The 42,566-nt window shown below is 46.6% G+C and carries 41 protein-coding genes and 3 tRNA genes; 33 read left to right on the top strand and 11 right to left on the bottom strand.

Annotation, left to right across the window (positions count from 1 at the left end; translation table 11 throughout):
- The 3 genes from RXX31_RS23115 (at position 1) to RXX31_RS23105 (ending at position 338) form a co-directional block, all read left to right on the top strand.
- A tRNA-Gly gene (locus RXX31_RS23115) sits at positions 1–76 on the top strand.
- A gap of 37 nt (positions 77–113) precedes the next feature.
- Positions 114–204 (top strand) — tRNA-Gly (locus tag RXX31_RS23110).
- Positions 205–261: 57 nt separating this feature from the next.
- Positions 262–338 (top strand) — tRNA-Met (locus tag RXX31_RS23105).
- A gap of 618 nt (positions 339–956) precedes the next feature.
- On the opposite strand, the gene queG is transcribed toward RXX31_RS23105, so the two are convergent.
- The gene (queG, locus tag RXX31_RS23100; RefSeq protein WP_317591992.1) at positions 957–2,084 is read right to left on the bottom strand and encodes a tRNA epoxyqueuosine(34) reductase QueG; all 1,128 of its coding nucleotides are present in this window, start codon (positions 2,082–2,084) and stop codon (positions 957–959) included.
- A 314-nt stretch (positions 2,085–2,398) separates the two neighbouring features.
- Here queG and tsaE point away from each other — a divergent pair, with 314 nt between their 5' ends.
- From tsaE to hflC, 8 genes are all read left to right on the top strand, one after another.
- Positions 2,399–2,863, top strand: a complete 465-nt coding sequence (gene tsaE, locus RXX31_RS23095; protein WP_317591991.1) for a tRNA (adenosine(37)-N6)-threonylcarbamoyltransferase complex ATPase subunit type 1 TsaE — start codon at positions 2,399–2,401, stop codon at positions 2,861–2,863.
- Positions 2,857–4,572 carry a LysM peptidoglycan-binding domain-containing protein gene (locus tag RXX31_RS23090; RefSeq protein WP_317591990.1) on the top strand — a complete coding sequence of 572 codons (1,716 nt, stop codon included), beginning with the start codon at positions 2,857–2,859 and terminating at the stop codon, positions 4,570–4,572. The genes tsaE and RXX31_RS23090 overlap by 7 nt, the downstream gene beginning before the upstream one ends.
- A gap of 17 nt (positions 4,573–4,589) precedes the next feature.
- Positions 4,590–6,605 carry a DNA mismatch repair endonuclease MutL gene (gene mutL / locus RXX31_RS23085; protein WP_317591989.1) on the top strand — a complete coding sequence of 672 codons (2,016 nt, stop codon included), beginning with the start codon at positions 4,590–4,592 and terminating at the stop codon, positions 6,603–6,605.
- Entirely contained in the window at positions 6,602–7,534 is a 933-nt protein-coding gene (miaA, locus tag RXX31_RS23080; protein ID WP_317591988.1) for a tRNA (adenosine(37)-N6)-dimethylallyltransferase MiaA, read from the top strand. Before mutL ends, miaA begins: the two co-directional genes overlap by 4 nt.
- 193 nt (positions 7,535–7,727) lie before the next feature.
- Complete coding sequence (hfq, locus tag RXX31_RS23075) at positions 7,728–7,991, top strand: RNA chaperone Hfq (RefSeq protein WP_182011619.1); 264 nt, start codon at positions 7,728–7,730, stop codon at positions 7,989–7,991.
- 38 nt (positions 7,992–8,029) lie between these two features.
- The gene (gene hflX, locus RXX31_RS23070) at positions 8,030–9,319 is read left to right on the top strand and encodes a ribosome rescue GTPase HflX (protein WP_317591987.1); all 1,290 of its coding nucleotides are present in this window, start codon (positions 8,030–8,032) and stop codon (positions 9,317–9,319) included.
- A gap of 45 nt (positions 9,320–9,364) precedes the next feature.
- The gene (gene hflK / locus RXX31_RS23065; protein ID WP_317591986.1) at positions 9,365–10,567 is read left to right on the top strand and encodes an FtsH protease activity modulator HflK; all 1,203 of its coding nucleotides are present in this window, start codon (positions 9,365–9,367) and stop codon (positions 10,565–10,567) included.
- 2 nt (positions 10,568–10,569) lie between these two features.
- A complete protein-coding gene (gene hflC, locus RXX31_RS23060; RefSeq protein ID WP_317591985.1) occupies positions 10,570–11,550 on the top strand; it encodes a protease modulator HflC in 981 nt (326 codons plus the stop codon).
- 89 nt (positions 11,551–11,639) lie between these two features.
- On the opposite strand, the gene RXX31_RS23055 is transcribed toward hflC, so the two are convergent.
- Positions 11,640–11,825: a DUF2065 domain-containing protein gene (locus RXX31_RS23055; protein ID WP_317591984.1), complete on the bottom strand. Its 186-nt coding sequence runs from the start codon at positions 11,823–11,825 to the stop codon at positions 11,640–11,642.
- Between the two features lie 162 nt (positions 11,826–11,987).
- Here RXX31_RS23055 and RXX31_RS23050 point away from each other — a divergent pair, with 162 nt between their 5' ends.
- Together RXX31_RS23050 and motX are read left to right on the top strand one after the other, a co-directional pair.
- The gene (locus RXX31_RS23050; protein WP_317591983.1) at positions 11,988–13,304 is read left to right on the top strand and encodes an adenylosuccinate synthase; all 1,317 of its coding nucleotides are present in this window, start codon (positions 11,988–11,990) and stop codon (positions 13,302–13,304) included.
- Between the two features lie 243 nt (positions 13,305–13,547).
- Positions 13,548–14,189, top strand: coding sequence for a flagellar protein MotX (motX, locus tag RXX31_RS23045; RefSeq protein WP_317591982.1), 642 nt, complete (start codon positions 13,548–13,550; stop codon positions 14,187–14,189).
- Positions 14,190–14,268: 79 nt separating this feature from the next.
- Here motX and hmpA read toward each other — a convergent pair whose 3' ends face one another.
- Positions 14,269–15,453: an NO-inducible flavohemoprotein gene (hmpA, locus tag RXX31_RS23040; RefSeq protein WP_317591981.1), complete on the bottom strand. Its 1,185-nt coding sequence runs from the start codon at positions 15,451–15,453 to the stop codon at positions 14,269–14,271.
- 111 nt (positions 15,454–15,564) lie between these two features.
- Between hmpA and nsrR the strand changes: the two genes are divergently transcribed.
- The 10 genes from nsrR to RXX31_RS22990 all read left to right on the top strand — a co-directional run bounded on the left by nsrR (position 15,565) and on the right by RXX31_RS22990 (position 27,578).
- Positions 15,565–15,990, top strand: a complete 426-nt coding sequence (nsrR, locus tag RXX31_RS23035) for a nitric oxide-sensing transcriptional repressor NsrR (protein ID WP_317591980.1) — start codon at positions 15,565–15,567, stop codon at positions 15,988–15,990.
- Between the two features lie 116 nt (positions 15,991–16,106).
- Positions 16,107–18,626 carry a ribonuclease R gene (gene rnr, locus RXX31_RS23030; protein WP_317591979.1) on the top strand — a complete coding sequence of 840 codons (2,520 nt, stop codon included), beginning with the start codon at positions 16,107–16,109 and terminating at the stop codon, positions 18,624–18,626.
- A gap of 93 nt (positions 18,627–18,719) precedes the next feature.
- A complete protein-coding gene (rlmB, locus tag RXX31_RS23025; protein ID WP_317591978.1) occupies positions 18,720–19,463 on the top strand; it encodes a 23S rRNA (guanosine(2251)-2'-O)-methyltransferase RlmB in 744 nt (247 codons plus the stop codon).
- Positions 19,464–19,546: 83 nt separating this feature from the next.
- Positions 19,547–20,233 (top strand): phosphoglycolate phosphatase, encoded by a 687-nt coding sequence (locus RXX31_RS23020; RefSeq protein WP_317591977.1) that lies wholly within the window; start codon positions 19,547–19,549, stop codon positions 20,231–20,233.
- 114 nt (positions 20,234–20,347) lie between these two features.
- The gene (trpS, locus tag RXX31_RS23015) at positions 20,348–21,364 is read left to right on the top strand and encodes a tryptophan--tRNA ligase (RefSeq protein ID WP_317591976.1); all 1,017 of its coding nucleotides are present in this window, start codon (positions 20,348–20,350) and stop codon (positions 21,362–21,364) included.
- A gap of 217 nt (positions 21,365–21,581) precedes the next feature.
- Positions 21,582–22,169, top strand: a complete 588-nt coding sequence (locus RXX31_RS23010) for an aminodeoxychorismate/anthranilate synthase component II (RefSeq protein ID WP_317591975.1) — start codon at positions 21,582–21,584, stop codon at positions 22,167–22,169.
- Between the two features lie 361 nt (positions 22,170–22,530).
- The gene (locus RXX31_RS23005) at positions 22,531–23,742 is read left to right on the top strand and encodes an aspartate aminotransferase family protein (RefSeq protein WP_317591974.1); all 1,212 of its coding nucleotides are present in this window, start codon (positions 22,531–22,533) and stop codon (positions 23,740–23,742) included.
- Between the two features lie 308 nt (positions 23,743–24,050).
- Positions 24,051–25,070 carry an arginine N-succinyltransferase gene (gene astA / locus RXX31_RS23000; RefSeq protein ID WP_317591973.1) on the top strand — a complete coding sequence of 340 codons (1,020 nt, stop codon included), beginning with the start codon at positions 24,051–24,053 and terminating at the stop codon, positions 25,068–25,070.
- A 28-nt stretch (positions 25,071–25,098) separates the two neighbouring features.
- The gene (astD, locus tag RXX31_RS22995; protein ID WP_317591972.1) at positions 25,099–26,556 is read left to right on the top strand and encodes a succinylglutamate-semialdehyde dehydrogenase; all 1,458 of its coding nucleotides are present in this window, start codon (positions 25,099–25,101) and stop codon (positions 26,554–26,556) included.
- A gap of 230 nt (positions 26,557–26,786) precedes the next feature.
- Positions 26,787–27,578 carry a DUF1338 domain-containing protein gene (locus tag RXX31_RS22990; protein ID WP_317591971.1) on the top strand — a complete coding sequence of 264 codons (792 nt, stop codon included), beginning with the start codon at positions 26,787–26,789 and terminating at the stop codon, positions 27,576–27,578.
- 305 nt (positions 27,579–27,883) lie between these two features.
- Here the strand turns inward: RXX31_RS22990 and crp are convergent, their stop codons facing one another.
- The 6 genes from crp to RXX31_RS22960 form a co-directional block, all read right to left on the bottom strand.
- On the bottom strand, positions 27,884–28,516 hold the full coding sequence (gene crp / locus RXX31_RS22985) for a cAMP-activated global transcriptional regulator CRP (RefSeq protein WP_004410522.1): 633 nt from the start codon (positions 28,514–28,516) through the stop codon (positions 27,884–27,886).
- 240 nt (positions 28,517–28,756) lie between these two features.
- Complete coding sequence (locus RXX31_RS22980) at positions 28,757–29,626, bottom strand: phosphoribulokinase (RefSeq protein ID WP_014233188.1); 870 nt, start codon at positions 29,624–29,626, stop codon at positions 28,757–28,759.
- 138 nt (positions 29,627–29,764) lie between these two features.
- Positions 29,765–29,977, bottom strand: a complete 213-nt coding sequence (locus RXX31_RS22975; protein ID WP_317591970.1) for a YheU family protein — start codon at positions 29,975–29,977, stop codon at positions 29,765–29,767.
- 84 nt (positions 29,978–30,061) lie between these two features.
- Entirely contained in the window at positions 30,062–31,069 is a 1,008-nt protein-coding gene (locus RXX31_RS22970) for a hydrolase (protein ID WP_317591969.1), read from the bottom strand.
- A 168-nt stretch (positions 31,070–31,237) separates the two neighbouring features.
- On the bottom strand, positions 31,238–31,726 hold the full coding sequence (locus tag RXX31_RS22965; protein ID WP_317591968.1) for a TIGR02444 family protein: 489 nt from the start codon (positions 31,724–31,726) through the stop codon (positions 31,238–31,240).
- Complete coding sequence (locus RXX31_RS22960) at positions 31,723–33,642, bottom strand: ABC transporter ATP-binding protein (protein ID WP_317591967.1); 1,920 nt, start codon at positions 33,640–33,642, stop codon at positions 31,723–31,725. The genes RXX31_RS22965 and RXX31_RS22960 overlap by 4 nt, the downstream gene beginning before the upstream one ends.
- A 175-nt stretch (positions 33,643–33,817) precedes the next feature.
- Here RXX31_RS22960 and kefG point away from each other — a divergent pair, with 175 nt between their 5' ends.
- The 5 genes from kefG to RXX31_RS22935 all read left to right on the top strand — a co-directional run bounded on the left by kefG (position 33,818) and on the right by RXX31_RS22935 (position 38,127).
- Complete coding sequence (gene kefG, locus RXX31_RS22955; RefSeq protein ID WP_317591966.1) at positions 33,818–34,414, top strand: glutathione-regulated potassium-efflux system ancillary protein KefG; 597 nt, start codon at positions 33,818–33,820, stop codon at positions 34,412–34,414.
- On the top strand, positions 34,398–36,194 hold the full coding sequence (gene kefB, locus RXX31_RS22950) for a glutathione-regulated potassium-efflux system protein KefB (protein ID WP_317591965.1): 1,797 nt from the start codon (positions 34,398–34,400) through the stop codon (positions 36,192–36,194). Before kefG ends, kefB begins: the two co-directional genes overlap by 17 nt.
- A 33-nt stretch (positions 36,195–36,227) precedes the next feature.
- Complete coding sequence (locus RXX31_RS22945) at positions 36,228–36,428, top strand: YheV family putative zinc ribbon protein (RefSeq protein WP_317591964.1); 201 nt, start codon at positions 36,228–36,230, stop codon at positions 36,426–36,428.
- A gap of 92 nt (positions 36,429–36,520) precedes the next feature.
- Entirely contained in the window at positions 36,521–37,063 is a 543-nt protein-coding gene (gene slyD / locus RXX31_RS22940; protein ID WP_317591963.1) for a peptidylprolyl isomerase, read from the top strand.
- Between the two features lie 122 nt (positions 37,064–37,185).
- A complete protein-coding gene (locus RXX31_RS22935) occupies positions 37,186–38,127 on the top strand; it encodes an isoaspartyl peptidase/L-asparaginase (RefSeq protein WP_317591962.1) in 942 nt (313 codons plus the stop codon).
- Positions 38,128–38,386: 259 nt separating this feature from the next.
- Here RXX31_RS22935 and RXX31_RS22930 read toward each other — a convergent pair whose 3' ends face one another.
- On the bottom strand, positions 38,387–38,614 hold the full coding sequence (locus RXX31_RS22930) for a SlyX family protein (protein ID WP_264904092.1): 228 nt from the start codon (positions 38,612–38,614) through the stop codon (positions 38,387–38,389).
- On the bottom strand, positions 38,611–39,597 hold the full coding sequence (locus RXX31_RS22925; protein ID WP_317591993.1) for a hypothetical protein: 987 nt from the start codon (positions 39,595–39,597) through the stop codon (positions 38,611–38,613). The genes RXX31_RS22930 and RXX31_RS22925 overlap by 4 nt, the downstream gene beginning before the upstream one ends.
- A 128-nt stretch (positions 39,598–39,725) precedes the next feature.
- Between RXX31_RS22925 and fkpA the strand changes: the two genes are divergently transcribed.
- From fkpA to tusB, 5 genes are all read left to right on the top strand, one after another.
- Positions 39,726–40,508, top strand: coding sequence for an FKBP-type peptidyl-prolyl cis-trans isomerase (fkpA, locus tag RXX31_RS22920; protein ID WP_317591961.1), 783 nt, complete (start codon positions 39,726–39,728; stop codon positions 40,506–40,508).
- 146 nt (positions 40,509–40,654) lie between these two features.
- Complete coding sequence (locus tag RXX31_RS22915; RefSeq protein WP_014233175.1) at positions 40,655–41,377, top strand: transcriptional regulator; 723 nt, start codon at positions 40,655–40,657, stop codon at positions 41,375–41,377.
- On the top strand, positions 41,374–41,769 hold the full coding sequence (gene tusD / locus RXX31_RS22910) for a sulfurtransferase complex subunit TusD (protein WP_317591960.1): 396 nt from the start codon (positions 41,374–41,376) through the stop codon (positions 41,767–41,769). The genes RXX31_RS22915 and tusD overlap by 4 nt, the downstream gene beginning before the upstream one ends.
- Positions 41,766–42,122 (top strand): sulfurtransferase complex subunit TusC, encoded by a 357-nt coding sequence (tusC, locus tag RXX31_RS22905; protein ID WP_317591959.1) that lies wholly within the window; start codon positions 41,766–41,768, stop codon positions 42,120–42,122. Before tusD ends, tusC begins: the two co-directional genes overlap by 4 nt.
- A gap of 7 nt (positions 42,123–42,129) precedes the next feature.
- A complete protein-coding gene (gene tusB / locus RXX31_RS22900) occupies positions 42,130–42,405 on the top strand; it encodes a sulfurtransferase complex subunit TusB (RefSeq protein ID WP_317591958.1) in 276 nt (91 codons plus the stop codon).
- Positions 42,406–42,566: the final 161 nt, after the last annotated feature.

Genomic DNA, 42,566 nt, shown 5'->3' with positions numbered 1-42,566 from the left:
GCGACACTAGCTCAGTTGGTAGAGCGCAACCTTGCCAAGGTTGAGGTCACGAGTTCGAACCTCGTGTGTCGCTCCAATTTGATAGCCTTCATCGTGCTTAACGGTGACGAAATGCGACACTAGCTCAGTTTATAGAGCACTACCTTACCAAGGTTGAGGTCACGCCTTTTTGTTTATGAATAGGGAACCTCGTGTGTCGCTCCACTTTCTTTCTGAGTGGACAGTATAAGCGCTCATCATGCTTTGAATGATGATTACGGACGCGGGGTGGAGCAGCTTGGTAGCTCGTCGGGCTCATAACCCGAAGGTCGTCGGTTCAAATCCGGCCCCCGCAACCAATTTTAAGACAGTCTGGTTATGGTTTTATCGCGTAACTCTCAGGCCGTCGACGGATGCGCCGCTCGGTTCAAATCCCAGGCTTCCGCAACCAATCCACATCGCTCTTTTCATCATGCTGTGAAGCATAACTCCCCTAAAATAAATTTTAATCCGCATTATATGATGTCGGACGTTTTCGTTTGTGTTGAAAACATAATATGAATCTGCAGACACAAGAGTACTCTGGTGTGCAGAGGGTTGTGCTACCTTTCATTAACAGACTTATCCACATACAGCGTTCTGTGGATAACTTGGTTGATAAAGTGTTTTTAGCTTGAAATTATTTGTTAGTAAACGAAGATCTTTTCTTTTTCAATTGTTTGAATCGTGGCTTGTTTTTAATTTAACTTGCTGTTAAGTAAAGAAAAAGTGGGTAATTGCATAGATCTTGGTTGTTAAAATACGATCATTACATTGTGTTTTTTTGATCCTAGTCATTTACTGGGATTGTGTTTAACTTTTTTTTTCAACCTCTTTTTTATCGAATCTCAAATTTTTTTCCACATTACAAAATTGAGAACGAGGTCATGGATTGTTTATATAAAAAGTATTTCAATCTTTTGCATATAGGCTACGCCTTACGCATCTCTCGGTAGGCCTTTCTCTACAACCCTGATTAAACGCTTCCTCTTCGTTTCAATTGACTCAGCGCCACTGACCGGAGTTTGGTTTAGATGCTGCTCCAATGCCCAGTTGATATGTTCATCGAGTAAGTCACTCTCTCCCTGACGTGAGGTAAGCGCATCTATGACGCGTTTACTGTAGTCTGCATTGCCCAGTGCGACAGCAATATTACGCAACCATTGTAGGTGACCAATTCGGCGAATCGCGGAGCCTTCCATATTCTTTAAGAAAGTGGCTTCATCCCAGTTAAACATATCGACTAAATCTGGGGATTGAAAACTATCACGGCGGTGAAAATCTTCTTGTTCGGTTATATCGGCATATCGATTCCATGGACACACCAGCTGGCAATCATCACAGCCGTAAATTCGGTTCCCCATTGGTTTTCGAAATTCTTCTGGAATGATGCCATCGAATTCGATGGTCAGGTAGGAGATACAACGTCGTGCATCCACCACTTTGTCGTCTACAATCGCTTGCGTCGGACATGAGGTAATACACGCTTTGCATTTTCCACACTGATCGACACTTGGCTGATCAGTCGGCAGCGGTAAATCAACCAACAGTTCACCAAGAAAGAACCAAGACCCACAGTCTTTATCTAAAATCAGTGAGTGTTTCCCTGTCCAGCCTAACCCGGCTTTCTGTGCGAGTGGGCGTTCTAATATAGGGGCAGAATCAACAAAAGGGCGGTAACCAAACTTCCCGACTTCTTCTTCGATTAATTTTCCAAGCTTATTGAGCTGCTTTCTTACTAGTTTGTGATAATCACGTCCCAGGGCATAGCGACTGATATAGGCGTGGTTTTTATTGGCTAGGCTCGAAGCAAATTGTGCTTCTGGTGGTAGGTAATCCATACGTGCACTGATAACACGTACAGTGCCTGGGAGTAATTCTTGTGGTCTCGCCCGCATCATTCCGTGGCGAGCCATCCAGTCCATAGAACCGTGATACCCGGCATCAAGCCATTGTTGCAGTGCTGCTTCATGTTCACTTAGGTCAACGTCGCAGATCCCCACTTTCTGAAAGCCGAGTTCTTTTCCCCAAATTTTGATTTGCTGTGCGAGTTGTTCGTAGTTCATGATTACCACCGAGATAAATGGGGGGCGGATCTTAACGGATCTATCGTATTGGTTCTAGCGTAAAGTCAAACTTATAAAAGTATGGTAAATAGTGGTATTTATAATGGAACCTTTTGCAATCTGCTGCTTTCTTATATTGGAGAGCGAAACGCTTATTGCTTGAAGTTGAACGCTGACAAACTAAGATACCGTTTTGTGGCTACTTTTTTCGCACATATGACATTTGAAAGCTTGTCTCTCAAAACCAACACAGTTTACTATTCCTGTTCTTTTGATTTTTATATAGTCAACGATCATTAGTAAGAGAAGCATTAATGAGCACGAAACAATTTAATTTAAAAGATGAGCACGAAACGGTCGCACTGGGCACCGCTCTGGCTCAGCTTTGTTCTCAACAAACGACAATTTATCTGCATGGTGATTTGGGCGCAGGTAAAACAACCTTTAGTCGTGGTTTTGTCCGTGCTCTTGGGCATCAAGGAAATGTAAAAAGCCCAACGTATACTTTGGTTGAGCCTTATCAGCTGGATAAGTGGCAGGTTTACCATTTCGATCTTTATCGTCTTGCGGATCCTGAAGAGTTAGAGTTCATGGGAATTCGTGACTATTTCACTGATGATGCGATCTGTTTGGTGGAATGGCCGGAAAAAGGGCAAGGCTTACTGCCTGAGCCAGACCTTGATGTGAATATTCGCTACCAAGGCGAAGCGCGTATCGCCGATCTAACCGCGAATAATGATTATGGTGTGCAGTTACTCAGTCGATTGGAGCTATGTTGAGTTTTTCAAATTTTAGAGTAGTGGCGACGTTTGTCGCCACTTTTCTCCTTATCATCCCCAGTTTAGCGTTTGCTAACGTCGTTAAAAGCTTTCGAGTTTGGCCTTCACCAGATGAGACTCGTGTTGTCATCGATTTAGGCTCGGAAGCGGATTACTCCTATTTCTCACTGTCCGAACCGGATCGACTGGTTGTGGATTTGAAAGACGCCACCATGCAAGCAAAATTGCCAGTGACGGTATCTGATAGTCCTGTATTGAAGCGGGTAAGAAAAAGCTCACCTCCGGAAACGGGCACTTATCGCCTGGTCTTTGAGCTGAAAAAAAGCGTTCCAGCTGAGCTATTTAAATTGAGTCCAACTCCAGGCGGACAATATGGTCATCGTTTGGTTATCGATCTTCCCCATGGTAATAAAACGGCGACAGCCGCACCTAAGTCAGAACAGGAAACCACAACCAGTAAAGACATGAGCTCAGTACAGCGTGCTCAAGAGGTGTTGATTGTTATCGATCCTGGTCATGGTGGTGAGGATCCTGGTTCTATTGGCCCGTCTCGTCGTAAATATGAAAAAGACGCGGTATTAAGTATTTCACGTAAAATTGCGGCCCAGCTAAATGCCACTCCGGGTATCAAGACTCGATTGACGCGTACCGGGGACTACTTTGTAAACTTAAACCGACGTGTTGCGATAGCCCGAGAGAATGACGCTCACTTGCTGATTTCAATTCACGCCGATGCGTTTACGTCTCCAAAACCACGTGGTGGTTCGGTATTCGTACTCAATACACGTCGTGCCAATACAGAAATTGCCCGTTGGGTAGAGAACCACGAAAGGCAGTCTGAGCTTTTAGGTGGCTCTGGCAACGCGTTTGTCAGCAACACCAAAGATCGTAACGTCAACCAAACGTTGTTGGATCTGCAGTTTAGTCACTCTCAGAAGGAAGGTTACAGGCTGGCGACAGAGATCCTTGGTGAAATGGGGCGTGTGGCTCACTTACACAACAAGAAGCCTATTAATACCAGTTTGGCCGTGTTGCGCTCGCCGCAAATTCCATCGGTATTAGTCGAAACGGGTTTTATCTCAAACCCAACCGAAGAGAGACTGTTGTTCCAGCGTGCACATCAAGACAAGTTAGCACAGTCGATATCTAAGGCGGTGGTCAAATATCTGAAGGATAACCCGCCAGAAGGTACCGTATTCTCACCTTCATCGAAGCCGATGGTACATACTGTTAAGCGCGGTGAATCTTTATCGGTGATTGCGAATAAGTACGGGACAAGTTCGAAAGCGTTGATGTCTGCAAATAACTTGAAATCGACTGGCATAGCGATAGGTCAGAAACTGCGAATTCCGTCTGCAGGTAGCATTCAAGTACCAAGCAAGCCGATCACGGTTGAGACAGAAACAATCACTCACACCGTTAAATCAGGTGAATTCTTAGGTAAGATTGCCAATCATTACAAAGTGAAAGTTTCTGATATCCGCCGCGAAAATAATCTCAAATCGGATACGTTGTGGGTCGGTCAGAAGCTGAAGGTGACGGTTGCGGTAAAAGATAAGCCAATCCGTAAACATAAAGTCTCACGTGGTGAGTACCTTGGTAAGATCGCATCGAAGTACGACGTGAGCGTGCAAAGTATTCGTGAAGCGAATAACTTACGTTCAGATGAACTTGCCGTAGGACAAGTGTTGATAATTCCAAATAAGTAAGTGAGCTTTAACGCATTATGACGATTAAAATTCTGCCAGCCAGACTCGCTAACCAAATAGCGGCAGGGGAGGTGGTTGAAAGACCTGCCTCTGTCATCAAAGAGTTGGTGGAGAACAGTCTCGACTCTGGCGCCACCCGTATTGATATCGATATTGAGAAAGGTGGTGCTAAGCTCATCCGTGTTCGTGATAACGGTAAAGGGATCGCGAAAGATGAGCTAGGCTTGGCTTTAAGTCGTCATGCAACGTCCAAGATTCATAGTTTGGATGATTTAGAAGCCATCATGAGCCTGGGATTCCGTGGTGAGGCTTTAGCGAGTATTAGCTCGGTCTCACGTCTGACTTTAACGTCTCGTCCTGCGGCACAAGAAGAGGCGTGGAGTGCGTATTCCGAAGGCCGTGAGATGCAGGTCAAACTGCAACCTGCCGCACACCCTATTGGCACCACAGTAGAAGTGCTGGATCTTTTCTTCAATACCCCTGCACGTCGTAAGTTTCTCCGTACCGAGAAAACGGAATTCTCCCACATTGATGAGCTATTAAAGCGTATCGCACTGAGCCGTTTTGATGTGTCTATTAACGTTCGTCATAATGGGAAAATTATTCGCCAATATCGAGCGGCAAAAAACCAACTGCAAACTGAAAAACGTATTGCTGCGGTATGTGGCAATACTTTTGTCCGCAATATGCTGCGTATCGAGTTGGAGCATCAAGGTTTAAAACTGCATGGCTGGATAACGACACCTGATGGTGCAAGGCAGCAAAGTGACTTGCAATATTGCTATGTGAATGGGCGCATGATGCGTGACAAGCTGATAAATCATGCGATTCGTCAGAGTTACGAAATGAGCTTGAAGCCCGATCAATTTGCGGCATACGTGTTGTTTATTGAACTCGATCCTCATCAGGTCGATGTGAATGTTCATCCCGCTAAACATGAAGTACGTTTCCATCAGTCACGATTGGTGCATGACTTTATCTATCAGGCATTAGCGGATGCACTGGTACAAAGTGCAGTGATCGAAAAGCCACACGTTAATGAATCTGCTTTTCATCACGCAGAGCCCTCTCAACCTAGTCAGGAATACGACGCTGCCCCAGAGTCTTCAATAGAAGAAGACAAGGTGTCGTCCCCGGTCCCTGAGCAAGTCTATCAAGCGATCGAAAAAACACCGGCTTATCCTGGCCGAAGTGACTACGAGGCGAAATCACGTGAGCGGTCCTCTTCAGAGTCTTCTGTGCGAGAAGCCCGACAACCCGATTCTTACCATCGCTCAGACTGGGTTGAATCTAAGCCGACGCCGAAACCGACGCCGAACAAAGAGCGTCATGCCGAGCCGGCTCCGACGAAACAAGAAGTTCGTGCTTATCATGAACTATTGAAAACGCCAGACTTTGAGCCTCAAACGACAGCGAGCGCAGCTACCACTGTATCGGCCGAGCCGGCAAATTTTCCTCAAGTGACGGCATTGGGGAAAGCCCTGGCAGTGGTGGATGAGCAGTTTGCTTTAATGAACAGTGACAGTGGTGCAGCATTAGTTTCATTGCCTCGAGCGGAATTCTACCGAGTCAAAGGGCAGTTAACGCCAAGTGAAGGCGCATTAAAAGCACAGCCTTTACTTGTACCTCTGTCAATAAAGTTAGACGTAGAGCTGGTCAAGCTGGCGATGGATTATCAACAAGATGTTGCTCAACTTGGTATCCAATTGAAAGCCAGAAATGACAAGACATTAATGGTCATGGGCGTACCAGCACCATTACGCCAACAAAACTTACAAAATTTGCTACCAGATCTGTTATCGTACGCGCAAACGTGGGTTAGGGGGGAGAAGGCTACTACGCAAATGCTTCCTGCGCTGATCGATTGGCTTGCTTTGCAGGTAACGACAGTAAAAAGCCATTATACTCTCTCCGAAGCCATTCAAATTATTGCGGAACTTGAACAGCTAAGACACGGCCAATTGCCACTAGACGATACCCAGTTTGTATCTGCTGTTGATTTCTCTGCCACGATAGCCAAATTAACACCATGACAGAAAAACTACCCTTGGCTCTATTTTTAATGGGGCCAACTGCATCAGGTAAAACAGAACTCGCGATTAGACTTCGCCAGAAGTTTCCGGTTGAGATCATCAGCGTCGATTCCGCTTTAATATACAAAGGAATGGATGTCGGGACTGCCAAGCCTGATGAGCGTGAGTTGGCCTTAGCGCCTCACCGACTAATTGATATTTTGGATCCGAGCGAGTCATACTCCGCAGCGGACTTCCGTCGTGACGCGTTACAGGCAATGGATGACATTGTTGCAGAAGGAAAAATTCCGTTACTTGTTGGCGGTACAATGCTCTATTACAAGGCATTACTTGAAGGCTTATCACCTCTTCCTGCTGCAAATCCTGAAATTCGTCAGCAAATTGAACAAGAAGCATTGACTAAAGGTTGGTCGGTGTTGCACGATGAACTCAAAGTCGTTGATCCTGTCTCTGCCGAAAGAATTCACCCTAATGATCCTCAGCGTTTATCTAGGGCATTGGAAGTTTTTCGAATTTCAGGTAAAACTTTAACTGAGTTGACTCAAACCAAAGGTGACAGCCTGCCGTACCGAGTCAAGCAGTTTGCAATAGCTCCCAAGGATAGGGCAGAACTTCACCGTCGCATTGAACTGCGCTTCGAAAAAATGATGGAAGCGGGCTTTGAAGATGAAATGAAAGCGCTATATTCGCGCAAAGATCTTCACCCAGATCTTCCCTCTATACGTTGCGTTGGTTACAGACAGATGTGGGAGTATTTAGACGGGCACTGTACGCGCGAAGACGCCGTTTTTCGTGGTGTATGTGCGACTCGTCAATTGGCCAAGCGTCAAATCACCTGGTTACGCAGCTGGGATGACTTAACTTGGTTGGATAGTGAGAACATTGAACAGGCTCTCGAAACCATTTCGGAAGCAATAGCATCTGATTGAGATAGCTGTGTATAATGTGATCGTTTTTGCGTGAAAGCGCTCTCGAAGGAACGGTAGTTGGCGGTTTTTAGACTATGCTGCTAATTACTTAGAGTGCATTTTTACTCGTTTAGCTCAGATGCAAAAGCAGTACTTTTTGCATTGCACCACTAGCTAAATAATTACAACTACAAATTAAATAAGGAAAATAAAAATGGCTAAGGGGCAATCTCTACAAGACCCATTTCTAAACGCGTTACGCCGCGAGCGTATCCCAGTATCTATCTACCTTGTAAACGGTATTAAACTACAAGGTCAGATCGAGTCATTCGATCAGTTCGTGATCCTTTTGAAAAATACGGTTAACCAAATGGTTTACAAGCACGCGATCTCAACAGTTGTGCCGGCTCGTCCAGTGAGCCACCACAGCGGTGAACGTAGCCAAGGTGATCGTCCACAAGAGAAATCTGAAGATTAATTCTTCATCAAATAGTTATAAAGTAAGGAGTTGATTGCTTGTTTGACCGTTATGAATCCGGTGAGCGAGCCGTACTTGTTCATATCAACTTCACGCAAGAAGGTGAATGGGAAGATCTGGCTGAGTTCGAAATGCTGGTTTCTTCTGCTGGGGTAGAGACGCTACAAGTGGTAACTGGTAGTCGTCAATCCCCACACCCGAAGTATTATGTCGGAGAGGGCAAGGCCCAGGAAATTGCTGCTGCGGTACAATTAACTGGTGCTGAAATTGTGATTTTTAATCACTCCCTCTCTCCTGCCCAAGAACGTAACCTCGAAACACTGTGCAAATGTCGAGTTCTCGACCGCACTGGTCTCATCCTCGATATTTTTGCTCAACGAGCACGAACACATGAAGGTAAGCTACAGGTAGAGCTGGCTCAACTTCGTCATATCTCTACTCGTTTGATTCGTGGTTGGACGCACCTTGAAAGGCAGAAAGGGGGTATCGGTTTACGTGGTCCTGGTGAAACCCAGCTGGAAACCGACCGTCGATTATTGCGTGATAGAATTAAAGCCATCTTGCGCCGCTTAGAAAAAGTGGCCAAGCAACGTGAACAAGGGCGTCGCGCCCGAAGTCGAGCTGAAATACCAACTATTTCACTCGTGGGCTACACCAACGCGGGAAAGTCGACACTGTTTAACCGCATTACCGAAGCCGGCGTGTATGCCGCAGACCAGTTATTTGCTACTTTGGATCCTACATTACGTAAGATTGAGTTAGCGGATGTTGGGTCGGCCATACTTGCTGACACGGTTGGTTTTATTCGACATTTGCCTCACGATTTAGTTGCAGCCTTCAAAGCTACCTTGCAAGAAACGCAAGAAGCTGACATTTTGTTACATGTTGTTGATGCCAGTGATGAGCGTTTTCGTGAGAATATTCAAGCTGTTCATGAAGTACTAGAAGAGATCGACGCGCACGAGGTGCCAAGTCTCGTCGTCATGAACAAAATCGACAATCTAGAATCGCAGAAACCACGTATAGAGCGTGATGAGGAAGGCGTACCTCGTTCGGTCTGGGTATCTGCAATGGAAGGAGTGGGCATCGAGCTCCTGTTTGAAGCGCTGACGGAACGTCTGGCGTCACAAATGGTTGAGCATCAGTTGTGTATTCCTCCACAGTATCAAGGACGGTTCCGTAGTACATTCTTCCAAATGAATTGTATTCAGCGTGAAGAATACGACCAGGATGGTAACTTGTTGATCGATATTCGAATGCAGCAAGTAGATTGGTCTAGACTTGAAAAAAGAGAAGGGGCAGTTTTGACTGGCTTTATAGTCACTTAAAGGACTGCTACAGTATAACGTCATATCAAATGATGGAGCTTTCTAATGGCGTGGAATGAGCCTGGAAATAACAACGGCAATGATGGCCGCGATAAAGACCCTTGGGGTAATAATAATCGTGGTGACCAGCGTCCTGGTGGCCGAGATCAAGGTCCGCCAGATTTAGATGAAGTGTTCAATAAACTGAGTCAGAAGCTGGGCGGAAAGTTTGGTAAAAAAGGCGGCGGTGGTTCTCCACTCGGCGGTGGTGGTAGTGCAATTGGTTTTGGTGTGATTGCGCTTATTGCTGTTGCGGTTTGGTTCTTCGCTGGTTTTTACACTATCGGTGAAGCAGAGCGTGGTGTTGTGCTGCGTTTAGGTAAATACGATCGTATCGTAGAGCCTGGCCTTAACTGGCGCCCTCGCTTTATTGATGAGTATGAAGCGGTTAACGTACAGGCGATTCGTTCACTTCGTGCATCTGGTCTTATGCTGACTAAAGATGAAAACGTAGTAACGGTAGCGATGGACGTTCAGTACCGTGTTACTGACCCGTACAAATACTTGTACCGCGTAACCAATGCAGACGATAGCTTACGTCAAGCAACGGATTCTGCACTACGTGCAGTCATTGGTGACTCATTGATGGATAGTATTCTAACCAGTGGTCGTCAGCAAATTCGTCAAACTACGCAAGAAACACTGAACCAAATCATTGATAGCTATGATATGGGCCTAGTGCTTGTCGACGTGAACTTCCAGTCTGCACGTCCACCAGAGCAAGTCAAAGATGCGTTTGATGATGCTATAGCAGCACGAGAGGATGAAGAGCGTTTCATTCGTGAAGCTGAAGCATACAAGAACGAAATCTTACCGAAAGCAACCGGTCGTGCAGAGCGTTTGAAGAAAGAAGCGCAAGGTTACAACGAACGTGTAACCAACGAAGCGCTTGGTCAGGTAGCACAGTTTGAAAAACTACTACCAGAATACCAAGCTGCACCAGGTGTAACCCGTGACCGTCTGTACATTGACGCAATGGAAGAGGTTTATACCAGCACTTCTAAAGTGTTGATTGACTCTGAATCAAGCGGCAACCTACTTTACCTACCAATTGATAAGTTGGCAGGCCAAGAAGGTCAAACAGACACTAAACGTAAATCGAAGTCATCTTCAACCTACGATCAAATTCAACTAGAGTCTGAGCGTACACAAGAAGATACATCGAGCTCGCAGTCTCGTTCAACAGGTTCACGTCAAGGGAGATACTAAGAATGCGTAAGTTAATGATCCCTGTATTGGTAATCGCACTGGCATTGATGCTGATGTCTCTGTTTGTGATTCCTGAAGGTGAGCGCGGTATCGTAGTTCGATTTGGTCGTGTTCTGAAAGACAACAACGACATCACTCGAATTTACGAGCCTGGTTTGCATTTCAAAATGCCTTTGTTTGACCGTGTGAAACAACTTGATGCACGTATTCAGACAATGGATGGTCGTGCGGACCGTTTCGTAACGTCTGAGAAAAAAGACGTTATCATTGATACCTACGTGAAGTGGCGTATCGAAGATTTCGGTCGCTACTATCTTGCAACGGGTGGTGGTAACGCTCTGACAGCAGAGGCACTACTTGAGCGTAAAGTCACTGACGTTCTTCGTTCTGAAATCGGTGCGCGCGAAATCAAACAGATCGTTTCTGGTCCACGTAATAACGATGTGCTACCAGAAGACGCAAGCGCTGATGTTGTCGCTACTGAAGCAGCACGTAAAGCACTTGAAATTGATGGTGAACGTGACCTCATTATGTCTAACGTACTGAGAGACACGCGTGACAGTGCGATGAACGACTTGGGTGTTCGCGTGGTTGATTTCCGTATGAAGAAAATCAACCTTCCTGATGAGATCAGTGAGTCTATCTACCGTCGTATGCGCGCTGAGCGTGAGTCGGTAGCGCGTAAGCACCGCTCTCAAGGTCGTGAGAAAGCCGAAGTTATTCGTGCACAAGCTGAACTTGAAGTTGCAACGATTCTGGCTGAAGCAGACAAAACAGCTCGTGTAACACGAGGTGAAGCGGATGCAGAAGCGGCGAATATTTATGCGCAAGCTTACAATAAGGATCCTGAATTCTTCAGCTTCCTACGTTCTCTAAGAGCGTACGAGAAGTCGTTTAGCTCTAAGAACGATATTCTTGTTCTGGATCCGAAGAGCGACTTCTTCCAGTACATGAATAACGCGAAAGGTGTAAAAGCTGAGTAAGGTTATACGCTAGTATTAAAAAGGCTCCGTTGGGAGCCTTTTTTGTACCTATCACTTTTTGGTCTTATCAAAAGCGAATCCGCCAGCGATTAACTCATCATGATAGCGATGACTGCTCCGGCAACGACCAGACAGCCACCAATCCGGCGCAGCTGATTATTGGGCTGTTCACTCAGTTGGGCAACCATGTTTCGCCAGCCATTAGGTGCCACCAGCGGGCCAATCCCTTCAACAATCAATACTAGCCCTATAGCCAGCCATATCGACTCAGACATAAAGCTTCCTAATCCAATTTATAAAGCTAAATATTATCAGCGATGTATTGCTTCTGAAATGCTTGATTGCGCTGGGCCTCGCAACCTGTGAGCAAAAAATGACTGCAAGAAGTCCGATTCGGTGCTAGAATCCATTTTTAACTAGCAATCAGACTTGGAAAGATGGGAAATAACGTAGTCGTTCTAGGCACCCAATGGGGTGACGAAGGTAAAGGTAAAATCGTAGACCTTTTAACTGAAGATGCAAAGTACGTGGTACGCTACCAAGGCGGTCACAATGCAGGCCACACTCTCGTAATTGACGGTGAAAAAACCGTTCTTCACTTAATTCCATCAGGTATCCTTCGCGATAACGTAAAATGTGTTATCGGTAACGGTGTAGTACTGTCACCTGAAGCTCTACTTAAAGAAATGAAACCTCTTGAAGAGCGTGGTATTCCAGTACGCGAGCGTCTTTTCATTTCTGAAGCATGTCCTCTAATTCTTCCATACCACATTGCAATGGACCAAGCTCGCGAAGTCGCACGCGGTAAAAAAGCTATCGGTACAACAGGCCGTGGTATCGGTCCAGCATACGAAGATAAAGTGGCTCGTCGCGGTCTGCGCGTTGGCGATCTATTCGATATGGAAGCATTTGCAGAGAAGCTAAAAGAAGTCATGGAATTCCATAACTTCCAGCTAGTGAACTTCTACAAAGCGGAACCAGTAAGCTACGAAGCCGTACTGGAAGAAGCAAAAGGCTACGCTGAGCTGCTAACTTCAATGGTGATCGACGTGACTGATGAGCTAGATTCTGCTCGTAAGCGTGGCGACAAGATCATGTTTGAAGGGGCACAAGGTACGCTACTTGATATCGACCATGGTACTTACCCATACGTAACTTCTTCTAACACGACTGCTGGTGGTGTTGCTGCAGGTTCTGGTTTTGGCCCACGTCATATCGGTTACATCCTAGGTATCGCGAAAGCTTACTGTACTCGTGTTGGTTCTGGTCCATTCCCAACAGAACTTTACGATGGTCTAGGCAAGCAAGATCCAATTGGTAAGCACCTGGGCACAGTTGGTCATGAGTTTGGTGCAACGACTGGTCGTTTGCGTCGTACTGGCTGGTTTGATGCTGTTGCAATGCGTCGAGCTATCCAAATCAACTCTATCTCTGGCTTCTGTCTGACTAAACTAGACGTACTAGATGGTCTGGAAGAGCTAAAAATCTGTACTGGTTACAAGATGGAAGATGGCTCTGTACTAGAAGTTTCTCCAATGGCGGCTGAAGCATTTGAACAAGCAACGCCAATCTACGAAACAATGCCAGGTTGGTCTGAAAACACATTTGGTGCTAAAGCACTAGAAGACCTGCCAAAAGCCGCTCTAGACTACATCAAGCGTATTGAAGAACTAACGGGCGTACCTGTAGACATCATCTCTACTGGTCCAGACCGTAACGAAACTATCATTAAGGTTCATCCATTCGAATCTTAATCTGTACTCGTTAGAGATTATGAAAGCCGACCTTTTAGGTCGGTTTTTTTGTGTCTGATACTTTGGTGAATTGGAATGCTGCGGTTGTGGAATTAACGTCTCAATGTGGCAATTTGTTGCCGTTACTCTGCCGTAAGAGGCAAAAATTGTCTAAAGCTCAGGGCTGGTTTGCCGATAATCTTATCAAGCAGAGCAGATCCTTCGGCGATCTTTTGTTTCTCAGACACCTTGAAGAGTACGTTTATGAAGTTACGAACAGTGGCTGCTTCACTGTTACTGATGCTGGCGACGGCTGCATCACGGGCAAGTGCCTCTGATGTCGGAGTCGGAGCGCCTGTTCCTATTTATAGCGAAGCAGAACTGATAAATCTTATTGAGCAGAATAAGCACTTACAGCGTGTACGCGCTGACAACTGCCAGTTGGTAGAAGACATCGTTGCTCGTGCGACTCGAATCAGCCTGCCTTCGTATGAGTTTCTGTATGGCGACATGTTGGCTTGGGGGGTCTGTGTGGAGCAAGATGTGGAACTCGGGCTCTACTATATGGAGAACGCGGCTCATCAGGGATTGCCAGCTGCGCTAGAGCAAATTGGGCGCTATTACTCTCTGGGCACTTTGGTCCAGCAAGATAAAGAGCGCGCAATACCCTACCTGCGCGAAGCCGCATCCATGGGGAACCTTAATGCGCGCATTCAACTGGCTGAGTTACTCTTGCGTGATTACGGCAGTCCACTGGACTACGAAGATGCTTATCGCTGGCTATATAACTCAGTCACGGCTGATAAAAGGCAGCATAAACGCATCGCTATTTTGAGAGATGGTCTGGAACAGCGTATGCCGCAGAATATTATCGCCCGAGCTAAGCGTAGAGACACCTTTTGGTAAAACCACTTAACAAATGATTTCATACAACAAAGCCCACCGATGTGGGCTTTGTTGTTTTTATATGGTTTGGCTTTTGGTCTTAAATGACTTTGTGTGGACCGAAGCACTCGTAATGGAACTGTTCTTGCGGAACGCCAAGGTCGATCAGCTGCTTGGCGACATATTGCATAAACCCAACAGGACCACAGAAGTAAACCTGAACATTGGTTTGCTTCAGTGCCATTTCAATTTCTTTCAGATTAACGAAGCCGGTGAAATGGTAGTCTTCACCAAGCTTATCTTTGGCTGTTGGTTGGTTATACCAGACGAGCGCATTCATGTTGTCTTTGGAACTAACAAGCTGGCTCACATGCTGCTTGAAGGCGTGTTGCTGACCATTTTCCGTCGCGTGTACCCAAGTTACTGGCGCCTGGTGCGCAGACAAGCTCTCCAGCATAGAAAGTGTCGGCGTTAAGCCTACGCCAGCTGAGAGCAGTACGACAGGAGTGTCCGATTCTACGTCCATAAAAAAGTCACCCGCCGGAGCGACCAGTTTTACTTTATCGCCAACGTTAAACTCATCGTGCAGATAGTTGGATACCTTACCGTCTTGTTCACGTTTAACCGAGATGCGGTACGTGTTCTCTTGTGCCGCAGAAGAGAGGCTGTATTGGCGGATCTCTTGGTTATCAAACTTATCGCTGTTGATGTAGATACCTACATATTGCCCTGGCTTATAGCCCGCGACATTGTGACCATCTGTTGGTTTAAACACAAAACTGCAGATGTGCTCACTCTCCGGTTGTTTCTCAACGAGTTCGAATTCACGTAAGCCGCGCCATCCGCCTTCCCGGGCTTCATTAGCCTGATAAATCTGCTCTTCTCGTTGAATAAATACGTTGGCCAGGACGCCATAAGCTTCTGCCCAGGCATCCAACACTTCCTGACCCGGGTTGAACAATTCGTCAATGGTTGCCAACAGATGCTGGCCAACGATTTGATATTGGTCTGCAGTGATCAAAAAGCTGGTGTGCTTGTGTGCGATCTTCTCTACTGCACCAAGCAGCGCCGGTAAGTTCTCAATATTCGCAGCATAGGCGCAGATAGCGTTAAATAGCGCTTCACGCTGGTCACCGTTGCGCTGATTGCTCATATTGAAAATGTCTTTCAATTCTGGGTTATGGGTAAACATGCGGTCATAAAAGTGCGCAGTCAGTTTTGGTCCTGTTTCGGCGATAAGCGGTGCGGTTGCTTTTACGATTTCAATGGTTTGATTGCTGAGCATGGGGTCTTCCTAAATTAAGTTGTATTTATAATGCATGTTTAAAGTTGTATCTCAAATGTATCTTTCAATCAAGAAAAGATTTACACTTTTGCTATTAAAGAGGATAGCAATATGCAGTTAACCAGCTTCACCGATTACGCGTTGAGAACCCTTATCTACCTGGCTTCATTGCCAAAAGATGAGTTAACAAACATTACCGAAGTGACTGATTTATTTGGTGTATCACGTAACCATATGGTGAAGGTGATTAACCGACTTGGGCAGTTAGGTTATGTGCAGACCGTGCGTGGTAAAAACGGTGGTATTCGTTTAATGAAGCCTGCTGCTGAGATCACGGTTGGTGGTGTTGTCCGCGATCTGGAACCGTTAGATTTGGTCAACTGCAGCGCAGACTTTTGCCATATCACACCAGCTTGCCGGCTAAAAGATAAGTTGGCGAAAGCCAAAAGCGCCTTCTTGGCGGAGTTGGATTACTGCACAATTGAAGAGTTACTCACAGATAATTCTGAACTTTTGATCTTATTAGAGCGTCCATAAACTATCTTGTCTGCTTAGTGCCGATCTCGATCATTCTTTTTTCAAAGCATTTCTGTAGCTTATCAAGAGACTCGGATATACTAGCTCTATACCTTCCTTGCTAGATAGGCGTGCCTATGTCAGACAATATTCCAAACGATCCATTCGCAGATCGTGAATCTCAGAACTACGAAAATCCAATTCCAAGCCGAGAGTTCATCACCGAGTTCCTAAAGCAAGCGGGCGTTCCGATGAATCGCAATGACTTGTTTGAAGCGCTAAAGCTAGAGGGCGAAGAGCAATACGAAGGGTTGCGTCGTCGTTTACGTGCGATGGAGCGAGATGGTCAATTAGTGTTTACCCGCCGTCAGTGCTACGCATTGCCAGAAAAGCTGGAAATGATTAAAGGTTACGTGATTGGCCACAAAGATGGTCACGGTTGGGTGCGTCCAGAAGGCAGCGTCGGCAAGGATAATGATATTGTACTTCCGCACCATCAGATGAAGAACATTATTCATGGCGACTATGTCCTGGTTCAGCCGACTGACAACAGTAAACGTGGTCGCCGTGAAGGCCGTTTAGTGCGTGTGCTTGAAGAGCGCAATGACCAAATCGTTGGACGCTTTTTCCTTGAATACGGTTACTCCTATGTTGTGCCTGATGATTCACGCATCAGCCAGGATATTCTGATTCCGAATGAACATAAAGCGGGCGCCCGTATGGGTAATGTCGTGGTGATTGAAATCACCGACCGTGGTTCTCGTTCGCGCGGCATGATGGGTAAAGTCGTTGAAGTACTTGGCGAAAACATGGCGCCGGGCATGGAAACCCAAATTGCGATTCGTACTCACCAAATTCCGCATGAATGGCCGGAAGGTGTTGATCAGCAAGTCGCTAACCTGACGGAAGAAGTTCCGGAAGAAGCCAAAGAGGGTCGTGTCGATCTGCGTGAATTACCATTGGTTACGATTGATGGTGAAGACGCACGCGACTTTGATGATGCGGTTTTCTGTGAGAAGAAGAAAAGCGGAGGCTGGCGCCTTTGGGTTGCGATTGCTGACGTCAGTTACTACGTGCGTCCGGATTCAGCGCTCGACAAAGAAGCGATCAACCGTGGTAACTCAGTGTACTTCCCATCTCAGGTGGTTCCGATGTTGCCGGAAGTGCTTTCTAATGGTCTCTGTTCGCTGAACCCACAAGTAGACCGTCTGTGTATGGTGTGTGAAATGACCATCTCAGAAACGGGTAAGCTGTCGGGTTACAAGCACTATGAAGCCGTGATGAACTCACATGCCCGTCTGACTTACACCAAAGTGCATCATATTCTGGAAGGGGACGAAGAGCTGCGTGAGCGCTACAAAGCGCTGGTTCCTCATCTGGAAGAACTGCACAGCATGTATAAAGTACTAAAAAGTGCGCGAGAGCAGCGTGGTGCGATTGAATTCGAAACCGTTGAAACCAAATTCATCTTCAATGCAGAGCGCAAGATCGAGAGCATTGAACCGGTGGAACGTAACGATGCCCACAAACTGATCGAAGAGTGTATGATCATGGCGAACATTGCGTCGGCATCGCTGGTGGAAAAAGCCAAAGAGCCTGCGTTATACCGTATCCATGAAACACCAGGTGAAGAGCGTCTGATGGGGTTCCGTGACTTCCTTGCAGAGCTGGGTCTGGAATTAGGCGGTGGTCTTGAACCGTCACCAACCGATTACGCACACCTGATGAGTCAGGTCGGCGATCGTCCGGATCAGGAACTGATTCAAACTATGTTGCTGCGTTCGATGAAACAAGCGGTTTACAACGCCGACAATGCTGGCCACTTTGGTTTGGCTTTGCAGCGATACGCTCACTTCACCTCGCCAATTCGTCGTTACCCGGATTTGTTGCTGCACCGAGCTATCAAGTATCTGATTGCTAAACATGAAGGCCGAAATCAAGATCGCTGGACACCAACCGGTGGTTATCATTACTCGTTTGATGACATGGATTTCTATGGCGAACAATGTTCCATGACTGAACGTCGGGCGGATGATGCAACTCGAGACGTCGCCGACTGGCTGAAATGTGAGTACATGCAAGACCATGTTGGGGATGAGTTAGACGGTGTGATCGCTAACGTGACCAGTTTTGGTTTCTTTGTTCGTTTAACCGATCTGCATATTGATGGTTTAGTGCATATTTCGACTTTGGCAAATGACTACTACCAGTTTGATCCGATTGGTCAAAGACTTATCGGTGAAAGCTTCGGTAATATCTATCGCTTAGGTGACGCGGTAAAAGTCAAAGTGTTAGCCGTAAACTTAAATGACAAACAAATTGACTTTGAATTGGTCGAAACAAGTCGTAAGCTACGCGGCGAAGGTAAGACCGCTAAGAAGCGTGCGGCAGAAGCAAAACGTAAAGCCAAAGAGAAAAAACGCGTGGCGACACGTTCTTCATCGAAAGAAGGTGGAGCAGCGCGCGCCGTTCCTGCTATTGAACCGACCAAGCGTCCGGAAGAAACGGCAGCAGGAGGTCAACGTAATGGCCCTAAGCGCGGTGCCAGGAATGGTGATGCTGAAGGCAAGAAGAAGCCTAAAGTAACCAAAGCCAGCAAGAAAAAGCCACACAGTAAGCCAAAGAAAACTAAGCGACCTAAAAGAGACGCTCAGTAGGCTGAATAGCCAGTCTGTAGTGGGCTGGCTGAGGCACAGATACCAACGGATGAGATGACTCCAATAGGTATCACCAGAATAACAGGTTAAAAAATGAGTAACGAATTTATTTACGGTATTCATGCCGTGAAAGCGGTATTGGAACGTGAACCAGAGCGATTTATTGAAGCGTACGTGCTAAAAGGACGCCAGGATGATCGTTTGATGCCAATCCTGAACGATTTACAGGTGTGTGGCGTATCTATTCAGCAAATGACACGCAAAACCCTCGATGATAAAGCGCAAGGCGCGAACCATCAGGGCATTATTGCCCGCGTGAAAGCGGCGAAGCAGTTGAATGAAAACGATATTGACGCGATTCTGGCGCAACATGAATCACCGCTTTTATTAGTGTTGGACGGTGTGACTGATCCGCACAACCTCGGCGCGTGTCTGCGTAATGCAGATGCGGCTGGCGCGGCGGCGATCATTGTACCAAAAGATCGCTCTGCACCAATGAACGCCACCGTTAGTAAGGTCGCATGTGGGGCTGCTGAAGTTGTGCCATTGATCCGAGTGACCAACCTGGCGCGTACGATGCGTACACTGCAAGAGCAAGGTATCTGGTTTGTTGGTACCGCTGGTGAAGCAACACACGATATTTACCAAGCGAAACTGACCGGACCACTGGCCATTGTTATGGGGGCAGAAGGGGATGGAATGCGCCGCTTGACGCGAGAGACCTGTGATGATTTGATTAAAATCCCAATGGCAGGTAGTGTATCAAGCCTGAATGTATCGGTAGCGTCAGGTATCTGTTTGTTTGAAGCGGTTCGTCAACGATTAGCGGCAAAATAAACGTAGAACAATAACAATGACCAATACAATACTCAGGATGGGCAACCATCCTTTGTTATTTTTAGCGCATGCGTAGGGAAGTTATGACTCAACAATCTATAAAATTCATTGCCTTTGATCTGGATGGCACTTTGCTTGATAGCGTACCAGACTTGGCCATTGCGGCTGACCAAGCCGTGCAGGCACTTGGTTATCCGCCAGTATCATTTGAACAAGTTCGTGACTACGTGGGAAATGGCGCCGATGTGCTGATTGGTCGCTCACTGAGTCAAAGCCTGACCATCAACCCTGAACTGAGTGACGAGCTACGTGCAGAAGCGCGAGAACTGTTTGATGAGTTTTACGAGCAGAGCGGTCACAAACTGAGTCACCTTTACCCGACAGTAAAAGAGACTCTGGAAGAGTTACACCAAGCGGGTTTTACTCTTGCTGTGGTAACGAATAAACCTTCTAAGTTTGTACCGCATATCCTGGAACAACACGGTATTGCCCACTACTTTGTCGATGTGTTAGGCGGTGATGCTTTTCCTGAGAAAAAACCAAACCCAGTGGCACTAAACTGGCTAATGGAAAAACATCAGGTTCAACCAGGTGAAATGCTGATGGTCGGGGACTCGAAAAACGACATCCTGGCCGCGAAAAACGCAGGCTGTACCTCATTTGGTTTAACTTACGGTTATAACCATGGTGAGCCAATTTCGGCATCAAATCCGGACTTTGTCGCCGACAAAATGTCGGAATTATTGGAAGTTGTCGCCGTTTCTGCATAAGCGTGACAAAAAATCTTCCAAAATACTTGTTAATGAGTACACTGAGCTAACCGTGCATCAAAAAGTGCGCGGTTTTTCATTTAATTAGATTAAGAAGTCAAAGGAATCATTCTAATGAGCAAACCCATTGTATTGAGTGGTGTTCAACCTTCAGGTGAACTAAGTATCGGTAACTACTTGGGTGCTCTACGTCAATGGCACCAGATGCAAGACGATTATGATTGCCAATATTGTGTGGTAGACCTTCATGCGATTACGGTTCGTCAAGACCCGCAAGAACTGCATGAAGCAACTCTGGACGCATTGGCGATCTGTCTGGCAGTGGGTGTTGACCCTAAGAAGAGCACGCTATTCGTTCAGTCACACGTACCAGAGCACGCTCAACTTGGTTGGCTTCTTAACTGTTACACTCAGATGGGTGAGCTGAGCCGTATGACTCAGTTTAAAGACAAATCGGCTCGTTATGCGAATGACGTTAACGTTGGCCTGTTTGATTACCCAGTTCTGATGGCAGCAGACATCCTGCTTTACGGGGCGCATCAGGTGCCTGTAGGTAGCGATCAGAAGCAACACCTGGAACTTGCACGTGATATTGCAACGCGTTTCAACAACATTTACTCGCCAGAGAGCCCGATCTTCACCGTTCCTGAGCCGTACATTCCAACCGTTAATGCGCGTGTAATGAGTCTGCAGGATGCAACGAAGAAGATGTCCAAGTCAGATGATAACCGTAAGAACGTTATCACGCTGCTTGAAGAGCCTAAGTCGATTCTTAAGAAGATAAACAAAGCGCAAACAGACACTGAAACGCCACCGAGCATCCGCCATGACCTTGAGAATAAAGCCGGTATCGCGAACCTAATGGGGCTGTACTCAGCGGCGACGGGCATGAGCTTTGAAGAAATCGAAGCGAAGTACAAAGGCGTAGAAATGTACGGCCCATTCAAGAAAGACGTCGGTGAAGCGGTTGTTGCTATGCTTGAGCCAATTCAGGCTGAATACCACCGTATTCGTGCTGATCGCGCTTATATGGATGAAGTGATGAAGCAAGGTGCAGAAAAAGCATCGGCTCGCGCGGCAGAAACGCTGAAAAAAGCTTACGCAGCGGTAGGTTTTGTGACTCGCCCATAGTCATAGAGATAAGCCCCCCAGTTGTTCAAAAGCTCCGTAATGCGGAGCTTTTTTCTATCTGCTAGCCATGATTAGTCTTCGAGTGCCGTATTACAGAGGCTTTTTATTCAGTAAAAACTTGCCTTTCTGGTTTGGTGTTGCAAAATACCGCCCTCAATTATCACAAATATGTGGTTGAGACAGTATCACCAAACGGACTGGGAGCAAGCGACACCTTATGTTGTTGATCATTGATAACTACGACTCTTTTACCTACAACCTTTATCAGTATTTTTGCGAACTTGGCGCAGAGGTAAAGGTGGTGCGCAATGATGAAATCGACCTTAAGGGAATCGAAGCTCTGAATCCGACTCACTTGGTGATCTCTCCAGGCCCTTGTACGCCAAACGAAGCGGGCATTTCGTTGCAGGCGATTACACACTTTGCGGGTAAGCTACCTATTCTGGGTGTGTGTCTAGGACACCAAGCCATTGCTCAGGCATTTGGTGGTCGTGTAGTACGCGCACGACAAGTCATGCATGGTAAAACCTCGCCAATTCGCCACAATGGGCGCAGTGTATTTAAAAATCTCAATAATCCTCTTACCGTGACACGCTACCACTCTCTCGTGGTGGAAAATGGCACACTACCAGATGTGTTTGAACTCACTGCTTGGACCGAATTGGCGGATGGCAGTATGGATGAAATCATGGGTTACCAACACAAGACATTGCCGATTGATGCGGTGCAGTTTCACCCGGAATCTATCAAAACAGAACAGGGTCATGAGCTGTTAGCTAACTTTCTGGCGCGTGAAATGATCTGATCTTGATCACTTTTCTTAACAAATAATTCATTTTTCAGGCGCTGTGAGAGTATTGCAAAACTATGCGTTTCGCTATTCTCTCCCAATCTATTCATTTCTTTTTTTATCTTCTAGCGCTTGTATTACCTACCTTTAATAAAAAAAATCTTCGCTATTTTTGTTTCTTCATGCATAAATAATCATGAGTAGTGATTATTGGAAGTTTTGTGTCAGCATAAAAAGCATAAATCACTATTGAAATGGTTAATTGAATGTAAATACAATGCCGCAATAGCTTAAATGCAAAACATTATTTGCTGGTAAAGGGAACCGATTAAGTTCGCTTATCTGCTAAGCATGCGGTATTAAGAAGGAATGTGCGATGACAACGGAAATTAAAGTAGAGCGCGGTTTATTCGATGAGGTGATGGTACCTTGTTATAACCCAATGGAAATGATCCCAGTGAAAGGTAAAGGTTCACGTATCTGGGACCAGGAAGGTAATGAATACATCGACTTTGCTGGTGGTATTGCGGTGAGCTGTCTGGGTCATTGTCACCCTGCGATGGTGGAAGCGTTGACTGAACAAGGCAACAAGCTTTGGCACCTAAGTAACGTGATGACTAACGAGCCTGCTCTTCGTCTGGCGAAGACGCTGACAGAATTGAGCTTTGCTGAGCGCGTTTTCTTTGCTAACTCTGGTGCAGAAGCGAACGAAGCGGCACTAAAGCTAGCTCGTCGTTATGCTGCCGATGTACATGGTCCAGAAAAATCAGAAATCATCGCATTTAAACAAGGCTTCCACGGCCGTACGTTCTTTACGGTAACTGTGGGTGGTCAAGAAGCGTACTCTGATGGTTTTGGTCCTAAGCCTGGTGACGTAACACACCTACCATATAACGACATTGAAGCGCTGCAAGCACACATTTCAGACCGTACTTGTGCTGTGATGATGGAGCCACTGCAAGGTGAAGGCGGTATCGTGCCACCAACGCCTGAGTTTGCTCAAGCTGTACGTGAGCTGTGTGACAAACACAACGCACTGCTTATCTTCGATGAAGTTCAAACGGGTAACGGCCGTACTGGTCACTTCTATGCATACCAAGGTCTTGGTATTACTCCTGATATCCTAAGTACAGCGAAATCGCTGGGTGGTGGCTTCCCTATCGGTGCGATGTTAACGACAGCGAAACTGGCTGAACATCTAAAAGTGGGTACTCATGGTTCGACATACGGCGGTAACCCGCTGGCATGTGCGGTAGCTGAAGCAGTTGTTAACGAAGTCACTAAGCCAGAAACGTTAGCTGGCGTTCTTGAGCGTGAAGCAATGTTCCGTAAAGGCTTGGAAGCGATCAACGCAAAATACAACATCTTCTCAGAAGTGCGTGGTAAGGGTCTATTACTCGGTGCGGCACTGAATGATGAGTGGAAAGGTCGTGCACGTGATGTATTGGTTGCAGCGGGTAAAGAAGGCCTGATGGTACTGATTGCAGGTGCAAACGTAGTTCGTTTCACACCATCACTGGTTATCACACCAGAAGAAATTGAAGAAGGTCTGGCGAAGCTGGATAAAGCGATCGCTACGTTAGTGTAAGCGATACAACAGAATAATCTTCAACATATTTACCCCCGTTAAGGATCTCTGACGGGGGAATCTTTCCTAAAATATACATAACCTCAACTCGGGATATTTTAAGCCAGTCAGCTAAACGCTTTTAGCGCCTAACAGCGTTAAAATCACCACAATAGACTCGCATCGACTGGTGATTTTGCCTTGTTGTGCATTTAATTTACAGCACTGACTCATAGGTTGGAGTAACGACAAGAAAGTTGCAGTGTTTTCGACTTTCTCATCCCTGGTTAAGGCTAGTTAGGATTTTCTTGCATCTGGAGGGAGTATTGATGCTAGTAGTTCGCCCTATCGCGATGTCGGATTATGATTCGCTACACACTTGTGCAGTTGAATCTGGTCACGGATTTACATCTCTACCGGTTAATGAAGAACTGTTAACCAATCGAATTAAACATTCAGAGTACAGCTTTGGCAAACCGGACGTTAATGAACCGGGTGATGAAGGCTACCTCATGGTCGGCTTTGACTCTGAAACGGGTGAAGTTGCAGGTACGACGGGAATCGAAGCATCTATTGGCTGGGATGTACCTTTCTACTCTTACCACATCAGTAAAGTGGTTCACTCCTCGCCTAAGTTAGGCGTGAACAATGTAGTGAAGTTATTGACGTTTGGTAATAACTACACGGGTAACAGCGAAATCTGTACTCTTTTCTTGCGTGAGAAATTCCGCCAGGGACTGAATGGCCGTCTGATGTCAAAATGTCGTTTCTTGATGATGGCGGAGCATCCAGAGCGTTTCTCTGAAACCGTTTTTGCTGAGATGCGTGGTGTCTCTGATGCAAATGGCAATTCTCCATTCTGGCAATGGTTGCAAGAGCACTTCTTCTCGATTGACTTCACTCTTGCAGATTACCTGACTGGTATTGGTAAGAAAGGATTTATCGCAGACTTAATGCCGAAGCTACCTATCTATATCAACCTACTTAGCCCAGAAGCTCAAGCGGTGATTGGTAAGGTGCACGACAATACCCGTCCGGCACTCAAACTTCTGGAGCGTGAAGGTTTTACCAACCGTGGCTACGTCGATATTTTCGATGCAGGCCCAACGGTAGAGTGTGATTTACGTAATGTTGAATCAGTGCGTCACTCGTTCCGTGCGCGTGTAAAAGTTGCAACACATAACAGCACGCGGAGCTTCCTGATGTGTAACGCATCGTTCGAGAACTTCCGGGCTGCAGCAGCGAAAGCCGCTTATGACGCTGAAACGCAAAGCGTTGTGCTAGCACCAGAACTTGCCGATGCACTTTTAGTCGAGGAAGGGGACTTCGTTCGCCTTCTACCGCAGTAACAGACGACAGAATTTAAGGATAGTAACAATGACACATTGGATTGCAGGTGAATGGGTACAGGGTCAGGGTGAAGAGTTTACATCACTGTCTCCGTACAACCAGGAAGTGATTTGGCATGGCAAAGGTGCGACGGCTGAGCAAGTAAATCAAGCCGTAGCGGCGGCTCGTGCTGCTTTTGTTGACTGGAAAAATCGTCCATTTGCAGAACGTGAAGCTATCGTGCTGGCGTTTGCAGAAAAAGTAAAACAAAACAGCGAAAAGATCGCTGAAGTGATCGCAAAAGAAACGGGCAAACCAATTTGGGAAACCCGAACAGAAGCGGCTGCCATGGCAGGTAAAATCGCCATTTCAATCCGCGCTTACCATGAGCGTACTGGTGAAGCTACGCGTGAAGCGGCGGGTAACCAAATCGTTCTGCGTCACCGTCCTTTGGGCGTGATGGCGGTATTTGGCCCTTACAACTTCCCAGGTCACCTGCCAAATGGCCACATTGTTCCTGCTCTTTTAGCGGGTAATACTGTGGTATTTAAACCATCAGAGCAAACACCTTGGACTGGCGAGCTAGCGATGAAACTGTGGGAAGAAGCAGGTCTGCCAAAAGGTGTGATTAACCTGGTTCAGGGCGCGAAAGAGACCGGTATTGCTCTTGCGGATGCGAAAGGTATAGACGGTGTCCTATTTACCGGTAGTGCAAACACTGGCCACATTCTGCACCGCCAATTTGCAGGTCAACCTGGAAAAATGCTGGCGCTCGAAATGGGTGGCAACAACCCAATGGTTATCTCTGAAAACTACGGTGAGCTAGACGCTACGGTGTACACCATTATTCAGTCTGCTTTCATCAGTGCTGGCCAACGTTGTACCTGTGCACGTCGCCTATACGTACCGTTTGGTGAAAAAGGTGATGCATTGATTACTAAATTGGTTGAAGCGACGAATAAGATTCGCGTAGACCAACCATTTGCAGAACCAGCACCGTTTATGGGACCACAAATTTCTGTTGCGGCGGCGAAGTTCATTCTTGATGCGCAAGCTAACCTACAGTCACTCGGTGGAGAGAGCTTAATCGAAGCGAAAGCGGGTGAAGCGGCGTTTGTTTCTCCGGGCATCATTGATGTGACAAATATCGCTGAGTTGCCGGATGAAGAATACTTCGGCCCATTGCTGCAAGTTGTACGTTACCAAGGCTTGGAAAAAGCAGTGGAACTGGCGAATGATACTCGCTTTGGTCTGTCTGCGGGCTTAGTTTCTACTGATGACCAAGAGTGGGAATACTTCGTTGACCATATCCGCGCAGGTATCGTAAACCGCAACCGTCAATTGACTGGTGCAAGTGGTGACGCGCCGTTTGGTGGTCCAGGTGCTTCTGGTAACCTTCGTCCAAGCGCGTACTACGCGGCTGACTACTGTGCTTACCCAATGGCATCAATGGAAGGTGGCGAAACACTACTGCCTGCGACATTGAGCCCAGGTGTAGAACTTTAAGTTTCAACAACAAACAACAGAGCCACGACGGTACTTCGTGGCTCGGATTGCCGATGCATCATTAAAGTATGGAGTCTTAATGAGATCGGCATGAAAATAATTAAAAATGAGTGTGCGACTGACTGACATTCCGCCACAGGTTAGGCTGCTCGTTCATTATTCTGGACAGTGTTATAGCTGTGAACGAGCCGCCAACATTCTTAGCCTACATCTCGTAACAAGGAGCCGTTATGACCCCTGATGTGTTATTTGAATCGTTATGGCAAGACTATATCCAGCGTCTTTGCCCCTCTGCTGCAAAAGTTCATCAACTTCTTCAGGAAGATGAGCCTCTGATTAATGACCATATTGCACTGCGCACATTCAATGTTGAGCCGCTTGGTATTGAGACGCTGGCTAAGCCGTTCTTAGCCATTGGCTATAAGGCATGCGGTGATTATGTGTTTGAGAGTAAAAAACTCGTTGCGAAGCACTACGAGCATCCTGATCCTAAACAACCAAAAGTGTTCATCAGTGAGCTTAAAGTTGAAGAGTGTTCACCTGAGCTACAAGCGGTTGTGGCGAAGCTGGTCGCGCAAGTGGATGCAGAAAAACTGTCTGATAGCGCATTTTTACATGGCGGCCGCTTATGGGATCTCAGTTTTTCGGATTACCAGACTCTGGCTAAAGAAAGTGAATACGCATCCTGGCTGGCGGCACATGGGTATGGCGCTAACCATTTCACAGTCAGTGTGAATCAACTCAATCAATACGATGAAGTGAAGCAAGTGAACGATTACTTACGTCAGTCTGGATTTGTGATTAACGAGTCAGGCGGTGAAGTTAAAGGTTCTCCAGAAGTGTTGCTTGAGCAGTCTTCAACCATGGCGGATAAAGTAGCAGTAAGCTTTACTGGCGGCTCTGAGATCATTCCGGGTGGATTCTACGAATTCGCCAAACGCTACCCAATGGAAAACGGGGAACTTTACCCGGGTTTTGTAGCCGCATCCGCTGATAAAATCTTTGAGAGCACGAATGGCTAGTCGCTGTAGTTAATACCAATCCAAGTAAGAAAGTGGTTATAGAGAACCAGAAAACAGGCATCGAAAACAAACACGCACCGTATGTTTATAAGAACGCATCTATGGGGCTTCGATTTGCCATCCATGGCAAATAGAGTTTGTTTATCGAACCCTGTTCCCTGACCAGTTAATTTTCCGGATTGGTATAACTCGGTTCCTGATAGCATAGCGCTCACTAGGGAATTGAAAGCTTACCTGAATAGAAAAAGCCACCAATGTTGCCATTGGTGGCTTTATTATTTTATTTACACTACTCGAATCTTAGATTAACGAGTACCGTAAACGACGATAGTTTTACCGTGCGCAGAGATCAGGTTCTGCTCTTCTAGCATCTTCAAGATACGACCAACTGTCTCACGAGAACAGCCAACGATTTGACCGATTTCTTGGCGAGTGATCTTGATTTGCATGCCGTCTGGGTGAGTCATCGCGTCTGGTTGTTTTGCAAGGTTCAGAAGCGTCTGAGCGATACGACCAGTTACGTCTAGGAACGCTAGGTCACCCACTTTTTGGCTGGTTACCTGAAGGCGACTTGCCATCTGCGCAGAAAGACGCATTAGGATGTCTGGGTTTACTTGGATAAGCTGACGGAATTTCTTGAAAGAAATCTCAGCAACTTCACAAGGAGATTTAGCTCGAACCCAAGCTGTACGCTCTTGGTCTTCCTCGAATAGACCAAGTTCACCAATAAAGTCTCCTTGGTTTAGGTAAGAAAGGATCATTTCCTTACCTTCTTCGTCTTTGATAAGAACCGCAACAGAACCTTTAACGATGTAGTACAAGGTTTCAGCTTTTTCACCAGCGTGAATCAGCGTGCTCTTTGAAGGGTACTTATGAATGTGACAGTGTGAAAGAAACCACTCTAATGTCGGGTCGGTTTGAGGTTTACCTAGAACCATAATATCTCACTTCCTCTGCAGGGTACGCTTGCGCTATCCATATTTTAGCTAAGCCTGAATCAGACTTACTAGAATAAGAGCACTTTTTATATGCTGCAAGCTATCTTGTGTTTCGGTAAGAAATAGTATCCTTTTTCTAGGATGATTTCTTGATTTTAATCGTGCCATGGTTGCTATTTTGTACGCAAAACTGTGCACATGATCACGGTATGAAAAGTAAACACTCCGAAAGCGAGATTTTTAGCCAATTTTTCCTGTTTCTATCAGTTGTTGTAGGATAGGCCTCACGATCAGCTCCATTGCAAAACTCATCTTACCGCCCGGCACGACTATCGTGTTGTGACGTGACATAAACGAGCCGTCAATCATGGCCAACAGGTAAGGGAAGTCGACATTCTTGATCCCACGTAGGCGAATTACCACAAAGCTTTCATCCAGACTCGGGATGCCTTTGGCGTTAAGTGGGTTTGATGTGTCTACGGTTGGTACACGCTGAAAGTTAATGTGGGTACGTGAAAACTGCGGAGTAATGTAATTCAGGTAGTCGTCCATTGAGCGCACGATAGAGTCCATAACGGCCTCTCTTGAGTGGCCGCGGTCGCGCGTATCTCGGACGAATTTTTGGATCCACTCCAAGTTCACAATCGGTACCATGCCAATCAGAAAATCAACATGTTGCGACACATTCACTTCACCATCGACCACGCCACCGTGCAGCCCTTCATAGAAGAGTACATCGCTGTTGTCTGGTAGGTCTTGCCACGGTGTGAAAGTGCCTGGCATCTGGTTATACGGTACTGCTTCATCAAAGGTGTGCAGATAGCGACGTATGCTGCCAGTCCCTTCTTCGCCATATTGGCGGAAAAACTTTTCCAAACCAGGAAAGTCATTGGCCTGTGGACCAAAGTAGCTGATGTGTCTGCCTTGCTCGCGCGCTTTACGAATTTCGATATCCATTTCCGGGCGGGTAAAGCGATGGAAGCTGTCACCTTCAACCCAAGCTGGTTTGACGTTCATCATATTGAACATCTTGCGGAAGGCTTCAGATGTAGTGGTCGTGCCGGCACCGGAAGAGCCGGTTACTGCAATGATTGGGTGTTTAGCTGACATGACAAACCTTGTCGAAAATTACTTTCCTTTAAGATGCAGTAGGTATCTACTGCATGCGAGATAACCCACTATAGCACGTAACAACGGCTTGTCATCGAGTGGGATACGGTAAAATGTGAGGGGGTTAGGTAAAAGGTATTAATACTTTGCTTTTAATTGAATATCCACGGTTTCATGCAGTTCGGAGAACACGATAACCGCTTCGCCTTTCTCTAGCTGCAACTTAACCTGATCGATTTTATCTTGCAGGGAGACTTCAACGCTGCCGTAATCTGTCCCTTCACGCAGAACAAATTCACGAATCAGGTTTTCCAGTGTCTCTGGTGCAATGTCTTGCCAAGGAATGACCATAAATACCTCAGAATTTGATGATAGATGGATTGGTTGCGTTGACCTTGTGGTAATCACTCGTCCTAAAGGTCAACAACGGCAAGTTTACTGTGTCTTGAGTTTCGATACAGCAGAAAGGTGATCCGCAGCGATGCTTTCGTAATAGGAAGGCAATGCCTCTTCCAGCCAAAACTTCGGTTTTAAGGCCGAGCCAGAGATAAAACCGACATGCCCACCATGCTCATACAGGCGATAATCGATGTTAGCCGGCAGGACAAATTTAGGGATAACCTCATCGGTCATAAATGGGTCATCCTTAGCGTGAATGATCAGCGTCGGCAGTTTGATTTGTTGTAACTTACTCAATCCTGAGCATTGGGTGTAATAGTCCTGAGCATCTTTAAATCCATGCAGTGGTGCTGTGATCAAATCGTCGAACTCTTGTAAGCGAGTGACACGCTTGATTGAACTGTAAGAGAGCGCCAGCTCACCATGGAGCAAATCATGCTTTTGTAAGGCGTTACGTTTGAGTGATGACAGCAAATAGCGGCGGTAGACCTTGGAAAAGCCCTGCTCAATACGGTTAGCGCAAGCGGCTAAGTCGAGAGGAGCAGACACAATCGTTGCCGCTTTCAGTATCGGGTTATCCTGATATTGAGCTAAGTAGTTTGCCAGCATGTTCCCCCCCAAGGAAATACCAATGGCTACCTTGGGGTTGTCCGGGAACTGTCTCTCAAGATGTTCAAGGAAATAGCGAGCGTCAGTTACCTCTCCTGAATGATAAGCGCGGGCTTGTTTGTTGGGTTTTCCGCTACAGCCACGAAAATGCATCATCACCGAAAGCCAGCCAGACTGCGAAAATGCATTCATCAGGCCGTTGGCATAAGGGCTGTAGAAACAGCCTTCCAAGCCGTGAAACAGGATAAAAATAGGCTTATGTTGAGCGGGTTCTTTATTTGGATCTTCACTCCAGGCGAGATCAAGAAAATCATCATCCATGGTATCCAGCGTTTGCCAGACAGGGGTAAACAGCGCTTTTTTACGAATAAAACGCGGTAGAAGGGTCTGAAGGTGCGGGTTTCTCATCCCAGCGGCTGCTAAAAATTGTGTCATACCTAACTGCTCTTATGCGTCCTCCAACATCCTTGGGAGAACTTATTAATATCATCCTTTATAAATATTATAGGTACTTTATACCTAAATGACTTCAAGATGCAGGATTCAGCGTGTTGTCACCGGAGCCAGTTCAAGGAACCAGCAATCCACATTGTTTATTGCAATTTATGGATGCTTTGGCGGGTGAATATTTGGCACTGGGAGAGCAAAAGCCTGTTGTAGATGTTCACCGCCTAACTGGCGGCAATATCTGAGCGTGAGAGGATCGCCGTCGTTTTTTATCAGGCTAAGCGAGTTGATGCAGTCGACTAAATCGGATTGTTGTTGCTTCTCTAGTTGCAGCTCAAACTGCAGAGTTTCACGATATAACGCGTCGTTTACCTGGGATTTGAGGTGGCGTCGCAAGTCACGAAAGGAGTGCAGCAAGGTTTCGCTTCGACCAAGACAACTTTGAACCAAATGCCAGTCTTTCTCCTGGAAAATGAGCTGCTGCTCGTCAAGCCATCGAAGCAGTAGTAGCAGATTCACGTTGCCGTGATAGTTGTTTTGTAATGACAAGCACGCTTCTTTTACTTCCCGCACACCATAAAACTGCAAACTGAATTGCCATAGGTGTTCTAAGGTCAGGGTGTATTCTGCGTGCTTATTGGTCATTGATTAAACTCTAGCTCCATCTGCTCTAATTCTTCTTGAGCAGACATCCATTCCATCTCTACTTCTTCGAGCTCGGACTTGCTCGATGATTGAAGCGCTAACACTTCGTTTAGTTTAGCTTTATTTTCGGCTTCATACAGCGTGTTATCCGCCAATTGCTCTTCTGCTTTTGCTAGTGCTGCCCCCAACTTATCCATTTTATTTTCTAATTGTGTCAGGGTTTTGCGAATTGGCGCGGTTTGCTTTCGAAATTCTGCTTCGCGGCGTTTCTGGTCTTTTTTCGCTGCGGCACTGTTGACGGTGTCTTTCGCCGGTTGTGATGCCTGCGCCTCTTTGCGCTCAACTTTTTGTTGCTCTGTTAACCATTTATAGTAGTCATTTAAGTCGCCATCAAATGGAGCGACCTGACGGTCGTGAACAAGATATAAGTCATCCGTGGTGGCACGTAGCAGGTAACGGTCGTGCGAGACAATTACCATGGCGCCTTCAAACGTTTGCAGAGCCATCGTTAAGGCCTGACGCATGTCTAAGTCCAGGTGGTTGGTTGGCTCATCGAGTAGTAATAGGTTGGGTTTCTGCCACACAATCAACGCCAAAACCAAACGTGCTTTTTCGCCACCAGAGAATGGTGCCACTTTCTCCAACGCTTTATCACCCTGGAAGCCAAAACTACCTAAGTAATCACGCAATTGTTGCTCGGTTTGATTCGGTGCGATTTGCATCAAGTGCTGCAGCGGCGTTTCTTCCGGGTGCAGCGTTTCAAGCTGGTGCTGAGCGAAGTAGCCTATCTTAACGCCTTGTGAGTAGGTCAGATCGCCACCTTGGGCTTTGAGCTCGCCAGAAAGCAGTTTGATCAGCGTTGATTTACCTGCACCATTGCGACCAAGCAGACCGATACGGCTACCCGGAACGAGGTTAAAGCGGATTTTCTCCAGAATTAAGTTGTCATCGTAGCCAGCTGAGACGTCATCCATCATCATGATTGGATTTGGCAAGGCTGCCGGTTGACGGAATTCAAAACTGAATGGGTTATCAAACTGTGCCGGTAAAACTTTCTCCATGCGTTCCAGTGCTTTAATACGGCTTTGTGCCTGACGTGCTTTAGAGGCTTTGTAGCGGAAGCGGTCGATGTAGCTTTGCATGTGCGACATCTGCTTTTGCTGCTTCTCGAACATCGCTTGCTGCAGGATCATTTGTTGCGCACGCTGGTTTTCGAATGAGGTATAGTTCCCCGTGTATTCATTCAGCTGCTGGTTTTCGATGTGAATGATGCGGCCAACGATAGGATCGAGAAAATCACGGTCGTGCGAGATCAGGATCAGTGTGCCCGGGTAACTCTGCAGCCAGCGCTCCAGCCACATTACCGCGTCCAAGTCTAAGTGGTTGGTTGGCTCATCGAGCAATAGTAAGTCAGAGCGGCAAAGTAGCGCTTGAGCCAGGTTAAGGCGCATACGCCAGCCCCCGGAAAACTGAGTCAGGCTCCAGCTCATCTGGTCCTGACTGAAACCTAAACCGTCAAGTAATTCTGCTGCACGGGCGCGAATACTGTATCCACCAATGGTTTCAATTTTGCCGTGGATTTCCGCGACCAAAGTGCCGTTGTCTTGCTCTTCAGCGGTGGCAAGTTGCTTTTCAAGGTTACGGAACTCACGATCGCCATCAATGACATACTCTAATGCACTGCGCTCAAGGGCAGGCGTTTCCTGTGCCACCCAGGCCAGTTCCCAGTGCTGGGGTTGGCTGAACGAACCCGCATCAATGGACAGTTCATCTTTTAGCAGGGCGAACAGGGTGGATTTACCACAACCATTTTTGCCAACTAAGCCGACTTTATCTCCGGGATGGATAGTCGCAGAAGCTTGATCTAAAAGAGGTTTACCGCCACGCAGTAACTGGATATCAGAAAAGGTAATCATAGAGTCGTCATTCACTTTGCGCCGTGCGCGTTGCTTTGTCACTAAGGGAGTTATCTAGCGGTGAATAGTAGGGCTATTGAGGCTAAAAGTCGATCTCTGCGCGCGAATTGCATTATGCTGCACAAAAAAGTATAACAATTTGATAACGGATAAAAATTACGACAAGGACGACCCTTTGGCTGTTGCACCGTCTATTCTCCCAAGAGTTTTGGTTATATATGCTCACCCAGAGCCAGATAAATCCATTGCCAATCAAGTGATGATTAAAAGAATCGGATCACTTGACCATGTAACGGTGCACGATCTTTATGGTGCTTATCCGGACTTTTTTATCGATATTAACCACGAGCATGAGCTCTTAAACGATCATGATGTGATCGTATTTCACCATCCGCTTTATATGTATTCGTGTCCCGCGCTGTTAAAAGAATGGATGGATCGAGTGTTAGGTAAAGGTTTTGCCTTCGGTGAAGGTTGTGCCTTAAAAGGAAAATATTGGCGTAGTGTTATCACCACTGGTGGTAAAGAGGAAGCGTTCAGCACTAAGGGGTACAACAAATATCCATTAGAGCAGATTCTGCAACCATTTGAGCTGACGGCGGCGCTATGTCAAATGCATTGGTTAGAGCCATTGGTTCTGTATTGGTCGCGAAATGTCTCTGATATCGAGCGTTATGAGCACGCAGAGCAGTACCGTCGATGGTTGGGGGATCCGCTAAAAGACTGGAACGCAGCAAACGAACAGGGAGTTCAGCATGGCAGTAACCAGTGAGTTTCTTCAAAGCAGTGTGGTTTTCCTTTCTGCTGCCGTTGTCGCTGTGCCACTCGCCCAGCGATTTGGGTTAGGCTCGGTATTAGGCTACCTATTAGCTGGCGTTTTGATTGGTCCATGGGGGTTGGGGCTGATAAGTGACGTGGATGCCATTTTACACTTTGCAGAGCTTGGGGTTGTACTCTTACTTTTCTTGATTGGCCTCGAGTTGAATCCCAAAAAACTATGGCAGATGCGAGGGCCGATTTTAGGTCTGGGTGGCGCTCAGGTTGTGGTGAGCACGTTCGTGATTGGCAGTATAGTCAGTTTGTTCGGCCTTAGTATGCAAGTGAGTCTGGTCATTGGTATGGGGCTGGCGTTGTCCTCGACAGCGATCGCTTTGAGAGTGATTGAAGAACAGGGCCTGAACGGCACCGAAACGGGCCAATCTGGTTTTGCGGTGCTGCTATTTCAGGATATTGCGGTGATCCCGATGTTGGCAGTATTACCCCTGCTGGCCGGGGGACAAACCGGAGGTGACTGGCTGGATGTATTGACGGTTCTCGCCAGTGTCGTTGGGTTACTGATAGGCGGTCACTTCTTGCTTCGACCGCTGTTTCGTTTTGTTATCATGAGCGGGGTGCGTGAGCTATTTACTGTCGCGTCTCTGTTGGTGGTGCTGGGTATTTCTGTGGTGATGCAAAAGCTTGGATTATCCATGGCGTTGGGAACCTTCTTAGCTGGCGTACTATTAGCGGAAAGTGAATACCGTCATGAACTAGAAATCGCTATCGAGCCGTTTAAAGGATTGCTGTTAGGGCTGTTTTTTATCGCTGTAGGCATGTCGGTTAACCTTGGTTTGCTGGCTCTGCAACCACTGGAAATTCTTGCTGCTGTAGTGGCCTTGGTTACGGCCAAAGGGTTGGTACTGTATGCATTAGCGCGAGCTGCCCGTGTTCGGCCAAAAGCGCGCAGTCGTATGGCAGCAATCCTAAGCCAAGGTGGTGAGTTTGCATTCGTCATTTTCACGGCAGCGAGCCAAGAAGGCATCTTGACCCAAGAGCAGGTTGCTTTTTTGTTGGTCGTGGTCAGTTTATCAATGGTGACAACGCCGCTGTTGTTGATGGGGCAAAAGAAGTGGTTTGCGCATACGCTTAATCAGGAAGAGGAGAGCGTCACTAGCAACGTGGTCGATCGCCGCCCACGGGTTATCATTGCTGGGTTTGGCCGTTTTGGTCAGGTGGTTGGACGCTTAATGTACGCAAACAAAATCAAAGTGACCGTCTTAGAAAGTGATGCGAGCCAAATTCACCTGCTACGTAAATATGGCTACAAAGTGTTTTATGGCGATGCAACCCAGATCGATTTGTTGCGTGCCGCAGGCGCGGATAAAGCAGAAGCCTTGGTGATTTGTACTGACTCTCCGGACGAAGTGATGGCAATCGTTGATATTTGCCGTGTACATTTTCCGAAACTCAAATTGCTTGCTCGTGCCCGAAGCCGGGTTGAAGCCTATCAACTAATGAGTCATGGCGTGGAGAATTATTCGCGCGAAACGTTCTTGGGGGCGCTGGACCTTGGTCGCCAGGCACTCGTAGAACTTGGCATGCATCCATATCAAGCAAAGCGGGCAGAAGCACATTTTCGTAAGTTAGATAATGCTATGCTTAAAGACTTACTGCCTCAGCACAGTGAAGATAAAAAACTCGCTCAAAGAGCGAAAGAGGCTCGCAAAGAGCTGGAAGAAATTTTTGGTCGTGAAATGGAAAGCGATCATCAGTCGCCGAATCATTGGAAGTAGTACTTGAACTTAGGTTCAAGATAAGGAAATAACGTGAAAATTAAAAAACGTTTTATTGCTGGTGCAAGTTGTCCACAGTGCAACCAGCAAGATACCCTACGCTGGTGGATAGAGAATAATATTGAGTTGGTGGAGTGCGTTGAATGTGACTATACAGAGCAGCGCAAACCGCAATCTGTAGAGAAAAATAAACACTCAGAGCAAGAAATGATCGGGATTTTTAAGCCGGAATAATTGAACTTCAATAATTGATCCCCATAATACACTCTATCAACTCAGTACTTAACCCCGTTCAGGTTAAGTCAATTAATCTCTCTGGAGTTAGTATGAAAATCGAAAAGAACGTTGTTGCAAGCCTTGCATACAAAGTAATGTTGGAAGACGGTGTTGTTGTTGATCAATCAACGACTGAAGCACCTCTTGATTACCTTCACGGTCACAACAACCTAATCACAGGCCTTGAAAAAGAACTTGAAGGCAAAGTGGCAGGCGACAAGTTCTCTGCAACTGTAACTCCTGAAGAAGCGTACGGCGAGCACAACGACGCGCTTGTTCAGCGCGTTCCTGCAGAAGTGTTCCAGGGTGTTGACCAAATCGAAGTAGGTATGCGTTTCCTAGCGGATACAGACCAAGGTCCAATCCCTGTAGAAGTAACAGAAGTTGACGGCGAAGAAGTGGTTGTTGATGGTAACCACATGCTTGCTGGTCAAACACTGACGTTTGAAGTTGAAGTCGTAGCAACTCGTGAAGCAACAGCTGATGAGATCGAACACGGTCACATCCACCAAGGTGGTGAGAGCTGTGGCCATGACCACGGTCACGACCACGAAGGTGGCTGTTGTGGTGGCGGTAACTGCGACTCTCACTAATTCGCAGCTAGATAACCTTATCTAAAAGCCGAAAATTAAAAAGCGCAAGTTGATCGCCAACTTGCGCTTTTTGTCTATCTGGGGTTTAGTACAGGGCCGTTAATTCAGTCATTGGTAACGTTATGAACAAACCATTTTCCATCGCCATTCATGGTGGTGCGGGCACGATATTGCGTGAACAAATGAATGATTCACTGCAACACGCTATTTTGACGGATCTGGAAACGGCGGCAAAAGCGGGTTATCAGATTCTAGCCACTGGAGGCGACTCACTTGATGCGGTCGTGGCAGCAGTAAAAGTGCTGGAAGACTCACCTCACTTCAATGCAGGTAAAGGATCTGTGCTGACGCACAATGAAATGGTTGAGATGGATGCTTCGATCATGGATGGCAGCAATCAGGCAGCTGGCGCGGTAGCGGGTGTCAGACATATTAAAAACCCTATTGAGCTGGCGCGTGATGTGATGCAAAAAAGTGATCATGTCTTGCTGGTTGGCGAAGGAGCAGAAACCTTTGCCTTTGAACATGAACACCAATATACCGAGCAAGATTACTTCTTTACCGACCGGCGCTACGAACAATTGCTCTCAATGCGAGAGAAAGGAGAATTCGCGCTGTCTGAGTCTCGTTATCCGGATGATCGTAAACACGGAACGGTAGGTGCGGTGGCTTTGGATCAGTATGGCAACTTAGCCGCAGCGACCAGTACTGGCGGAGTGACAAATAAAAAATACGGACGGATTGGTGATTCCGCTTTGATAGGTTGTGGAACCGTGGCCGAAAACGGTGTGGTTGCGGTTTCTGCTACCGGTATGGGCGAGCTTTTTATTCGTAAACGTGTTGCAGAGGATGTTGCGGCGAGAATCCGATACCTCAAAGAAGACGTGCATACCGCTTGTGAGGCAGTGATTCAGGGCGATCTGAAAACCATGGGCGGAGAAGGTGGTTTGATTGCTATCGATGCTCAGGGGGAACTTCACTTTGCGATGAACAGTTCCGGCATGTACCGAGCGGGCATCAACACTCAAGGCGAGTTGAGTGTAAAAATTTATGCGGATGAGTAGGTATTTACTAGAAAGAATGCATCCAAGACAAGGGATTAATGTCCGCTATTTGGTCATTCCAGCGAGCCTTAGCGAGACTAGGAATCTAATATCAGCGCGCTGAAAAGAGATAGAAATATCTGGCGACAAAGAACTCGGATAAAAGATCCTGAATCACACTCCTTCGTCGTTGTTCAGGAAGACGGTAGGCTGATAATACCACTCGTTCTTAAACGAGTGGTATTAAGCAAGCGCTGGGCTTGTGTAATATGGCTAAACATCAATAGTGTGGTGGTGGTGGCTCATTGGCTGGATCTTCCATATTCGATGAATCCATATTTTTCACTTTGCCCACTACGTATTTCATCTGATCTTGCATCTTAGTAATCAGCAATTGCTGCTGAGATAATGCGGCGTTCAGATCTTCAATCGTCTGTTCTTGGAACGCTGCCTGACACTCAAGGTCATTAACGCGCGCTTCCAGTTGCTGAATAAGTTTTTCTGTCATGAACCGTTCTCTAGCTGCCAAGCTTGGGCGATACCTGCTGAAGTGGCAGTAATTACACGTTGTTTGGAATCAAAGGCTGCATCATACACGACCGCACGAGGAGGGCGAGTATCTTTTTTAGGCTCCACTTCAAATCCATCGATACGTTTTCCGGTTCGAGTATCCCACACGGACACGCGACCGGATGGGCTGCCAGTAACCAGTTGAGAGCCATCATCAGAAAATCTTGCGGTGGAGAATATCAACTGGCGTGACCAACTACTCAGCCGGGATACTTCTGTACCCGTTTCTAAGTTCCAGATAACCGCCTGGTTACCGCCATCAGAGCTCATCGCCAGTTTCCCATCACGCTGCATGGCAACCCGAACCACTCGTTGTTCGTGTTCAAAAGTTCGCAGAACCTGACCTGATTCGGTATCCCAGAGAAAGGCTCTGTAGTCATTGCCACCTGTCAGCGCAAAACGGCCATTGGGAGATATGGCTACGCTGTTGACTTTTTCTTGATGGGCAAGGAACTCCAGACGACGCCCGGTGACTAAGTTGACATAAATTGCTTTACCGTTTGAAAGGCCAAGCAGCACTTGTTCGCCGTTACTGGTGATATCAACGTCACGAATTAAAGCATCAGAAATCGACCAAAGGCCTTTGGCTTGTGTCCAGCCGAGATCCCAGACAGCAAAGTTCATCTGGCCTGCGGTTACTGCATAGCGACCGTTGTCCGATATGCGAATATGGGACACCACATTGGCCTCAGTATCGAGCTCACCCAGCTTTGCTAATGGTTCATTTTGCTCAAGGTCCCATAATACTAAGTGATCGACTTGGGAGTAGAGTAGGGCAAATCGGCCATCTCTGCTAAGTGCAAAACTGGTTGAGCCTTGTGGTTCCAAGGGCCAACGTTGCACTTCTGGCGCGGTAAAAAAGCAACCATTTAACGTGGTGATGACAATTAAATATAGGAATAAATGAGAAATTCTTTGCATCACATCTAATAATCCGGTTTGTGTCTTAAGACATATAGCTAGTATATTGGTATAACGATTGTCTTCACTAGTCTCATAGAAGAATTGTGCACAACAACCAATGGCGAAGCCATTATTGGGAGAATTTAATGAAATCAGTTTTAAAAGTGTCGCTACTTGCTGCAACAGTAATGCTAGCGGTAGGTTGTCAGAAAGAAGAAACAAAAGCAGAAGAAGCTGCACCTCAAGCTGAGCAAGTTCAAGCAGAAACCGGCAAAGCCGTTCACTTTGAAACCGACGATGATAAAGCGGCATACGCAATTGGCGTTTCATTTGCTAACTACCTAAGCACTAGCATTGAAAAACCAAGCGAAATTGGCATCGATCTAAACAAAGACCTTGTTCTTAAAGGCATTGAAGATGTCTTTAACGATAGCGCAGAGCTAAATGAAGAAGAAACTCGCGCAGCACTTGAATCACTAGACAAGCGTGTTGCTGATAAGATGGAAGCACAAGCGGCAGAAAAAGCAGCAGCAGCGAAGAAAGCGGGCGATGACTTCCGCGCAGAGTTTGAGAAACAAGAAGGTGTTGTGAAAACCGAATCTGGTCTTCTTTACCAAGTGATCACTCCTGCAGAAGGCGAGAAGCCAAAAGAGACTGACACCGTACAGGTGCACTACAAAGGTACACTAACGGATGGTACTCAGTTCGATAGCTCTTACGATCGTGGCGAGCCAGCAACGTTCCCGCTAAATCGTGTTATCCCGGGTTGGACCGAAGGTGTTCAGCTAATGCCAGTGGGTTCTAAATTCAAGTTCGTTATCCCGCCAGAGCTAGCTTACGGTGACCAAGACACGCCAAGTATCCCTGCTAACTCAACGCTGGTCTTCGAGGTTGAGCTACTTAAAGTAGAGAATGATAAAGCAGAGTAGTCAGAATAACTTGAGCTAAGTTATTGAAAAAGGTCCGTTTAACGGGCCTTTTTTGTTCTAGGTCACTTGTTGGCGAGTTTGCTAGGTTGCTTTTCAAATTTTCTGATAAACTTACACCAATTTGTTGATTTTTCGCTCGAAGGCTTATGACAACTACAGAAACAATAAATGCGGAAATGCTGCTCGAAATGGAATCCGTTAACGTGATGCCATTCACTGAGCACGATAAAATCATCCTGAGATCTTATGAAGCGGTCGTGGATGGTATTGCCAGTCTGATTGGTCCGTTCTGTGAGATTGTTCTTCACTCTCTAGAAGACTTGAATACTTCTGCGATTAAAATAGCCAATGGTGAAAATACCGGTCGTCAGGTCGGTTCACCGATCACAGATTTAGCACTGAAAATGCTTAAAGACATCGAAGGCTCTGAGCGCAACTTCTCTCGTTCGTACTTTACCCGTGCGAAAGGCGGTGTGTTGATGAAGTCGATCACGGTGGCTATCCGTAATGGGGAAAACCGTGTAATTGGCTTGCTATGTATTAACGTCAATCTGGACGCTCCTTTCTCTCAGGTATTGCAATCTTTTATGCCTACGCAAGAGGCAAAAGAAGCCGCGTCATCGGTGAACTTCGCCAGTGATGTTGAAGAGCTGGTGGACCAGACAGTTGAGCGTACGATAGAAGAGATCAATGCGGATAAATCCGTATCGAACAATACCAAGAACCGTCAGATCGTAATGGAACTGTACGACAAAGGTATTTTTGATATCAAAGACGCCATTAACCGCGTGGCTGATCGCCTGAATATCTCTAAACACACGGTCTATTTATACATTCGTCAGCGTAAAACTGAGGACGAATCAGAGTGAGTGGATTAACTTACACTTTGCTTGTAAATGGCCCGGTTTACGGTAGCCAGTCTGCCCGCAGCGCCTATCAGTTTGCTGAGGCTGTGATTGAGCAGGGGAATACCTTAGTGAGTGTGTTCTTTTACCAAGACGGCGTCAGTAATGGTACTGCGCTTAGCGTACCGGCTAACGATGAATTCGACTTGAGTCAAGCGTGGCAAACTTTGGCGAAAGAAAATGGTGTGCGCCTTGAAACTTGCGTGGCTGCGGCCTTGCGCCGTGGTGTTGTCAGTGACGAGGAAGCCAACCAGCATGGTTTAACTCAAAATAATTTGGCGGACGGTTTTGTTCAGGCAGGGTTAGGTAGCCTAGCCGAAGCGATGCTAACCCAAGATAGAGTGGTGCAGTTTTGAGTCAGTTAACTTATGTATTTCGTAGCGCACCTCATGGCCAGTCTTCTGGACGCGAGGGAGTCGATGCCCTGCTTGCTGCTTCCGCCTATTGCGAAGACATCAGCGTGATATTTATCGGAGATGGCGTTTACCAGCTGTTGCTAGGACAAGATCCAAGTGCCATTTTAAGCAAAGATTATGCACCCATGCTTAAGTTGTTCGATCTTTATGATATCGAGCAAGTGTTCGTTTGCTCTGACTCACTTGCGCAGCGAGGTTTAGCACAAGCTGACTTAGTTATCGATGCACAGGCGTTAACGCTTGAGCAAGTCAAAGAGAAACTGCAACAAGCAGGTAAACTGCTGTCATTCTGAGAACGCCATGTTACATATCATCAAAACCGTCTCTGCCTTAGAAAGTGCTGTGGCAATGTTTAGTGAGCAAGATGACATTCTGCTCATGGAAGACGCAGTGTACGCTGCAAACCCGCAGCACCCAGCATTCCATCATGTCAAAAATGCCACTGTCTTTGCGCTTGAGAGCGATATTCAAGCCCGTGGTATGGGGAATCGCATTAGTCCTTCCGTGACCATAGTGAGCTATACTGGCTTTGTTAATCTGACAGTAAAACAAGAGAAATCCCTCACTTGGGATTAAACGTGAATTACTGTCGATAAAGCTTTACGGACGAATTACCCCAATTGAACAAAAAAGATCCGTATATTTCTTGACACACCTCTCACTGCTGCATAGAATTTTGCGTCCCTAAATGCCAATGGTAATTAGGGCTAGATTTTTCACAAAGCTTACTTTCAAGT

It is taken from the genome of Vibrio sp. EA2, from assembly GCF_033042495.1.
Classification (GTDB): domain Bacteria; phylum Pseudomonadota; class Gammaproteobacteria; order Enterobacterales; family Vibrionaceae; genus Vibrio.
The sequence above is the reverse complement of the archived record's forward strand: the minus strand, read 5'-3'. Positions and strand labels throughout refer to the sequence as shown.

Coding starts and splice junctions, on each gene's coding strand:
- queG (WP_317591992.1), bottom strand. CDS start 2,084: ATGAACTACGAACAACTCGCACAGCAAATCAAAATTTGGGGAAAAGAA.
- tsaE (WP_317591991.1), top strand. CDS start 2,399: ATGAGCACGAAACAATTTAATTTAAAAGATGAGCACGAAACGGTCGCA.
- RXX31_RS23090 (WP_317591990.1), top strand. CDS start 2,857: ATGTTGAGTTTTTCAAATTTTAGAGTAGTGGCGACGTTTGTCGCCACT.
- mutL (WP_317591989.1), top strand. CDS start 4,590: ATGACGATTAAAATTCTGCCAGCCAGACTCGCTAACCAAATAGCGGCA.
- miaA (WP_317591988.1), top strand. CDS start 6,602: ATGACAGAAAAACTACCCTTGGCTCTATTTTTAATGGGGCCAACTGCA.
- hfq (WP_182011619.1), top strand. CDS start 7,728: ATGGCTAAGGGGCAATCTCTACAAGACCCATTTCTAAACGCGTTACGC.
- hflK (WP_317591986.1), top strand. CDS start 9,365: ATGGCGTGGAATGAGCCTGGAAATAACAACGGCAATGATGGCCGCGAT.
- hflC (WP_317591985.1), top strand. CDS start 10,570: ATGCGTAAGTTAATGATCCCTGTATTGGTAATCGCACTGGCATTGATG.
- RXX31_RS23055 (WP_317591984.1), bottom strand. CDS start 11,825: ATGTCTGAGTCGATATGGCTGGCTATAGGGCTAGTATTGATTGTTGAA.
- RXX31_RS23050 (WP_317591983.1), top strand. CDS start 11,988: ATGGGAAATAACGTAGTCGTTCTAGGCACCCAATGGGGTGACGAAGGT.
- motX (WP_317591982.1), top strand. CDS start 13,548: ATGAAGTTACGAACAGTGGCTGCTTCACTGTTACTGATGCTGGCGACG.
- hmpA (WP_317591981.1), bottom strand. CDS start 15,453: ATGCTCAGCAATCAAACCATTGAAATCGTAAAAGCAACCGCACCGCTT.
- nsrR (WP_317591980.1), top strand. CDS start 15,565: ATGCAGTTAACCAGCTTCACCGATTACGCGTTGAGAACCCTTATCTAC.
- rnr (WP_317591979.1), top strand. CDS start 16,107: ATGTCAGACAATATTCCAAACGATCCATTCGCAGATCGTGAATCTCAG.
- rlmB (WP_317591978.1), top strand. CDS start 18,720: ATGAGTAACGAATTTATTTACGGTATTCATGCCGTGAAAGCGGTATTG.
- RXX31_RS23020 (WP_317591977.1), top strand. CDS start 19,547: ATGACTCAACAATCTATAAAATTCATTGCCTTTGATCTGGATGGCACT.
- trpS (WP_317591976.1), top strand. CDS start 20,348: ATGAGCAAACCCATTGTATTGAGTGGTGTTCAACCTTCAGGTGAACTA.
- RXX31_RS23010 (WP_317591975.1), top strand. CDS start 21,582: ATGTTGTTGATCATTGATAACTACGACTCTTTTACCTACAACCTTTAT.
- RXX31_RS23005 (WP_317591974.1), top strand. CDS start 22,531: ATGACAACGGAAATTAAAGTAGAGCGCGGTTTATTCGATGAGGTGATG.
- astA (WP_317591973.1), top strand. CDS start 24,051: ATGCTAGTAGTTCGCCCTATCGCGATGTCGGATTATGATTCGCTACAC.
- astD (WP_317591972.1), top strand. CDS start 25,099: ATGACACATTGGATTGCAGGTGAATGGGTACAGGGTCAGGGTGAAGAG.
- RXX31_RS22990 (WP_317591971.1), top strand. CDS start 26,787: ATGACCCCTGATGTGTTATTTGAATCGTTATGGCAAGACTATATCCAG.
- crp (WP_004410522.1), bottom strand. CDS start 28,516: ATGGTTCTAGGTAAACCTCAAACCGACCCGACATTAGAGTGGTTTCTT.
- RXX31_RS22980 (WP_014233188.1), bottom strand. CDS start 29,626: ATGTCAGCTAAACACCCAATCATTGCAGTAACCGGCTCTTCCGGTGCC.
- RXX31_RS22975 (WP_317591970.1), bottom strand. CDS start 29,977: ATGGTCATTCCTTGGCAAGACATTGCACCAGAGACACTGGAAAACCTG.
- RXX31_RS22970 (WP_317591969.1), bottom strand. CDS start 31,069: ATGACACAATTTTTAGCAGCCGCTGGGATGAGAAACCCGCACCTTCAG.
- RXX31_RS22965 (WP_317591968.1), bottom strand. CDS start 31,726: ATGACCAATAAGCACGCAGAATACACCCTGACCTTAGAACACCTATGG.
- RXX31_RS22960 (WP_317591967.1), bottom strand. CDS start 33,642: ATGATTACCTTTTCTGATATCCAGTTACTGCGTGGCGGTAAACCTCTT.
- kefB (WP_317591965.1), top strand. CDS start 34,398: ATGGCAGTAACCAGTGAGTTTCTTCAAAGCAGTGTGGTTTTCCTTTCT.
- slyD (WP_317591963.1), top strand. CDS start 36,521: ATGAAAATCGAAAAGAACGTTGTTGCAAGCCTTGCATACAAAGTAATG.
- RXX31_RS22935 (WP_317591962.1), top strand. CDS start 37,186: ATGAACAAACCATTTTCCATCGCCATTCATGGTGGTGCGGGCACGATA.
- RXX31_RS22930 (WP_264904092.1), bottom strand. CDS start 38,614: ATGACAGAAAAACTTATTCAGCAACTGGAAGCGCGCGTTAATGACCTT.
- RXX31_RS22925 (WP_317591993.1), bottom strand. CDS start 39,597: ATGCAAAGAATTTCTCATTTATTCCTATATTTAATTGTCATCACCACG.
- fkpA (WP_317591961.1), top strand. CDS start 39,726: ATGAAATCAGTTTTAAAAGTGTCGCTACTTGCTGCAACAGTAATGCTA.
- RXX31_RS22915 (WP_014233175.1), top strand. CDS start 40,655: ATGACAACTACAGAAACAATAAATGCGGAAATGCTGCTCGAAATGGAA.
- tusB (WP_317591958.1), top strand. CDS start 42,130: ATGTTACATATCATCAAAACCGTCTCTGCCTTAGAAAGTGCTGTGGCA.